The 57,671-nt window shown below is 28.8% G+C and carries 34 protein-coding genes, 3 tRNA genes and 1 pseudogene (1 of these 38 running past the window's edge); 16 read left to right on the top strand and 22 right to left on the bottom strand.

Going from position 1 to position 57,671, the window contains the following annotated elements:
• Window positions 1-486: 486 nt before the first annotated feature.
• The 4 genes from EDL80_RS02035 to EDL80_RS02020 all read right to left on the bottom strand — a co-directional run bounded on the left by EDL80_RS02035 (window position 487) and on the right by EDL80_RS02020 (window position 7,913).
• Window positions 487-1,398 (bottom strand): hypothetical protein, encoded by a 912-nt coding sequence (locus EDL80_RS02035; protein ID WP_158406544.1) that lies wholly within the window; start codon window positions 1,396-1,398, stop codon window positions 487-489.
• A gap of 348 nt (window positions 1,399-1,746) precedes the next feature.
• Window positions 1,747-1,821: transfer RNA gene (locus tag EDL80_RS02030), tRNA-Met, on the bottom strand.
• A gap of 40 nt (window positions 1,822-1,861) precedes the next feature.
• Window positions 1,862-6,460 (bottom strand): ankyrin repeat domain-containing protein, encoded by a 4,599-nt coding sequence (locus EDL80_RS02025; protein ID WP_158406543.1) that lies wholly within the window; start codon window positions 6,458-6,460, stop codon window positions 1,862-1,864.
• 259 nt (window positions 6,461-6,719) lie between these two features.
• Complete coding sequence (locus EDL80_RS02020; protein WP_158406542.1) at window positions 6,720-7,913, bottom strand: deoxyguanosinetriphosphate triphosphohydrolase; 1,194 nt, start codon at window positions 7,911-7,913, stop codon at window positions 6,720-6,722.
• A gap of 67 nt (window positions 7,914-7,980) precedes the next feature.
• On the opposite strand from EDL80_RS02020, the gene EDL80_RS02015 reads away from it, so the two are divergent.
• The 4 genes from EDL80_RS02015 to EDL80_RS02000 all read left to right on the top strand — a co-directional run bounded on the left by EDL80_RS02015 (window position 7,981) and on the right by EDL80_RS02000 (window position 10,797).
• Window positions 7,981-8,448, top strand: a complete 468-nt coding sequence (locus EDL80_RS02015; RefSeq protein ID WP_158406541.1) for a HesB/IscA family protein — start codon at window positions 7,981-7,983, stop codon at window positions 8,446-8,448.
• A 17-nt stretch (window positions 8,449-8,465) separates the two neighbouring features.
• Window positions 8,466-9,182 (top strand): signal peptidase I, encoded by a 717-nt coding sequence (gene lepB / locus EDL80_RS02010; RefSeq protein ID WP_158406540.1) that lies wholly within the window; start codon window positions 8,466-8,468, stop codon window positions 9,180-9,182.
• Between the two features lie 9 nt (window positions 9,183-9,191).
• A complete protein-coding gene (gene nuoI / locus EDL80_RS02005) occupies window positions 9,192-9,701 on the top strand; it encodes an NADH-quinone oxidoreductase subunit NuoI (protein WP_158406539.1) in 510 nt (169 codons plus the stop codon).
• A 760-nt stretch (window positions 9,702-10,461) separates the two neighbouring features.
• Window positions 10,462-10,797 carry a hypothetical protein gene (locus EDL80_RS02000; RefSeq protein ID WP_158406538.1) on the top strand — a complete coding sequence of 112 codons (336 nt, stop codon included), beginning with the start codon at window positions 10,462-10,464 and terminating at the stop codon, window positions 10,795-10,797.
• Window positions 10,798-11,449: 652 nt separating this feature from the next.
• On the opposite strand, the gene typA is transcribed toward EDL80_RS02000, so the two are convergent.
• The 3 genes from typA to EDL80_RS01985 form a co-directional block, all read right to left on the bottom strand.
• A complete protein-coding gene (gene typA, locus EDL80_RS01995; RefSeq protein WP_158406537.1) occupies window positions 11,450-13,288 on the bottom strand; it encodes a translational GTPase TypA in 1,839 nt (612 codons plus the stop codon).
• Between the two features lie 754 nt (window positions 13,289-14,042).
• Window positions 14,043-14,933: a hydroxymethylbilane synthase gene (gene hemC, locus EDL80_RS01990; RefSeq protein WP_158406536.1), complete on the bottom strand. Its 891-nt coding sequence runs from the start codon at window positions 14,931-14,933 to the stop codon at window positions 14,043-14,045.
• A 1,100-nt stretch (window positions 14,934-16,033) separates the two neighbouring features.
• On the bottom strand, window positions 16,034-17,329 hold the full coding sequence (locus EDL80_RS01985) for a bifunctional folylpolyglutamate synthase/dihydrofolate synthase (RefSeq protein ID WP_158406535.1): 1,296 nt from the start codon (window positions 17,327-17,329) through the stop codon (window positions 16,034-16,036).
• 536 nt (window positions 17,330-17,865) lie between these two features.
• Here EDL80_RS01985 and gatA point away from each other — a divergent pair.
• From gatA to prfB, 3 genes are all read left to right on the top strand, one after another.
• Complete coding sequence (gene gatA / locus EDL80_RS01980; protein WP_158406534.1) at window positions 17,866-19,329, top strand: Asp-tRNA(Asn)/Glu-tRNA(Gln) amidotransferase subunit GatA; 1,464 nt, start codon at window positions 17,866-17,868, stop codon at window positions 19,327-19,329.
• An 11-nt stretch (window positions 19,330-19,340) separates the two neighbouring features.
• Window positions 19,341-20,084, top strand: coding sequence for a YebC/PmpR family DNA-binding transcriptional regulator (locus EDL80_RS01975; RefSeq protein ID WP_158406533.1), 744 nt, complete (start codon window positions 19,341-19,343; stop codon window positions 20,082-20,084).
• A 404-nt stretch (window positions 20,085-20,488) separates the two neighbouring features.
• Window positions 20,489-21,593 (top strand): peptide chain release factor 2 gene (gene prfB, locus EDL80_RS01970; RefSeq protein WP_158406532.1). Its coding sequence is split into 2 segments (ribosomal slippage): window positions 20,489-20,563 and window positions 20,565-21,593, totalling 1,104 coding nucleotides; the frame shifts between segments, so codons are not numbered across the junction.
• Between the two features lie 1,193 nt (window positions 21,594-22,786).
• Here prfB and EDL80_RS01965 read toward each other — a convergent pair.
• The 5 genes from EDL80_RS01965 to EDL80_RS01945 form a co-directional block, all read right to left on the bottom strand.
• Window positions 22,787-23,113: a DUF721 domain-containing protein gene (locus EDL80_RS01965; RefSeq protein ID WP_158406531.1), complete on the bottom strand. Its 327-nt coding sequence runs from the start codon at window positions 23,111-23,113 to the stop codon at window positions 22,787-22,789.
• 710 nt (window positions 23,114-23,823) lie between these two features.
• Entirely contained in the window at window positions 23,824-25,362 is a 1,539-nt protein-coding gene (locus tag EDL80_RS01960) for a hypothetical protein (protein ID WP_158406530.1), read from the bottom strand.
• A gap of 1,071 nt (window positions 25,363-26,433) precedes the next feature.
• Complete coding sequence (locus EDL80_RS01955) at window positions 26,434-28,032, bottom strand: hypothetical protein (RefSeq protein WP_158406529.1); 1,599 nt, start codon at window positions 28,030-28,032, stop codon at window positions 26,434-26,436.
• A gap of 884 nt (window positions 28,033-28,916) precedes the next feature.
• Complete coding sequence (locus EDL80_RS01950) at window positions 28,917-30,482, bottom strand: hypothetical protein (RefSeq protein ID WP_158406528.1); 1,566 nt, start codon at window positions 30,480-30,482, stop codon at window positions 28,917-28,919.
• 530 nt (window positions 30,483-31,012) lie between these two features.
• The gene (locus EDL80_RS01945) at window positions 31,013-32,539 is read right to left on the bottom strand and encodes a hypothetical protein (RefSeq protein ID WP_158406527.1); all 1,527 of its coding nucleotides are present in this window, start codon (window positions 32,537-32,539) and stop codon (window positions 31,013-31,015) included.
• Between the two features lie 1,291 nt (window positions 32,540-33,830).
• Here EDL80_RS01945 and EDL80_RS05155 point away from each other — a divergent pair.
• A pseudogene (locus tag EDL80_RS05155) lies at window positions 33,831-33,920 on the top strand (tRNA (adenosine(37)-N6)-dimethylallyltransferase MiaA); the annotation flags it as partial.
• A gap of 309 nt (window positions 33,921-34,229) precedes the next feature.
• Here EDL80_RS05155 and EDL80_RS01940 read toward each other — a convergent pair.
• The 8 genes from EDL80_RS01940 to truB all read right to left on the bottom strand — a co-directional run bounded on the left by EDL80_RS01940 (window position 34,230) and on the right by truB (window position 44,068).
• Entirely contained in the window at window positions 34,230-34,823 is a 594-nt protein-coding gene (locus tag EDL80_RS01940) for a hypothetical protein (protein ID WP_158406526.1), read from the bottom strand.
• 305 nt (window positions 34,824-35,128) lie between these two features.
• Window positions 35,129-35,689 carry a hypothetical protein gene (locus EDL80_RS01935; RefSeq protein ID WP_158406525.1) on the bottom strand — a complete coding sequence of 187 codons (561 nt, stop codon included), beginning with the start codon at window positions 35,687-35,689 and terminating at the stop codon, window positions 35,129-35,131.
• 737 nt (window positions 35,690-36,426) lie between these two features.
• The gene (locus EDL80_RS01930; protein ID WP_158406524.1) at window positions 36,427-37,380 is read right to left on the bottom strand and encodes a hypothetical protein; all 954 of its coding nucleotides are present in this window, start codon (window positions 37,378-37,380) and stop codon (window positions 36,427-36,429) included.
• 433 nt (window positions 37,381-37,813) lie between these two features.
• Window positions 37,814-39,610, bottom strand: coding sequence for a translation elongation factor 4 (lepA, locus tag EDL80_RS01925; RefSeq protein WP_158406523.1), 1,797 nt, complete (start codon window positions 39,608-39,610; stop codon window positions 37,814-37,816).
• A gap of 36 nt (window positions 39,611-39,646) precedes the next feature.
• Window positions 39,647-40,441, bottom strand: a complete 795-nt coding sequence (locus EDL80_RS01920) for a class I SAM-dependent methyltransferase (RefSeq protein WP_158406522.1) — start codon at window positions 40,439-40,441, stop codon at window positions 39,647-39,649.
• 39 nt (window positions 40,442-40,480) lie between these two features.
• Window positions 40,481-42,844, bottom strand: coding sequence for a polyribonucleotide nucleotidyltransferase (gene pnp, locus EDL80_RS01915; RefSeq protein WP_158406521.1), 2,364 nt, complete (start codon window positions 42,842-42,844; stop codon window positions 40,481-40,483).
• A gap of 33 nt (window positions 42,845-42,877) precedes the next feature.
• A complete protein-coding gene (rpsO, locus tag EDL80_RS01910; RefSeq protein ID WP_158406520.1) occupies window positions 42,878-43,159 on the bottom strand; it encodes a 30S ribosomal protein S15 in 282 nt (93 codons plus the stop codon).
• 18 nt (window positions 43,160-43,177) lie between these two features.
• The gene (truB, locus tag EDL80_RS01905; RefSeq protein ID WP_158406519.1) at window positions 43,178-44,068 is read right to left on the bottom strand and encodes a tRNA pseudouridine(55) synthase TruB; all 891 of its coding nucleotides are present in this window, start codon (window positions 44,066-44,068) and stop codon (window positions 43,178-43,180) included.
• Between the two features lie 1,339 nt (window positions 44,069-45,407).
• Here truB and EDL80_RS01900 point away from each other — a divergent pair.
• The 3 genes from EDL80_RS01900 (at window position 45,408) to EDL80_RS01890 (ending at window position 48,796) form a co-directional block, all read left to right on the top strand.
• A tRNA-Arg gene (locus EDL80_RS01900) sits at window positions 45,408-45,481 on the top strand.
• A 546-nt stretch (window positions 45,482-46,027) separates the two neighbouring features.
• A complete protein-coding gene (tsaB, locus tag EDL80_RS01895) occupies window positions 46,028-46,618 on the top strand; it encodes a tRNA (adenosine(37)-N6)-threonylcarbamoyltransferase complex dimerization subunit type 1 TsaB (RefSeq protein ID WP_158406518.1) in 591 nt (196 codons plus the stop codon).
• Window positions 46,619-46,903: 285 nt separating this feature from the next.
• Entirely contained in the window at window positions 46,904-48,796 is a 1,893-nt protein-coding gene (locus tag EDL80_RS01890; RefSeq protein WP_158406517.1) for a peptidylprolyl isomerase, read from the top strand.
• A 1,165-nt stretch (window positions 48,797-49,961) separates the two neighbouring features.
• Here the strand turns inward: EDL80_RS01890 and EDL80_RS01885 are convergent.
• On the bottom strand, window positions 49,962-51,164 hold the full coding sequence (locus EDL80_RS01885; protein WP_158406516.1) for a pyridoxal phosphate-dependent aminotransferase: 1,203 nt from the start codon (window positions 51,162-51,164) through the stop codon (window positions 49,962-49,964).
• Window positions 51,165-51,542: 378 nt separating this feature from the next.
• On the opposite strand from EDL80_RS01885, the gene EDL80_RS01880 reads away from it, so the two are divergent.
• Both EDL80_RS01880 and trxB read left to right on the top strand, forming a co-directional pair.
• Window positions 51,543-52,160, top strand: a complete 618-nt coding sequence (locus EDL80_RS01880; protein WP_158406515.1) for a peroxiredoxin — start codon at window positions 51,543-51,545, stop codon at window positions 52,158-52,160.
• On the top strand, window positions 52,161-53,114 hold the full coding sequence (gene trxB / locus EDL80_RS01875; protein WP_158406514.1) for a thioredoxin-disulfide reductase: 954 nt from the start codon (window positions 52,161-52,163) through the stop codon (window positions 53,112-53,114).
• A 1,715-nt stretch (window positions 53,115-54,829) separates the two neighbouring features.
• Here trxB and coaD read toward each other — a convergent pair.
• Window positions 54,830-55,327 (bottom strand): pantetheine-phosphate adenylyltransferase, encoded by a 498-nt coding sequence (gene coaD / locus EDL80_RS01870; protein ID WP_158406513.1) that lies wholly within the window; start codon window positions 55,325-55,327, stop codon window positions 54,830-54,832.
• 171 nt (window positions 55,328-55,498) lie between these two features.
• On the opposite strand from coaD, the gene EDL80_RS01865 reads away from it, so the two are divergent.
• From EDL80_RS01865 to proS, 3 genes are all read left to right on the top strand, one after another.
• Window positions 55,499-55,571 (top strand) — tRNA-Phe (locus EDL80_RS01865).
• 51 nt (window positions 55,572-55,622) lie between these two features.
• Window positions 55,623-56,600 (top strand): hypothetical protein, encoded by a 978-nt coding sequence (locus EDL80_RS01860; RefSeq protein WP_158406512.1) that lies wholly within the window; start codon window positions 55,623-55,625, stop codon window positions 56,598-56,600.
• A 682-nt stretch (window positions 56,601-57,282) separates the two neighbouring features.
• On the top strand, window positions 57,283-57,671 hold the 5' end (the start) of the coding sequence (gene proS / locus EDL80_RS01855) for a proline--tRNA ligase (RefSeq protein WP_158406511.1). It continues 892 nt past the right edge of the window; only the first 389 of its 1,281 coding nucleotides appear in the window; the start codon lies at window positions 57,283-57,285; its stop codon lies off the right edge, out of view.

Below are 57,671 nucleotides of genomic sequence, written 5' to 3'. Positions count from 1 at the left end.
TACAATATGATTATTACTTTATAGATAATACACTCTAACTAAACATTCCAGTAAGTAATAGCCTGAACAATGAGATGAACAGCAATGACAATATATATAACTAAAACAACATTAGTGATGTATAATACTTAGTTATGATTCACTCTATTCTAAAAAAAATATAGATTCACACATACGATAGAACATCCTTTACCAATTTTAGAATATGAACAAGCAAGTATTACACATCACTATAATAAACAAAAAAACATAGAAAAGCATTCAAAGTTTAAATAACAAGAACCTAGAATAACAACAGAACAAATAAAATTATAAGATAAACGTAATACTGAATGTAGATAAAACCCTTACTTAATATTTTATGTATTAAACTGAAGTAATTTACTTTCCACTGTACCTTATAACATATATTTTTAAATCAACTATACTAACGGATAATTATCTGTGAAATAAAAAAACAAGATCAAAATCACATTATATATATTATTAATCAATAAAAGCAGCACTCCTAGAAGAAGCAGCACCTTCATTAATTGATATGTCATGCACTGCTTTTACAGAAGTACCAGTACCTTCGTTTTGTATACCTTCATTACTAGAGCGGTGCTTATTTCCAAAAAATTGACATAAGAAAATCGAAGATAAAACACACGCATACCCAACAAAAACAACAGTCTTCAACAACATAGCAGTATGATGATTACTGCTAAAATCTAACATTTCATGTAGTAGTGTCTCATATAATAAATTATATATACCAAGAGATATAAAGATTATACTATTACAGACTGACCAGTCATGGAAGAAATCATGTACAGCTCTTCCTTTATATTCTGTTTGACCAGCAAGTAAAGGTTCTTTTTCACTACTGTTTTCCTTAACAAAAGCCTCTAGATTTCTACGACTACGATCTTTAAAATGTTTCTTCAAAAGAACAGATCCATATGTAATAGAAAATACAGATGCTAAAAAACTAAAAATACGAAGAGCAAGAAATACACTAGAACCATTTGATAATTGAAGCCCCAAAATTAATAATGCAGATGCTATACCTAGAAATGCTGTAGATTCTCCAATAAAACCACAAGCAATTATAAAACCATCTATTTGCTCTTTTGAATATCCTTTACCTTTATCTTTCTTATTTCTTATATTACACACACTCATGGCATTACAGGTAATATTAATTGCTTGAGAAAGAAATGATATAGACGCTACTATTACTAGAAGAATACCAGAAACCTTGTGTTCGCCATGCAACATCATAATAAAAGCAGCAGTTAACAACACCAAATAGAAAACTGACATTAATAAATAAGTTGTCTGTCCACTATGGATCCTACTCTCAGTAAAAAACTGACTTTTCTTTTTTTTTAACACACCTTTATTTCTATTCATAAATAAACACCTCCTACTAAAATATACACTCAAAATTATATCTTACGTATAAAATCTTACAAGGACAAAACATGAAGATTTTTATACAAAAAATAGTATATTAAATATTATATCAATTACAGTAGAAAGCTAGTTTAAAAACATGTTATTTATATGTAGTATATATAGTAACACAGGTTCGGGTTACAATCTAAAATAAAATACTAATTTTTTAGTGAAAAACCTACAGAAATAGCACTTAAATATAGTAAAATTGAGATTTTACTTAATATAAAGAGTAGTATGAGAGGATATGATAACAGATACAGGCTATAGAGTAAGAAGACATAGAAAATTAACTTAAGAAAGTTGCGGGGACTGGATTTGAACCAAGCGACCTTCAGGTTATGAGCCTGACGAGCTACCAGACTGCTCTACCCCGCATATTAAACTTATTTAAGTCGCACGTAACTTATATATTAAATTATTTCTCCATGCAAGAACTTTTTTTCTGCCCAGAACTTTGACCTGCACTAGGAGATACTCTACCAGATTCTACATCATCAGATTGAGAAGATTGTACAACATCAGACATGCCCTCAGCAATTTCTGCTATTTGACTTTGTAATGATGGATCTGTACCCAATGCTTTATCAAGCTCTAAAGAAGTCAATGATTCAGATTCTACAGATGTAGGTTCTGTAAGAAACGATGAAAAAGAACTGCTGGCATACGACACACTAGGAGACATATCTTCCGGAGATGGATTAAAAGTTCTAACCTCTTGTCCAGCCTTAGTGAATACATTGACAACACTATATTCTCGTGGTTCAAACTGTAACGGCACTTCAGGCACTTCTGTAGTACTCCTTTCTGATGAATCACTAAATCTTTGCTTCTTCTGTCTTGTAGGTGCAACAGGTCCGACCTCATCCAGAAAACCAAGACTACTACTAGATGAAGACAATGATGAAGATTCACTAACCATAGCAGCTGCTGCCTGTTCTTGTTTTTGTGCTTCATGTTTCGCCACTTCCTCAGCTTTCCTTAACTTATCTTCTATTGAAGGTCTTTGGCTTACAAATCCTCTAGGGTCTTTAAAAACACTACCTTCTTTAATACAGTCTGACAGCAACTTACCTTCATTATTAGGAGTCAACAATGTACTATGACTACATAATGGAATCACTTTTTTCACTGACTTCATTTCTGCAGCTAATGCAATATGTAATGGAGTATTCCCATCTTTATCACGAGCATTTAATGCTTCTGATAAAGCATCTTTACTCATATTCTTTACTGCATAGTCAAACAACGTAGAATTTCCACATCCCGCAGCAATATGTAATAAGTTTTTTGACTCTGCATTTTGAGTACAAAATATAGAATTCATAGAATTTTTAGATATAGCATTAATTATTCTGCCTGCCATATCATACTGATCTCCACGTACAGCAATATGTAATGCAGTATTACCTTCCTTATCTTGCGCACTTGCTATATTAGCAATGTTTTGCTTACTAAGCTTTAATATGGCGTTTAATCCTTCTGGGCTATTTCTTTCAACAGCAACATGCATTAGATTTTGTTTATCCTCATTTTGAACAGCATATATACGACTACCATCACTCTGACGGAGATTCTTGACCATCCTATTAAATGTACTTAGATTACTCGATTTAAGCGCTACATGTAGAGGCGTATCTCCATTAACATCTTGTTGTGATAGAACATTCTTAACATTTTCTGATGATTGTGATAAAATTTTCTTTATTGCATCACAAGCAAATTCTTGATTTCCATGCATAACAAGCATATGCATTGGTGTACGACTAAAACTACGATCATATCTTGTAGGATCAGCCCCATTTTTAACCAATGCCTCTACTGACGCCACCTTCTCATTTTTGATAGCAAGCATTAGAAAATTCAATCCATGCTCTTCCGTTCCTGGACGATCTATTATATGATTGAGATCACCACCAGCATTAGACAATCTTTTAATAGCATGTACATCACCACGCATTATAGCAAATTCAAGCGGTGCTTGATTGTCACTAGATAGCTTGGCTCCCTTACTCGTGATAAGATCCAGAAGTTTATGAGATCTAGTCTCTACACATTCTTTTATAGAATAATCTGCGTCTATACGTAAATCCGCACCTCTTCTCGCCAATAATTTTATTACTTGCTTAACACGACTTTCAGGAATATTTTCACTTATTGCTATAGATGCTGGAGTACGTCCTTCAGCATCTTGAATGTTAAGATCAACCCCTTTCACTTTAGACAGCATCTCAACAGCTGCCACATTACATTTTTCTGCTGCAAGATGTAAGGCTGTTTCACCATTAGCATTAACAGCATTTACATCAATACCTGGACGTTTCAGTATCATTTTGAGGAGACTCATATCATCACGTACAACAGCATAATGTATTAATGCATTCTGATCCTTCCCCATCTTTTGGTTACAATCTACATGCTTACTAGTAAGTACTGCCTTGACATGTTCTGAATAACCGTATAAGCACGCCATATGCAAAGGACTAGGTCCTCCAGAGTTATCATTCATTTCTTCTGGTGACGACCTTTGAGCAATATACTTAATCATCTCTGGATTAGCATACATACTAGCAACTTGTATGCTGGTTAAGTTGTTAGGAGTTCTATTATGCAACACATCACTTGGTGCATTTTCAAGAATTTTATCAAGAACATGCACATTAGATCCTTGTACAGCTGCATGCAATGGAGATAAAGGTATATCTTTATTTAGAGAAGTCAGGAGTACTGCATCAAGTGGCCTATTTAATATACTACCTGTTTCTAAGCTTGTCATATCGAAGGTGAATCTACCAATATTTGGCTCTAAAAGAGCACTTCTTACACCATCAAGACCATAACTCTGTTTAATAGCTTTCAATAAACTGGATATTGTTGACATACGTTCTGGAGTACACGCAAGATGCAACGGTGTATTACCAAAACCATCTTTTAATAACAATGACTCCCTTATGCTCTGCTGTATATTTTCAGGTTTCCCACTATCATTAGATAGAACTCTTACCAGCGCCTTTGATCCAAGCATAACAGCATGATGCAGTGGAGTACGTCTATTAGCATCAAAAGCCTTACAATCAACCAAAGGATGATGCATTACTTGATTTGTAGCCCTTCTACTACGACCCATTACAGCATGATGTAAAGGAGTATAACCATCATTATCATATGCATTAACTTCCCTAGCAGACACTTTAAGAAGGTGATCTACTCCATATTTACTACCAGTAACTACAGCATAACACAGTGGAGTTTTACCACTGTTATTCACAGCATGAAGATCAACCCTTGCCGTACTTAACTTACGCATTAACTTATCAGAAGCACGGGGATTACTAGCTACATAATGCGCAATATTATTCCCACCTATATCTCTGTCATTAATTTTATCCCGAAGCGTAGGACTATTTTGCATACAGAATAATAGATGCTTTATAAGACCAGGACTACCATTACGTGCTGCACAATGAATAGGCAGTTGACCTTCAGCATTATATACACCAAAATCTGCACCAAACTTCATAGCACCTTCTACATTCTCTCTAGAACACTTAGGATTAGAAACCATGTAAGTTACAGGAGCAACACCATACACATCTTTAACATTTAACTGTTTAGGATCTGTGTTGTTTAAACACATAGTAATTAAAGGAGAAGAACCATTAATTGCAGCATGATGCAATGGAAGTCTATTAGTGGCATCTGCTAAACCAAAATTTCCACCTGCATTTACTATAGCTTGCACCACTTCAGGATTTACATTATATAAACAAGCAGCATGCAGTAAAGGCATTACACGATCTCCCCAATGTCCTTCTTTCCCAGAACCAGGAAGGTCTACTAACATTGGCTCATTAATTTTATCTAATACCTCTTCCCTACTATCTCTTAAGATTTTAGTGATTCTGTTAACCTGATGTTGAGATAAATTGCCATTAGACTGAACTATCATGTCACATACTTTACGAAGAGGCCCATCGTTTACTAATAATTCTTTATTTAATTCTTCCTTATTAAGATAATCCTCTCTAATTCCTGCCCAAGCTGGACTATCAACCTCACTGAGATCTTGGCCCAATGGTTGTACAAAAGTATATATATCATCAACACTTTCATCAAACTCATTATCAGATCCAATACCTTCATCATATTGTTGTGAAGCTACAGGAGGCCTTCTACTAGGTATAGGAGGTCCTTGCTCTTCTCCTTCTGATACCTCTCCTACAGAATCAGAAAGATTACCAATACTAGAATACAAACCCTCCCCTTGTTGTGGACTTACAGGAGGTCTTCTATTAGGTAGAGGAGGTCCTTGCTCGTCTCCTTCTGATACCTCTCTTACAGAATCAGAAAGATTACCAATACTAGAATACAAACCCTCCCCTTGTTGTGGACTTACAGGAGGCCTTCTACTAGGTACAGGAGGTCCTTGCTCGTCTCCTTCTACTAAAGCATCATCATTAATAACAGCATATGGATCCTCTCTTCTTGGAGGGACACGAACTCCTGCTTCTCCTTCACGTGATGGAACACTAGGCTGCATAGGAGATACACCAAGATCTTTTACATCAAATTTCTTTTCTTCAACTTCAGGAGCACTATACATTTTTGCCATATCTTCGGTAACTTGTTCTGGAGATTTTGGCGTATAATCTGACATTACAGCATAAAGACTTTTTCCATCAGGACCCATTACGTGCTCAATTGGTCCAGCTAGTCCAGTAGCTTCCTTGCTAGGCTCTTCCTTTACTGGGCTTGTAGGTTGAACATTTACTGCTTCAGTAGGTACTTCCCCAACACCAGGTTGATCACTTACTGCTTCAGCAGCTCCTTCTTCAACACCAGGTTGATTATCTACTGCCCCAACCGCTGCTTCTTCGACACCAGGTTGATCGTTTACCGCTTCAGCAGCTCCTTCTTCAACATCAGGTTGATTGTTTTCTGGATTTTCAACAGGGTCATTATTCGGATTAAGATTTTGTTGTGCATCTTCTGGAATAGTGTTTTTCGGATCTGCCATAAAAATTTCCTGTTATATTTGTACAAAAATAAATTTAAACATAAATTATTAAAATTTTGATAATATAATTATTAAGAATGTAATATATGATATTAATTTTATAATAATAAATAAATAATCATAATTTATCAAAAGTCATAGTAAAACTAGCCAAATTTCATACTGCAATAAGGATAGCACTATCTAATTAAAAAAAGATTGAAACCTGGATTAATAATATTAAAATTGTAGTATATATAAGCTGTCAGATTTAATTTATTTAAAACAACTGCATTTCATATTTTATATCAAATATCCTTCTATGCTCTTGAATGGCAAAACGATCTGTCATTCCAGAAATAAAATCACATACTACAATAGATCTATTCATTAAATCAGTATTCATTGCTTGAATACTCCACTCATGTGGTAATATTTGTGGATCATCATAAAACGCTTTAAATAATTCCTGAATTATACGTTTTACTTTATTTTTTACCCTTTTTACCTTATAATAATTATATAATTTAGATCTCAGAAAATTCTTTATATTTGCATGGTATTGCATCATTTCTACAGAAAAAGTCACAAATGTTTTACCTAAATTCCTAACGTCATCCTGCGAAGATATATTATATTCTTTAATATTACTCTTAACCTGAGAGACTACATCTTCTATCATAATATCCACAGTCTTCCTCAGAAATTCTTGGATGATTTTATGATCAGACATGCTATAACCAGTATTATCATCTATAATTTTTTTTAAAATTTCCCCTATTAAAGGTAATTCTAATAATTCATCTACAACTAAAATTTTCGCTCTTATGCCATCATCAATATCATGCATATTATAAGCAATATCATCAGAAATAGCTGCAATTTGAGCTTCAGTACTTGAAAAATTATCAAGATCTAATTTATAGTCCCTATCATAGTCTAATATAAACTTGTGAACCTTTTTATCTGGATTTATACAATATCTTCCAGTAATAGGTCCATTATGCTTAGCAACACCTTCAAGAGCTTCCCATGTAAGATTAATACCATCAAACTTAAGATATCTTTTCTCTAAAAATGTCAATATTCTTAACGCTTGAACATTATGATCAAATCCTAAATAATGCTCAGTCATTTCGTTTAAAGCCTCTTCTCCAGCATGCCCAAATGGAGGATGACCTAAATCATGAGCCAAAGATATAGCTTCTGTAAGATCTTCATTAACAGACAATCTCCTACTCAATGATCTAGCAATTTGAGCAACCTCTAAACTATGAGTTAATCGCGTTCTATAATAATCATTTTCATAATTAATAAATACTTGAGTCTTATACTGTAATTTACGAAACGCGCCAGAATATATAACACGATCACGATCTCTTTGATAACAACTACGGTATAAATCTTCCTTTTCATGGAATATCCTACCTTTTGTCTCTAAAGGATTACATGCATATTTTTCTAAATTTAACATAAGTAATTTGACACAAATAAAAACTATGATATATTTATGGGTTAATTTTTAATTAGGTATTGTACATATGTCAAACTTAAAAAATGCAGATTTAACACTTACAGAAAATGCTGTGAACAAAATTAAACTTTTAATAGACCAAGAAGAAGATACAGATTCTTTACTGTGTTTGTCAGTTTCAGCTGGCGGTTGTTCAGGATTTAAGTATAACTTCAATATGGGTAACATCAATACATTACTTGCTGACAGTGATGATGACGATGACGATGGTGACGACGAGGATGATGATTTTCTCGATGACGAAGATGATTATGATTTTCTTGATGACGATGATCTAGATGAAGATACTGAAGCAAGGTTCAGTGTTTTTGATGAAGAAACAGGAAAACCTTTATTGCTAGTAGATCGTACATCTAATGATCTTTTGAAACATTCTGTAATAGATTATATTGAAGATATAAATGGATCTAGATTCGTAGTCAATAATCCTAGTGCAAAATCTAAATGTGGGTGTGGTAGTAGCTTCTCTATATAATAATTCATGGTACAACCTTGAAAAAAAGTTTCCCTATTCGCGAATTTATTTCAACGTTTTTCCTTGCTGGATTAACAGTTTTAGCAATTAGGATTTTTCTGTTTGAACCATTCCATATACCTTCTGGTTCAATGAAAAGTACTTTATTAGTAGGAGATTATATCTTTGTTAGCAAGTACAGTTATGGCTACAGCAGGTATTCTTTTCCCTTCTATCCCCCAGTTATTAAAGATCGTATTTTACCTAGGACTCCAAAACATGGAGATGTAGTTGTATTTCGTCCACCTAAAGATCCAGGGCTTCACTATATAAAAAGAGTAATTGGGATACCAGGCGATAAAATACAACTTATAAACGGTTTCCTCTACATCAATGGAAACAAAATGCAATATGAAAAAGTTAGTGATTTTATAGATGAAGATAATGGAAAACCAATTCCTCGTTACCGTGAAACTTTACCTAATGGTAATACACACGAAGTATTAGATGAAATTCAGGATAGTGAACTCGATAATACACCAATCTACACTGTACCCGAAGGTCATGTTTTTGTACTAGGAGACAATCGTGATAACTCAAGAGATAGCCGTTTCATTACAGATGTAGGATATATTCCTCTAAAAAACGTAATAGGAAAAGCTCAGGTAATAGCATTATCATTTACAAAGTCTGAGGATAGTAGTTCTTTACCTTTTAAGTTAAGATTGGATAGAATATGGCATGCAATTAATTAAAAAATTTTTATGATTCACACAAAACCATCACTGATTACAAGTATTATAAATTTAGCGTATAGTTTTGTTATAAACTGCAAAGGTATGTATATAACATTACGTTACATGCTTAAGCCAAAGGTAACGCTAAATTATCCGTTAGAAAAAAATCCATTAAGTACAAGATTTAGGGGTGAACATGCATTAAGAAAATATAAAAATGGTGAAGAACGCTGCATAGCATGTAAATTATGTGAAGCTATATGTCCTGCACAAGCAATTACAATTGAAGCTCAAGAACGTAGTGTTGACAACAGCCGCCGTACAGTAAGGTATGACATAGATATGACAAAGTGTATATACTGTGGATTTTGTCAGGAAGCATGTCCTGTAGATGCAATCGTAGAAGGACCAAACTTCGAATATGCAACAGAAACACGAGAAGAGCTTATGTATAACAAAAGTAAACTATTACAAAATGGACAAATATGGGAAGAAGCTATTGACTTAAGAATCAAAAAGAATAGTGAATTTTACTAATATACAATTATCAAGTTATTGTATAATTCATTACATTCTCATGGTTTTTTATAGTAATAGTGTTTTAAATTAATACGTCTTTAACTTTTATATTCTATAAACTTATTAGCTCATAATAGTCAACATTATATAACTTTTTTTATGGTTTTACACAGAAGTCTTGTTTATAAGCATAGTAATTAATATACAATAAAAATTAAATTTTATAGAATTAGCATCTGTAAAAATAAAAAAAACAATTATACAATTACCAACTGAAGTATATAAGATTTATAAGCAAAAAAGAAATTATTTAGAAAGTAGTAAAAATTATTCCTCTTAATATTGACATACATAACACTAGAACGTCTTATCATTGTGTATTTGAATTCACATTTTAGTAAATTATTTTACCTTTGCATATAATATATATTACATTATTTCTATAAAACTGATAAATTTTACAAAATCCCAGTACTAAATATGTATTACACTATAACTCATTACATAAAGTTAGATCATATTACCTGAAAAATGATAATATACTTATAAAAGGGTTCAGTACAAAAAACCGAATTTAATATATCAAGAACTTCAAATTCTATTAGAAAATCACCATTAATATATCAATTAATATATTTCTCTTCATAATAAATATATACTAAATTTTGTATTAACTATATATGCACTTTTTGCACTACTAAAAAAAGAGATAGAGATTTTACCAATAATCTTCATAAGATCTATAGCAAAGTATATTTTTCTATGGGAATGTATATAAATGTTTATACTGAATGAGATTATTGAAATAAAATTGCAGATGATCAACATCTTCAATATACAAATTAAATATTTACAAGAATCAGATTTCACAGCAATAAAAGACCTGCAATATATCGAACAAAAGTTAGTATTTATCTTAGATAACAAATGTAAAAAAATTAAACATGATATAGGTATTATATCACTTTGTAAAAACCAAGACATAATAGAACTGCTAAAAAATGTGTGTCTAAAATATGAAGAGATTTTAGATATGCGAAATAAGCTATTTGTTATGTATGATCTCAATAATAAGGAACAAAAAGTTAATACTATTACTCAGCCATTAGAATGATTAAGCAACTTACCAGCGAATTTATATACCGTTTTTTTATAATTTTCTACTTACTTACTCTAAACATAAAATGTAAATACTGTACATAATCTAATTTATTGACCTATTTTTTATATGAAAAGTACATATAACTAGTAAAATTATCACCTAATATATGAACTATACATATCAAACCCATAAAAAAATGAACTAAATGTCTAGAATATAGTAAAATAGTCAAATATAGATAATCATTAAATCTAGAAGTTTTATCTAAGTTATTGCTATTCTTATTAACCTTAAATTAGCACAGAAACAGTACGAAAGCTACTGACACTAAATCAAAAAAAATTATACTAATATTAATTGTTATGACGAGTAAACCAATAAGTTAACATAATAAAATATATAAATTATAAATATAGGCTTCACTAACAAATTAAAACTTTTTAAAACATACTTATTTTATAAAAGTAATTTAGCATATTCTCATAGTAAATTGTAACTGTATAACATAATCCTTACGTCTTTTTATATAGCTTCACAATTCCAACCTATAATTACAATAACACTAAAAATGACTATCAACTACCAAACTTCTCTCTATCATTTACAAACATAAAAAGCACAGTACAATAACTACATATTTTTTTACACATACGAATTATAGACACTATACCCTATTAGCTCTAAAAGCACGCTTACGTTCATTAGGATCCAAATATTTCTTCCTTAAACGAATAGACTTGGGTGTACACTCAACTAATTCATCATCATTAATAAATGCTATCATCTCCTCTAAAGTCATTAATTTTGGTGGTGTTAATCTTACTGCTTCATCTGAACCAGCAGCTCTTATATTAGTTAGTTGCTTACCTTTTAAAACATTCACATCAATATCATTTTCACGATTATGAAGTCCAACAATCATTCCACAATATACTTTATCTTGAGGTTTAATAAACATCATACCTCTATCCTGTAAATTAAAAAGTGCATAAGCTACTGCTTCACCTTTATCTGTAGAAATCAATACACCATTATTTCTAGTAGGAATATTACCCTTATGTGGAGCATAACTATGGAATAACCTATTTATAATACCTGTGCCATGAGAATCTGTTAAAAACTCCCCTTGATAACCTATAAGGCCACGTGAAGGAACAAGGAATACCATCCTCACTCTATTTTTTCCTGATGGACGTAAGTCTTGCATATCACCTTTACGCAGACTTAACTTTTCCATTATAATGCCACTATATATTTCATCTACATCAATCACTACTTCTTCTACAGGTTCTAAAACCTGTCCTTTATCATCTTTCTTCAACAAAACACGAGGACGAGATACTGAAAGCTCAAAGCCTTCTCTTCTCATTGTTTCTATTAACACTCCAAGTTGTAACTCTCCTCTTCCACCAACTTCATAAGCATCACCCTGTTCTGTTTCTTTAACTGTAATCGCTACGTTCGTCTCAGCTTCTGCTATTAATCGTGCTTTAATCACTGTAGATGTCAACTTAACACCTTCTGTACCAGCAAATGGAGAATCATTTACACTAATAGTGATTGCCATAGTCGGTGGATCAACTGGCGTTGATGCAATAGGAAAACTAATAGAATTGTCAACAATACTATCAGATACTGAAGCTTTCTCAAGACCAGCAACTGCAATGATATCACCAGCTTTTGCATCTTTTACAGGTACACGTTTCAATCCTGAAAAAGATAAAAGTTTAGTAAGTTTACCATATTCAACAACTTCACCCGCAAGATTTAAGACCTTGACACTATCATTAATCTTAGCTGTACCAGTATATATTTTCCCTGTTAATACTCTTCCTAAAAACTTATCTGATTCTAATAAAGTTAACAACATACTAAATGGTGCATTGGCATCATAAGATACAGGCTTAACATACTGAATAATCGCATCAAATAATGGAACTAAATTTTCTCTGTTATCAGACAAATCTTTAATACACCATCCACTCCTTCCCGATGCATATAAAATTGGAAAATCTAATTGTTCATCAGTAGCATCTAAGTTCATAAATAGTTCATACACTTCATCTAGTACTTCATCTATTCTACCATCTGGTCTATCAACTTTATTTATAATTACGATAGGCAATAACCCAGCTTTTAATGCTTTTGATAGTACAAATTTAGTTTGAGGCATAGGACCTTCTGAAGCATCAACTAATAATAACACTCCATCTGCCATCGATAACACACGCTCTACTTCTCCACCAAAATCAGCATGTCCTGGAGTATCAATGATATTAATCTTCTTACCTTGCCACATAATAGAGGTACATTTAGCCAAAATAGTAATACCACGTTCACGCTCTAAATCATTATTGTCCATAACTCTTTCAGCTACATCTTGATTTTCTCTAAAAGTACCACTTTGTTTTAACATAGCATCCAATAGAGTTGTTTTTCCATGATCAACATGGGCAATAATAGCTAAATTACATATTGACTGATAATCACCTTCTGACGACATAATATCTCTAAAATTTATAAGTTTATACTAATTTATAACATACATAACAATTAATCAACAAATACTGATTTTCATAATTATTGACATTTTATTCAATCAAACACAAAAAATTAAACATTTCTTCATTTTCATTTATTGATAGGGTATTAGATCTATATAGAAATATGCTAAAGTTATTTATGATAAAAATTATAATCCTTATAACATAATTACACAATCTAGAATATTATCATAATATAATAAATAAATATTAAAACATATATATAAGAAACACAACTTTATTATATAATTACACAAGTATAGATGACACACTCTGTAAACGTATAAATTGAAGTTATCTAACATAAAACTATTATAACATAGCATTAAGTAATTTCAAATAAGCACAAAAAACCTATATAAAATTTTACTGTACTATAAATACAGCTTATAAGTACATTAACCCTATACTATTTCAATGTATTATAACCCATAACAATACATCTATATGTAATCTAATAGGCTTTATAAACTACTTTAACAACCTTATTTATCGCCATGAGTTGCTGTATTTTTTCTTTGCACAAATTACTGTTGCGTTTAAAAATTGCATTTTATTTGATTCTTTTAATTTTTAGAAAAATACTTTTCATAACAAATTAAACAATTGCAATAAATTACTGTTTTAACAAAATTAATTTCCAACTTGATTTAAATAAAAAAATTTTATTAATAGATGTCAAAACCTGTACGGACAATCCCATAAATAACATATTTACTTATTTAACTGATTTATCAGGTCATTACCCATATTAATACCTGATATTTCTGCATCAGATTCATCAAAGCAACACTCTGAAAATACAATCTTTTTTTCATCTGCAAGCATGCATGACATATGCAAAGTATTATTAGTAATGTATTTAGCAAGTGCTGCCAGTGGTGTATTACATGAACCATTAACAGTTTTCATAAAACTCCTTTCAGCTGTAACACTAACATAAGATTTCTTACAATTTAGAATTTTTACCATCTCTATTATCCTATAATCACTAGCTCTGCACTGAATTCCAATAGCTCCCTGTCCTACTGCACTTAGCATAATTTTAGGATCTAATATTTCTTTTACAACGTGAGTTTTATTTATCCTAATTAACCCAGCTTCTGCTAATACTATTGCGTCATATTCTTCTGTATCTAATTTTAATATTCTAGTATCCACATTACCCCTAATAGGCACAACCTGTATATTAGGCAACAATTGCATTAACTGCACTCTTCTTCTCACAGAAGATGTACCTATAATTGCATTATCAGGTAACAATTTTATACTTTTATATTTATATGAAATAAAAACGTCATAAGGGCTACTACGTTCAAGTATACAAGGAATTACCAAACTATCATCATAAAAAGCTGGTACATCCTTCATTGAATGCACAGCCAAATCTATTGTTCCAGCTAGTAATGCCTCTTCTAATTCTTTTAAAAACAATCCCTTTCCACCTATTTTATTTAGAGGAATTTCATTATTAATATCTCCAGAAGTTGTAATATTAACAATTTGAAAACTAATATCAGGAAAATGATTACATAATAAATTTTTTACTTCCATTGCTTGCGCGATAGCTAAAGTACTTCTTCGTGTACCAATGTATACCTTCATAATTATCTATTTTTAAAATTTTCTTATATGCAAATTAATAATAATAAAACTAAATCTAATGTATCTAACATTTATCATGGTAAGATAAAAAAATAAAAGACAAGAAGCATTATATACTAAAACAACATAACATTGATATACTGAACATATCTCAACACTACACATAATTTATACATTAATCTCAAGACTAAAAAATAATGTTAACATACTATATATCTATAAAAATCTATAAAGTACATAAAAGTAACATACATAACCTTTTACTCATTTCTAAAAATTTTTTATATACGAAATTAATAATAACACTATACCTAATATATCCAACATTTTAATTGTTAGATAAAAAACAAAACATTTACATTTTTAACACATTCTAATATTTAAGTATAATAATACATTAACTTAAACATGAAGAAGTGCCTTTAATATACTGTATATCTAAAAACTTATAGAATGCATATAAAATCTCTTGCCCATTTACTATAAACAAATTTCACAGTAATAGCGACCACCAATTCTCAGCACAAATTAATATAAAATTTCTAACACACAACTCATCATTCACTTATAAATATCAAAGTAAATAATTATTTTATATACAAAAATAACATTTCTAATTAACAATAAACTAGGCTGTATATACTATTAGAAGATCAAAGTAAATATCACAATATCTCTGATAATTTATACATAAACTTAAATAAATACAATAAAAAATATCAACTAATAAAATTACACAAATTTACCTTAGTACTATTCATTTTAATTTAATATAAAATATATAATATGCAGTATAAAACTACTACAAAAGTATATAACACGTATTATACTAATGAAGTACATTATTAAAATACGACGATAAGTTACTTAAGATCTAGTGTAAATTTTAAATAACATAGATTCTAAAGTCAGAATATCATACCACTAATCATAAACAAAAGGTATAAAGACAATGGATAAATTCAAGAATAAATCTCTTAAAACATACTAATCAAAATATTACACACAAATTTACAAGATGATGAAATAATATAAAAATAGCAGCAGTTATCACTCTTCACATACAAATATAAAAAGTACAACAAATTGATATCGTATTGCTAATACATATTATTTTCTAATATAACATCACCTGCTAAAAATAATGAACCACAAATTAATATTGTAGATTTTTTAGTATGATCACCCACTTCCAATATCTTAGAAATTGCATCTGTTAAAGTATCAGATGCTACTGCATTAATATCTAACGATAATGCCACTTGTAATAATTCATTTGCAGTCTGTGCTCTTGGTTCAGATTTTACACAAACAGTAGATAAAAATTTTATATAAGGCTTTAAATAACTCAAAAACTCAGCACTATCCTTATCTCGAGTCATTCCAATAATAACATATAAATCATCTACTATACTATCCTTTATCCAATCCGATAATACACTAGCTCCACCAGGATTATGAGCTCCATCTAAAAATAATTCCCAACATTGAGGTATCATTTTATGCAAAAAACCAGTAGTAATTTTTTCTAACCTAGCAGGCCAATATGTTTGTGTTATTCCATGTGCAATATTATCATAATCTATATCATAATGAAACTTACCAGCAAGTATACTACAAGCAGCAATTGCATTTCCCACATTTATCACCTGATGTTCTCCACGCAATGAAGGTAAAGGAAAAGATAGAGTATCAACACTATTTTTAAATAATATATTAGAGTCTTGTTTTTCACAAAACCAATCAATTCCACCACGATATAATGGAACATTATTCTTCATTGCATAATATTCAAAAACTTTCATTATTGAATCTTGCGATTGAGGAGCAATAATACACGTTACATCTTTCTTCATTACCCCAGCTTTTTCTGCTGCTATTAGTTCAACAGTATCACCTAATACTTCAATATGTTCAAGTGATATTGAAGTAATAATAGTTAAGATAGGATCTAATACATTAGTAGCATCAAGACGTCCCCCTAGCCCAGTTTCTATTAATACAATATCTGCATCAACCTGAGAAAACACAAGAAAAACAGCAGCAGTTGTACCTTCAAAAAAAGTAACAGGGATACCTACACTTGCTTCTCTACAAATTTCTAAAGCTTCATATAAATAATTATCAGATATTTTCTTATCAGCAACTATTACTCTCTCATTAAATTCCACTAAGTGTGGCGAAGTATAAACATGTGTTTTCAAACCAGCAGCATTTAAAATATAACGTAAAAAAGCTATAGTAGAACCTTTACCATTAGTCCCAGCAACATGTATAACCGGAGGTAATTTTTTCTGAGGACTTCCTAGATTATCTAGTAACTTTACAATTCTATCAAGTACCATATCAGATGGCCTAAAACCCAAAGGTTTTGGCCAGTGAGGCATATATACCATATCATTTCTCCTTATACTTCAGATGTTGACTTAAAAACATCTATTATTTATATTGCTTTTACCTTTTTTTTATATCTTGATATTAGAAGTTATCATAAACATTTTTATTCAATATATACTTATTCTACATCTCTACCTAGAAAATTCTATGGATATATTGATTTGTACTCATTACCAAATTTTCTATACTATCAAAATTACTAAACACTCATAATTACATAAGAAGAATTAATGGATAAATCCATTATATCTTTTACCAAATAATCAATACATCTTATAAATATTATTAGAATTTCTACTGCATATTATATCGTATAACAAACATTATACACTTGCACAATAGTATCAAATATATATTTCAATAAACCGAAACTAAAGTGAACATGCAATAAATATGCTAATACCAATTGATCAATAATAGATAATCTTACATAGCCATGATATATAAAATTAAGGCAATATATTAATCAAAAATTTAATTGTTTTATAATAGATAATATGATAAGTTACTGCCACTCTGATCTATTTACTCAAACATGAAAGATATTTTAAAATTATCCATTGCAGAAATGCATGAAAACCTAAAAAAGAAAGAATTCTCAGCTGTAGAGCTTACACAACTTCATATCGATGCTGTAAATAATGAGAAGCTAAATGCATTTATCACAAAAACACCAGAAATCGCACTAGCTGCTGCAAAAAAAGCAGATCACGTTCTTACACATGAACAAGATAAGATTACTCCATTAACTGGAATTCCAGTCGGAATAAAAGACTTATTCTGTACAAAAAATATCAAAACAACAGCATGTTCTAATATATTAATGAACTTTACTCCACAGTATGATTCAACTGTAGTCAGGCAGCTCATTGACAGTGGTGCTGTTATGCTAGGGAAGCTTAATATGGATGAATTTGCAATGGGTTCATCAAATTCTAATAGCTGTTTTGGTCCTGTAAAAAATCCTTGGGTAAGAGAAGACGGAGCAAATGTAGTACCTGGAGGCTCATCTGGTGGATCAAGTGCTGCAGTAGCAGGATTTTTATGTGCTGGTGCTTTAGGCACTGATACAGGTGGATCAGTACGTCAACCTGCAGCATTTTGTGGAATAGTAGGATTAAAACCAACATATGGAAGATGTTCTAGGTTAGGAATGATAGCATTTGCTAGCTCCCTTGATCAGGCAGGAGTACTAACACGTACAGTAAAAGATGCAGCTTTAATGCTACAACCAATTTGTGGATATGACACTCAAGATTCTACTTCTTCTAACATGACCGTACCTAAATTCTCAGACAGTATTACACATGTTATTAAAGGTAAACGAATTGGTATCCCTAAAGAATATGAACTGTCAAGTAAATATCAAGAATATAGAGAAGCTTCAGAAATGTGGTTAAAAGGAATTAAATACCTAGAAAACGAAGGTGCAGAAATTATAGAAATCAGTTTACCACATACAAGCTATGCACTACCTGTGTACTATATCATATGCTCTGCAGAAGCATCCTCTAATCTTGCAAGATATGATGGCGTAAAATATGGAACACGTGTATTTTCTGATAACATAAACGAAATGTATGAACTAACACGAGGAAATAATCTTGGCACGGAAGTAAAAAGGAGGATCCTAATAGGAGCATATGCATTATCGTCAGGATATTATGATGCATATTACAATAAAGCACAATGTATTAGACGTTTAGTAACGAACGACTTTATTGAATCATTTAAAAATGTTGATTATATACTTACACCAACTACTCCTAAAGAAGCTTTTGCTATGAATGAACAATTTGATACATTAACTATGTATTTAAATGATATATTTACCGTTCCAGCAAGTCTAGCTGGATTACCTGCTATTTCTGTACCAATAGGGTTATCAAAAAATAGGTTACCTCTTTCTTTACAGATAATTGGTAATTATTATGATGAAGGAGGAATTTTAAACGTAGCAAGTGTGATAGAAAAATACACAGGAAAGATCTTAAAGTAGAGGTTATAAACATGGCTGGTCATTCACAATTTGCAAACATAAAACATCGTAAAGGAGCTCAAGATGCAAAAAGAGCTCAAAAATTTACAAAACTAATCAGGGAAATTATTGTAGCTACAAAACAAGGACTGCCAGATCCAGAATTTAACTCTAGATTAAGGTCCGCAATTGTTACTGCAAAAAAAGAAAACTTACCTAAAGACAGAATTGATGCTGCCATCAAAAGCGCGTCTGGAAATAATCAACAAGATAATTTTGAAGAAGTAGTATATGAAGGGTACGGCCCAGGAAATATAGCTTTGATAATTCAAACTCTGACTAATAACCGTAACAGAACTGCAGCAGAATTAAGACATGCTTTATCAAAACACAATGGTAAACTAGGAGAATCAGGAAATGTTAGTTTTCTTTTTAACCATGTAGGTTTAATAGCATATAAAGCATCATGTATTGACAGCTTTGATTCTCTTTTTAATACAGCTATAGAATTACAGGCGCTAGATGTTGAAGAACATGAACATGACGAAGAAAAGATGTATTATGTAATATGTAATGTACAGGACTTTGGCAACGTTAGAGATCAATTATTTGAAAAATTCTCTGATGCAGAATTCTCTAGGCTATTTTGGAAACCAAATAATATTATAACAATAGATGATCAAGAAGTTCAAAAAAAGATCTCAAACTTAATGGATGTATTAGAAAATAATGATGATGTGCAATACATAGATAGTAATTTTACTTTTTCAGATTAAAACACTATAACATATATAATTTTATACTTTATACTGTTACTAAAAAATTATTATTATTGTCTAGTAAGTTATTTTTTCCCAAATTTATCGAACTCTATTAACACATATTTACAATTAATTTGAAAAATACTTTCTATATTTTAAAGGTATTAACATTATATATTCTATAATACTATAGCCTATTTCATCATCTTTCCTATTCTGTCAATTTAGTACCTATAGGAATTACATATTAAAACTAATATTTTATTAATGATTTATAACTTGCTTTCCTGGTATAGGTTCTGTATCCTATAATCAGTTATTAATTATGGCATTTATGTTAAAGTTATTATTATGTTTATTTTTATTGTACATTTTAATAAATCGAGTAAAATCTAGTAGTTAACTTTTTTCTTAACATTATGGTAACTAAATCTTATATTGACGAAGAATTAGTAAATCTAAATAAAGCTTTACAACTAATTCGAGGTTACCTTTGACATTGATAATCTAATAGGTCTATTGGCTGATCTTAACATAAAGTGTTCTGGCATTTCATTATGGAACGACAGTTCAACAGCTCACAGTGCTTTATCTGAACGTGCTAGAATATCCAAGATCATAGATTCATTTACAGAACTAGAAGAAGAGTATAATTATTATACTGAACTACTAGTTCTAGTAAATAATGATAGTGACAATCTCCTAGATGAATTAGCCGAAGGTTTAACAGTATTAAGAGAAAAAGTAAAAAAAAAAGAAGTTGAATGTCTATTTGCTGAGGAAGCAGATGAAAACGATTGTTTTATAGAAATTCAATCTGGAGCTGGTGGTACAGAAAGTAATGATTGGTCTAATATGCTCCTACGAATGTACATTAGGTGGGCAGAAATATATCACAATTTTAAAACAGAAATTGTACATAAGTTAGATGGTGAAGAAACTGGTGTAAAGTCTGCAGTAATTAAAATTAGAGGATATAACGCATATGGGTGGTCAAAAACTGAAAGTGGTATACACAGGTTAGTACGTATATCACCTTTTAATTCAAGTGCAAAGCGCCACACTACATTTACAAGCATATTAGTTTCTCCTGTCATGAATGAAAATATCGATATTCAAATTCATGATAAAGATCTACGTATAGACACATATAAAGCATCCGGAGCAGGCGGTCAACATGTTAATAAAACAGAAAGTGCTGTACGCATAACACATATCCCATCAGGGATTGTAGTACAATGTCAAAACAATAGATCTCAACACCAAAATCTAGCTGAAGCACATAATCTGTTAAGAAGCAGGCTATATCAATTAAAATTACAGGAAAAAGAAAAAAAAATGGCACAAGAACACAGCAAAAGATGCAATATAGGATGGGGAAATCAAATTAGGTCATATGTAATGCATCCATATCAAATGGTAAAAGATATACGCACTGGACATGAAACTGGAAATGTAAATTCAGTATTAGATGGAGATTTAGACTCATTTATTATAGCAGCACTAACAAAAAAAGTTATGTAAATAATGACAAAACAATACAGCATCAAAATTACAAGCAACTTATATCAATACATTCAATTCCTTTACAATATAACGTTAGCAAAAAAACAACAAGTTACAGGTCTTGATTACATATATAAAAATAAACTATACCATATTCCTTTATAACCAACACAAAATAAACAATGACTAGACATAAAGAATAATGATGATATAGCTAACAGAATGTAGCGTAATTACGATAAATCTTAAGTGTACAATAAGAATAAACTATATCCTATTCCTTACAATAAAATATAAAATGCTAGTATGTAAGATCACACTTTGCAATTTCATTTTAGTCACTCACTCAAACATTAAATTTAATAGAACTGTAGAGAATCAAAAAATACATATTTGTAAAATTCTGATAATCAATAACGGGTATAGGAGTACCGCTATAAATAAACTCATCATTGTAAAAAAAATAATATAAAGATATTCATCATCTTAATGGATAACTTTTATCTTATAAACCTATTTCAACTATTTGATTACAAAAAAATGTTCTTAATTTTTAGTTGCAAGCTGTATAATAATACCAAAAATATATCAAATAATACATAGATATTACAAGTAAAAAAATATAACTCTAGACTTAATGTTACAGTTATATATATTAGTAGTAGATATACATTCAAACTATTTCAAATACCATTAAATAATAATACCCATATAAAACCAAAACACGTCAGCTTTAAACTATAATAATACCTGATAACATGCCTTAAAAATATGTAAAAAAATTATAAATAATTTATAATTGACACTAAAATAATGCTTTTATATTTTTATAAATCTTACTAATAACACATTATGCTAGTTAAAAGATAAAAAATACCGTATTTACACATAGCAACTAAAGAAAGTGCATATTAGAAATCACAATATACTTATATAAGACAACCATACATATTCAACACAATAATATAACTATTTAAGTAGACAAAAAATCCAATACTTAACAATAAAAAATATTGCACTCTATCCTTTATTAACAGAGCATATTTTTAGAAACAAATTTTCAATAAACAAGACAATTTACAAATAAAAATATACCATTTATACTTTTAATGTTAAATAATAATCCTAGCTACTATAATTATTGCCTAAAAATTAATTGTACTGCATAAGTTACTAACTAAAAAATTATAGAAAACACACAATTGAAATAATTATAGTTTTTGCTTTATTTTTATTCCATGTACAGCTTTAAAACCAAAAAACATAGAAATTTTTTCTATAATCACTGGAATGTTATACTGTATATCAATAGCAGCACCTCCGCTATTTACAGTAAGATACAAGAGTGCTGTATTTACATTATCCAAAAATAACAACCTTCTAGGTACAGCAATCTGAGATATTTCCTTTCCAACAATATTTACCCAATTCAAAAAAAGACGTATTTCAATTTTACTAATATACCCATTCTCACACTTTCTTAAGATTAATGATTCAACTGCAGAGCCTATACTTTTAGGACCAGATTTAAATAACATATTAGTTACTCACCACTATTTAAATAATTGTATATTACAAATAAAAATAACATTATCTTCTTTTAAAATCACTAAAGTACTTCTATCAATTCATTAGTAACGATACCCAGATTATAGTACATCACAAATTAATTTAAGATACCTACACTAACTAATATATTCTAAATTGATAATACGACTATAACAAGACTATAGATAGTACATTTGTTTATTAATTACTGAGAAGACAGTACCATGTATAATTTGAAACATTCATACTTTCCATTTATTTTCTTATAACTTATGTAACATAATCATTATAACTATTACCACAATATAATGACATTTCTTGTAATATTATTAATAATATACCAATATTATCACCTCACCATCAAGCTATTATTCTACTATTGCAATATAATAGACTAAATTCATCTTTTTTATAACTATAGTACTTTTATCAGTAATCCTCCAAATTTATCAAGTTTTCACACTCCTAATAAATATTACTAATAGCCCTAACAATTTACCTAGTCATTCACCTATCTAATAACTTTTTCCCTAACACATCCAAAAAAGCTTATAAATAGTACACATTAAATAATGTTTTACGTACTACTTTCATATTACATACTTTAATAAACTACACAAATCATGCTAACATTTTAATAACGTAAAACTGGTAAAACATACAATATATAATCACAAGTCCTGATGAAAAAAGCTTGTAACTATGATACACAAGCATTCTGTACGTGTTCATCATGAACTTGAATACCATGTATAACAGATATATTTCGTCCTACAGAAGGAGATACAACAATTCTATCAATTATTCCTACATCTAACAAGTATTCCCTTTCACAATATAATTTCATATGCGGTCTACACTGTTGCATAATATACTCTCTAGCTGCAGAAATCAAAATAGCATTAGAATAAAATCCAACACCTTCTAACAACAAGTTCAGTACATCATTCAATTCTTGGTTTACATAATATAACCTAGGTATAACAGTTTTCGGATCATCTGTTAATATACTAAAAACTATGTCATAAGCATATGCACAATTTTCAACATGCAATAACTCATCAATAAACATATCTGTAGGATTATTCATACCAGAGTCAATACTGGAATAACTAGCAATAGCACAAATGTATTTATATAACCTCTCATTTCTGATTCTACCACGCATTAAGTCGGAAATATGTTCACCACATCTACCCACATAACGATTTTCATATAAAGAATTATAGTCATTTACTTCACAAGAACATTTAAAATATGTATCTTGTATCATTGTGAATACTTTTCTTTCACTTTCTGGATCATATTGAGGTGTTACACTAGTCAAGATATAAGTTTCAACACATAAAGCTTTATATTCTAATTCAGGATCGTGTATACGTTCACACAAACCACCTTGTCCTAGTGCACCTCTACTACCAAAAATACTAAAGAAAGCTAACAACATCTTATAATGTTCTGAAGTACTCTGAAAATTTTCAACATTCACAAGGTCTGTCATCGGACATAGACTTAAAAGCTTATATGCAACAACATCATATATTGTATCTTCAAAACCATTAGAACTAATTACCTTTTTATTTACAATTTCCTGAAAATTTTCTTTTGTAAAACAATACTTACTTATGCCATCACAAAATTCTACGTATTTACAAGCTAATGACAGGTGTTTACCTTTCAATACTGGACATAATATTTTCAAATCTGTACACCCTTCAGTAATGGATTTGAGATGTTGCACATTGCCTTTAGCTACAATATATATACCTGAACTAGGTATACCATCAACATTTCTTATATCATACAACAACTTAAACCCTTGTGTAGAATCCAATTGTATTGATAAATCCCTATAAGGTAAAATACCTCTATTTTGTTTCATAGTTAATACACAATCTTGTTGATTTAATATAGAGTTACATGCCAAATCTACAATATTGTACCTATAATCCATCTTACTTATTTCCCTAGATGATACAGGCAAAAATACAGCTACTTGCCCAGGTGAATCAATTACTCCTTTTTCTACATGTTCTATAGATAAACCTCTATCAAGCATGATTAGATGTATTAGAGTAATGACAATACTCAAAAACAACAGAAATAATACTACATTAAAAGTAACAATAGCAGGAATATCAGTATGAAACTGTTGCATCAGGCTAAAAAAGATAGCTATAGCTGTAATAAAAAGTATACACAATATACCTAACAATAAACAAGACCGTGATTTATTCATAAAATCCTAAAGCACCTCAAAAAAGATTAATATAAAATACTGTAAATACAATTATAAGGATAAATTCATTATAAGTCATTCACTTTATAATTATTATATCTCACAGAAAAACTGATATAAGCTAATTGTTTTTTGACAAGTAATAAAATTCTACTAGCAGAATTCTATCAAGACTTACAGGAATATCTCTTGATTTTAATTATATTAACCTTTTAGTTAAAACTTGTGTTTATCTATATCAAATGTCATTTAAACTAAGTATTGTAGCTTAGCACAGTGTATTGGTACATATACAAAGATAAAAAGCAAAATTCATAATAAATACCAACTTGGTATCTCAACTATTATAAAATATAAATAGAATTCGCCTTATAAACATAGAAATAAACTTAAAAATCTAGTATTTTAAATTATTCATAATAATGTGTTCACCAATACACAGAAAATTTCAATATATAAGCGCACTAAATATTACACCAACTTAAATACCTATATAATAAAACTCACTGCTATTATTTTAAGTAATAGTTAATTTAAAGTACATTTTTATAAGAAAATACCTGTATCTATTGTAAATATTAAACATTTACATGTAATTCTGCATTCTTTATAAAGAATATTCCGGCATTAAATACTAATATTATCCATACTATTTAATAGTGTAGAAAAATAATTTTTAAAAATAAATAATTAATTATTTAATGCTCAATAATTGTATGTTAACTAATTAAAGTATTGGCTTAATAGCAAAAAATTTAAGCTTTCATACAACAATCCAAGCTAGATAAACTTATTATTGTCACCTAATTAAATTACACACCCACAGTAACAACGAGTTATGTAAAAAATTTAGCTATCCTATTAAGAAGCACAATAATTATCATATGTAATCAAGTTAAAACCAACATATTTTATAATACATATCATTACTACAATATAACTTATATTATTATTGAGTTTTCAGACTTACTTTTTGTTATATTTTAATACTACGGTACAATTCAAACATATTGTTAATCATAAAAACTACACGTTGTACATTACTTACAACTATTTTCACCCAATATATAATTATGTTGTAGCATGACCAAGTCCCGTAGTCATATCGTTTAACTTCAATGAGTCAAGCTGCTCTGTTACCACTTGTTCTTCCATATAATCCACTTCGTTGCCCTCTTTAGAACGATCATCAATCCTAAAACATAACTTAGAAAGACATCCTAGATCTATTGTTCTATATTCTCCAAAATCTAGTATGACAAATTTTCTTACATATTTCTCTACATATGCTCTCGCAACAGCAATCAATGTTTCAACACTACAATGATGAACCACACCTAGTAATTCTTTACATGCACAACTAACACATGGATCATATTTATTACTGAAATAATGATACATAGATAAGACATTACGACAGCTTCTCCCAATGTTGCCTTGACTAATCCACTTATCAACTGTAGAAAGTACTCTCTCATTAATAGTACCGTCAAATAAACTTCTTATAAAATTGTTAGTTCTAATACTTGGAGTACTATGATCATCATAACTAGCAATAGCACATACTGTAGCAAATGTAGTATCGTCCCGAATTCTAGCATGTAGTATAAAATCCACACGGTTACCTGCATAATCTATATAATTATTTTTATATACCTTATTATACGAGCTATAGTCTGTAAGATGATTAATACAAGTTCGTGCTATCATTTTATATGCTTGATTAGCATAATATTCGCTTTCATATTTCCCATGTTCTCTAATATAACCCATCATATATTCTTCTAAAAGAGAATACTTTGTACTACTCCTCTTCCTTTTGTAATTGCCAGGACAAAACATACTAAAAAAAGCATATGCGGTTCTAGCATGTTCTGATGTGTTCCAATCCCCACTTTTAAAAGCCTTTATGCAAGCCTTTGTTAACAGTTCTTCTGCTACCAGATCATAAATGGTCATACCTACACATACACCATTTTTACTTACAGTAACATTACATCTTAAATATACATCAAAATTCCTAGTAAGGAACTCTCGATTATCCGATGACTTAATCAACCTGTCTGATCTATGATCAAATAATTTAACACCCCGATATGTTACTGATACACTCCCATTATCTTTAATACATGGAAGTTGCAGTACAGGATCCATAGCTTTTTTAATCTCTTTACTTACTTTATCCGCATCAGCAGTAGTACAAAATATTATTCCATTATTACATCCAAAGCCATACCTTTGGTCACCATATGCTATCTCTGAATGCATATCACCACCAAGTTTTACGTGATAAGTAAGATCAGGGCACAGTCCACGAATTTGTACTAAATCTAAAGTGCGCTTAATAGGATGACAGACAACATTACTAACATTATAATAACCATTCTGGGTCAGATATAACATATTATTATAACTCATAGGAACATATAAAGAAACTTCATCTGGACGAATACTTCGTACATTACTTTTTACGCTATACCCCTTGGAAAGCATTATTAGATGTACTAACAGCACAAGAGAAATTAGAGATAATATTGATAAAGCTGCAACATAAGCAACATACGCAGGTTGTTGAATTCTACAACTTGGTTGTGCAATAAAAGCAATAAGAACACTAAAAAACAATATAGTGCACATCAGTAATAATGAAATAGTCGCACATCTACCCATAACAGCATAACCATATTATAAATAAAAATATATTATATCATAAAATACACTAAATTTGACCACGTACTCCAAATATTTACAATCCATAATTTTATTATTAAATATTTAATATTGTCATAAATAATAACGTTATTAGTTGTATAAAACATCTATAACTTTTATATCATTGGTACTAAATACATATAATTCAGAATTCACATTGCAAAATCTAGGCATAACTATTACTAATTTTAGCTTGCCACTTAGTATATACATATACTAGTTATCTCAGAAAATGTATGAAACATTATTCAATAAGTGATATTTTTAATGATTAAGATATTGATTACAGTTTTTTAGAAATTTTAACTTGATAATGAAACTATAAGTAAGTTAATTATTTAAGATGATACTAATATTGATAACGAAGTAACACATTATGATAATTAAAATCCATAATAATAAAACATTACACATAGTAAACTTTATATATTATATCTATTGAAATACCGTGTTAACATATAGTCTCAAGTACTAACAAAGTATATATAATCTATACACTTAATTTAAATTTTAAAGATAATAATGAAATGGATATTAAGATAAAACATTCTCATACATATTTCAACATATACATCATACCTGTAATTATATTAATATCCACCTCTTATCGACAATTAATATACTAGTGCTATTTAACAAATCCTAGTAAACAAAAAATATTTCATTATTACTATCCCTATATTAAAATGGCAGTGCAATATCATGTACTCACAAGTTATATGTCACTTATTTTACAAAACATTACAAATCTAATGCTAATATCAAGATTTTACCAAAAATAGCATAATAATATTACAATAATAACTTACAGTAATAAGCTATTACTTAACTTTTAAACCACTTTATACACTACTAGTAATACATTCATCACTCAATACTGCATTTGTCGTTCCATCAACAATATTCAAATCACTTGCAACTCCAGCACTTTTTTGTTCAGTAGAACACACTATAATATCATTAATATATCCCACATCTATAGAAGAATATCTATCACAATGTAATAACTGCATACGCTCTTTACAATTCTCCATAACAAAATCTTGAGCACATTTAATCAAAGTAGAAACATCACTACGTACAAAAATACATGGACCTAATACTCTTTTTAACATGCTACGTACTTCTTTACTTTCAGGGTCGAACTTAAGCAACTTCTCAATATCTTTTTTACTATCAATATTACATATAACTTCCAACTTACCTTTTTCGGATTGCAATATATCACGAATAAATTTATTTGTTTTTTGCGACATAACATCCTCATTATCGCAAGAAGCAATGCTGTAAATGTAGTAATAGCACTTATCTTTTTCTATATTTTGACGTATCAAATCACTAACGCGTTCACCCTTAACAGAGGTATAAACATTATTACATAAAAAACTATACTTGTATAACTCATGATTTTCGCTAAAATACGTATCTCTTATCCTATCAAATATAAGAGGATCATATGATTTATCTCTATGGAATTCTGAACTAGCGACATATTCAGTAATCAATTCAAGCTTAGGTATCAAATCTTCTCTACTCAATCTTTTTTCACCCAATATGAGCCTATAATTAAACATAGAAAAAAAACTTGCAGCAATTTTTCCATTTACATCCCTAGTCCACCAACCATACTCATCTATCTTAGGACACTCACTTAGAATTTCAACCGCAATAATATCATACAAATATCTCATTGATATTTCATCCTCAGTGTTAGTCTCAACTTCAAAACGTAGAAGTTGTGCAAAATCTGCTGGACCATAAGGATCTTTTTTATTATAAAGTTGCTTACTACCATAAAACTCTACATGTTTATAAACCAACGACAGTTTTCCATAGTCTATTATTGGATGAAGTATCTGAACATCTACACGTCTTTTAAGATTTTGTGACAATACTAACTTATTACAATTGGCAACAATATATAATCCAGAATTTTTAACCTTGATCTGATCATGCATCAATAACTGAGCTTTTTCATTTCCATTTAATTGTATACTTGGTGCTGTAGTCGAAAACATCGTTGCACGCTGTGTCATTTCTAAAGCATATTTATCTTCATCTTCATGACCCGTTTTCACAGAAGAAAAATTAATAATATTAGCCTCAGTATTTATCCCACTCATTTTTTCAGGAGGTACCTGTAAAAACAGAACAACTTCTTGATTTGGATATTTCAGTTTAAAAGTACGATTTTTATCCATACGTCTCAAAGAAATTCCATCATAATGCATACAAACATTTATTAAACTTACTATAAAAGCAAACAGTATTACACCAAATACAACACTAGCAGCAATATAAAATTCTCTAGTATTATTCTGAGATCTGCATGCCAAAGAAACCATTACATCTATAATTAACAATGCAGTTATTATAGAGAATATCATAGCAGATTTTAATTTATTCATAAAAATCCTTAAAAAATCTTTGCTGATTTTACCATTATGAAATCATTAATACAATTTAAAAATATGTATAACAAGATTAAATCAATTATTTATATATTATTTGGCATAAAATATATTTATAACGATAAACTATAGTAATTTTTATAGATTAATGCACAAATGATGGATTATCGTAACGCTAATATTATATTAAAATATATATATTCCATTTATAAACACATCAAATATATCTAGAAATGTATATTTATTTAAAAATAAAAAAAATTAAAAATTAAAAAATATATTTCACTTATTTCATATACAGTTATTTAATTTAGTTAATAACTAATCTGTTATATATACTAACAAGGTATATAAGCATTATATCATTAACGATATTTCAGTAATACAATAAAATAACAAGAGATCATTTACTACTACACAAGATGTGCCTCTTACTATATTAGAAAATATTTTATAATATAGAAATGAACTAATGAGATATGTACAATTCATATGTTATAAGAAAATTAATAATATATTAGCTATTTTTAGAATATTCTAGGACTAGGACTAGGATATGCAAAAATGTGACCATCTTTTGTTTTGGAACATACATCACTTACTTTTCTTTTATCATCATACATAACTACATTCTTTACTCTGACATTTAAAGTCATACTATTATTCACATAAAACAACTCCTGTTTTTTACAAATTTTCATAACGTGCTCTTTAGCAGCTGTAACTAACTTTTCAACACTAACTTCTCCATGTATACCTAAGACATCTAATATCTCACTAAGTTTACAATTCTGTATTTTATCGTATCTCATTACCTTACTAAAAGTGCTGTTGTATTTCTTAGTCTCCAAGTACCTACAAACACTAGTTACAATACTGTAATGCTTTTCATTATTTAATATGTCACAAATAAATTTATCTGTTTGTTTATCTTGCTCATTAATATTATAAGTACATAGAGCATAGATGTACTTATATATATCATTACTGCGAATACAACTCAGGATTACGCTAGAAATACCGCCACCAAAAATATCAACATAATAATCATTATGCAAAAACTCATAACAATTTCTTTCACATGAATAATCCATATATATACGTTTTATCTCACTAAATATATACTGGCTAGATTCATAATCTGGTTCTACTTTATGATTACTCATATATTGGTTAATATATTCAACTTTTGATTTCAATTCCTTATTTATATAAAGACTATTGCTATCACAATTAAACATCTTAAAAAAACTTAAAACAACTCTACCTTTGGGTGTATTTTCTAACCAAAAATCTCTATCAGGTATTTCGTCAGGAAATTCCAATAAAATGCATGATATCATCATATCATGTACAGTGATGTTTTTAGACAAAGAAATACTAGAATCAGTATTAATTACTCTAGCCATTAAAACATCACGAAAATCTTCTGGAAAATATTTTACATTTTGAGTATCGTCATCAATTTTAGCATAAGAAAATGATAAAGATAATTTGTTATTATTTAATCCTATTTTAGTGATAGATGGTCTTATATTCCTTAATAATTCCAAATCCTCAGATTCAAGCACAATGCATAATCCTGAAGCATTCTGCATATTCTGAATATCTTCTTCACTTAGTAATAGGCTTATACTGCTAGATTTTAATTTCATATCCATATCAGGTAATAACCCACAATTTTGCTTTATATCTACCGTATAACCAGCTCCAGATTTATCACACGAAAGTGTCACAACATTATCTCTAGTATCTATTTTAGATAATTCTTCAGGTGAAAAATGTATAAACAAAGGAATTTGTTTTTTTAAATTAACCTTTAAACTTTGAGTCTTATATTTTATAGCAACACCTGAACTATATAGTATACAACTTATTAAACTACTAGCAAACGCTATACCCAACCCTACTAAAATAACAATAAAACTATTGTGAACATATGAAGGAAGATTACTACCAAATTGCCTATGCAGCATCATAAACATTAAAATAGTCAGACCTAAAATTACAAAAAGTATAAAAGTCAATACTTTTGTATTTGATATTTTTATCATAACAAAACCTAAAAAACTTGATTTATAACTTAACCATCAATTTATAAAAATAATTAATTATTTAGTTAGTATTATTATTTTATTAATACATATAACATTAGCAGCATTTATCATCAAAATGATAGAAATTAATACTTTCAAAAGTACGTATTATAATACAATTTTATAAAAAATTAAATATTAAAATATAAAAAATTAATCATCTAATAAAACATACTATCAATGTAATAACTATAATGTTACATTTAATAAATATCTTTATATCCTAAAAATAATCAATAAATTAATATAGCCAGGTTAAAAATAAAATTAATTTTTAAATGTTATTATAAATATAGTATTATTGTAGCATCAATATATTAATAATATTTACAGTACATTACACAAGTAAGTCAATATTTAATAAACCTATTAAGTATTAATTATGGAAGCAGCTATTATATAGTAAAATGCTAAAATAATATAAACATTAAAATACCCTTTATAACAGAAAAAACACGTTTTATATTCAACAAATGGATTTTTTTATTAAAAATTAATAAGCAATATAATTATACATATAAAAAAGCATTATATTATTAAATTAGATATTTTCATTTACTAAAAACAATAAAATTTAAAAATCAGCAACAATTAAAAACAACTACATAATCTTAATTCTCAATAACATAACTAAATAAATATAAGATATACATTATATTTAAAATCTGTTTACATATTACTTGTAAGATTATGTTTTACATATTAATTAACTTAAGTATCCAATGCTTTTATGTCTCCCTATAGCAGATATCGATAAAAACTAATATTATCATTACAAAAGAACTTACTGTAATATTCTAGGACATAATTGAGTAATACATTTTTATCACTATGGCTTATCTTTCAAGTTTTCATAATTCATAAATATTTTTTACTATAAATTTCTTTATAAAAAATATTAAATAGGTTCTATAATTTACTATTATTACTATTGATAATTTTACTAAATTTCTAAATAAAGCACCTTATAATTAATTATACCTCTTGAATCTACATAAATGTAAAATTCTCCAACTTAAATTATAACAATAATTATGTATTCAATATAAGGTTTACATAATTCGCAACTATAAAAGCAAATCCTGTATCCCCCAGCAACTATTATATTTTTCTATACTTCTGAAAATAATCTGATTACGCATTGCATTAGAAATATATCCTTTTGTACAACAAAATAACTAATCGTTCATTTATACTATATTTTTATTATAATTCTACAACCATAACAATCAATTATGTATAAAACACCATGAATAATACATTAATCATTACCGGATCTACAGCATCTGGTAAGTCCAAGATATCTGTAAAAATCGCGCAGGATAATAATTCTTACCTTAGGTCATAAGAAATACAAGCTCACCAATTAATACAACAAAGAAAATATAATACCAGAGATTACTACATATCAATTATCAAATTTATATCCGACATAATACATACATATATACTGTACAAGCCTTTACAGATTCCAATGGATAATGACACATTCTTTCCTACATAAATTTTTTACATTCCGACATAACAAAAAGCTCTATGGTTTCATCCGTTACTCACTGTTTATTTTTTAATAGAACAACACTAACACAGTAAATTCAACATACATATATTTTTCTATACATTAATACAATTATGATATTTATATAGATTATACCTTACATAAGTTTTGCTCTTCTTCTGAACTGATTGTAACATCTACTAATCCCTGAGGATCATCATCATTATGCTGTGTCTCATCTTCAGCTTCAGTAACCAGTTTACTAGAAGATAATGATGCTCCACGCTCAACACTTTTTTCAGTGACACTTTTACGATCATCAATACCAGCACTAGTACCAGCACTAGCATCACTAGTATCATTATTAGGAATAACAGTATCTTGTACTTCAGAATCAGTAGAAGTACTACCAGTTATTTCCTTATCATCTTTCACAGGCAACTTAGTATTCTTCAAAGATTCAATACTAGACAAATTTTTATCTAATGATTCGCGTTCACCACAACTATTCTCATCCCTACTCAATGGTAAAGCAATAGATTCTACAACCTGACCGTCATACATACATTTATATAAAATTAGGTGCATCAAACCACCCAACATCAGACACATCAGACCAATTAGCATCGTAAACTGATCAAACGCCAGCATGTCTAAATATCCTAGTACTATTGTTACAATCAACGCGACAATGACTAGAGCTATACAACCAGAAAGAATAGCAATATCATGAGAAACTACCATATTAAAACCTATAATATTAAAAAAATTTATAATTAATTAATACATTCTATCACATTTTATTAATAATAAAAAATAATAAGGTTTATTATTAATTACTTTTTATAAGTATATTAACTAACTATATTAATAAAATAGCTTTTAGATTATACGATTGATATAAATTTTATTAAACTAGTATTTTTTAGTTAATGATAAACATATAATGTTAAAAAATTCTATAATTATTATAATTTTAATGTATATAATAAATCATGCTTTTAAAAATATTATCTTCTCATCTTCCAAAATAAGAATTAAATAATTAACTATTCACGTATCCCCTTATTGGAGTTTTGTTGTATTTGTATTTCCGCAGATTCCATCAAACTATCAGCACCATCTAATGATACTTCTGTTTCAATGCTTTGAGAAAATTCTTTAATGGATCCATAATTTTTTCTTTTACCTACACTATCACGTTCACCCACAGAATTAAACTCTGAAATCTTGTGTAATTCATCTATACTATATTCATCTATATCATCACCAAAATATTGAGACTGATTAGTAGAAGAATTTTTACGATACAGAAAGTTTTTTACTTTTTTAAAAAATTGATTACCTTGCTTTGCACGAGCAGTCGATTTAAATTCATCATCTTCTCCTCTAGAATAAAGAATATCAAGCTTCTTATCATAGTCTATATCTTTATAATTGCTATATAATATTACAGAACCAGCTGCCATTAAAACTGCAAACATAACCGTAAATTCTGACATTCGATTAACAGGCACGTCATTTACACAAGACGCTATTAGTCCTACTGTTGAACAAAGTACTATTACCAAAGCACTACAACCAATTACAATTCTATGATTTTTTATCATAATATTAACCTTAATATAATAAAATTAGATTTTTTATATTAATTAATATTAATTTATATTATCAATTTTATAATATGAAAACGCTAATATTTATTGTACAAAAAATCTTATATTATTAATAAATTTACTATTTACATGGTATACTAATATATTAAATATTTTATTAAAAACATAATTTTTAACACATAGAATATTATTGCTACATCTTTTAAATATTAATCTCTCAATAGTATATATATATATTATAGTATAAAAAATAACTTATTATTGTAATAAAAGTAAATTAAAACTACAATAATTTTAGTATTTTTTTAACAATTTACATCTTTAAATTAATCCAAAAATTACAAACATTCTTAAGTAGCTTTGAACATTTTGTCTATCCAAGAAAAATAGAGAATATCCTACCATATAAGTAATGTAATTTATTATAAAATAACAATAGGCTGAATATACTAGAAAATTATAAATACAAATCAGCTAAAGTTAAGGTTTATTATCAATATCAAAAATTATTTAACATACAATTATTACTAAAAATACAGTTATATTCTTTTACAAAATCGTATTTTTATAATAATACAATAAAAACTTTTTGCATTAATAACTCCAAGAATACTATTTTATAACCTTACCACAAAAACATATTACTGAATTAGTATGCTTTATATGTAAATATTCAATAATGAAAACCTCTTTTAATATATAGTAGCTATAGCATTGCAAATTAATGAAAGTTACATACATCTTCCCTGACTGCCTTTATTTGCTCTTGACATTTGTAATCTACTAACAGAAGAACTTTCACTATTCTCCATATCCTTTAACTTACTTGCAAAATTAGATTGAGTTAGTTCACTCTCGATAGACTGTTCAGATTTTATAGGCATTTTTTCAGACTCTTGCACTTCAGTACAAAATATTTGGTAACTACCATCAGCATTAACATGCATTGTTTTTCTTTGTTTATTCATTACCATTGTCACTGCACTTACAAAATCATTTTTAACATTTTTTCCTTCATGAGTTTTTCCTGCTACATCAACCACAGTTGATCTAACATCACTAGACTGTTGTTGATCATTTTTTTGATTAGATGATTCTTGATCCTTAGATATTAAATTACTAGAAGTTTCAAGATCATTAGCTTTCCGATGTTCAGCATCATTAGCTTTCCGATGTTCAGCATCATTAGCTTTCCGATGTTCAGCATCATTAGCTTTCCGATGTTCAGCATCATTAGCTTTCCGATGTTCAGCATCATTAGTTTTCTGATGTTCAGCATCATTAGTTTTCTGATGTTCAGCATCATCAGCTTTCCGATGTTCAGCACCGTCAGCTTTTTGACGATCAACATCATCAGCTTCTCTAAATTCATTGTCCGTATCAAATAATTCGTCACTATCCTTAAACATATTAATCACATCTAACGGTATTTCATCAAAACGAGATTCTTTACCTGCAGTGAGAGTAGTATAATGTTTATTTACTCTATGCTTGTTATATAATGTAAAAACTGCAGCAATCAAAACTAGAGCCGTAGCTGAACTTGCAGCAATTGCAAGAATTATTCCAACTCTAGAACCAACTGGTAAACCTTGTGAACAATTTAATCCTATCCCTACAGATTTACCTACAATTAACACAATACATGTAGCTATAGTACTTAGTTTGTAATCTTTTATATTCATAAACTTACCTTGAGGAAATTATGACAAATAGAGTATGTTTTTGATTAATATATTTAAAATTTTATGCGCATTAATAATTTAAATTAAATTATATAGATATATTACATAATTAATTTATATCATTTAATATTTAATATTTAATTGATTTTTATGACTTTTCCTAATAAATTTATAACTATTTCCTAATAATCCTAAGATATTACAAACTAAAGAAAAACTCATAATAATAGATAATAATTTAAAATATTATTTACTATTATCAGTAAGAAGGTATATATAAAAAATCTAACAGTTCAACATACTAATTAAAATAACTATACTTAATTAGTTATAAACAGCTTTTTTTATTACTATATTACTTGAAAAACACTATCTAAATAATACCATAACATTATGTCACCATCATATTACATGGACAGTATACATAATATAATTAATCTATAATTTTTAAAGCTTGAATAAACGCATTATGTGGTACATTAACATTTCCTATAGCACGCAACCTTTTCTTTCCTTTTTTCTGCTTTTCTAATAATTTCATTCTTCTAGTTACATCACCACCGTATAACTTTGCTGTAACATCTTTACGATATGGTGATATAGTTTCACGAGCAATAATCTTTGCACCTACAGCTGCTTGTATTGCAATCTTGTACTGTTGTCTTGGTATTAAATCTTTTAATCTCAAACATATTTCTCGACCTCGTTGTTCAACTTTACTTTTATGAACAATACATGCAAGAGCATCAACTGGTTCAGAATTTATCAAAATAGTTAATTTAGCAATCTCACTATCCATATATCCATCCATTTCCCAATCTAAACTTGCATAACCTTTAGAAATAGATTTTATTCTATCATAAAAGTCAAAAACAACTTCCGATAATGGTAGCCTATATTTTAACAATGCAGTATTACCAGAATACGATAGGTCTATTTTTTCCCCTCTCTTATTGTTACATAACGACATTACAACACCTAAATATTGATCTGGCACCATAATAGTAGCACAAATCCAAGGTTCTTTTATACTAGCTATATCTTGTACTTCACCAAAATCATGAGGATTATGAACTTCACGAAGGACCCCATTCTTAGATATAATTTGATATACAACACCAGGTGCTGTAGCAGTCAAGTCCAAATTAAACTCCCTTTCTAATCTTTCCTGTATGACTTCTAAATGCAACATCCCTAAAAATCCACATCGAAATCCATATCCAAGCGCACTGGAAACTTCAATATCAAAAGTAAAACTAGCATCATTAAGCTGTAATTTCTTCAAAGCCTCACGTAATTTTTCAAAATCTCCTGCCTCATTAGGAAAAATACTACAAAAAACCATAGGATGAATCGTCCTGAACCCTGGCATTGGATTATCACATCTTCTCTGTTCCTCAGTAATTGTATCACCTATCTTACAATCCGATAATTCCTTAATAGATGCAGTAATAAATCCAATTTCACCCACTGAAAGTTGATCTACAATCTTTTTATGTGGAGTAAAAATTCCAATATTATCAACTTGATATACAGCATTACTAGACATCATAACAATCTTCATGCCTTTTTTTATTATACCATCCACCACACGTAATAAAATTACTATCCCAAGATAGGTATCATACCAAGTATCTACCAAAATAGCCTTCAACGGATTGTCAAAATTTCCAGATGGAGCTGGTAACCTAGATACTATAGCCTCTAACACATCTTTTATACCTATACCTGATTTTGCTGATACAAGCAGCGACTCACTTGCATCAATTCCTATGATCTCTTCTATTTGAGACTTTACCTTATCTGGATCTGAAGATGCTAGATCTATTTTATTTAATACTGGAATTATTTCATGATTACTATCTATAGCCTTATATACATTTGCTAAAGTTTGAGCTTCAACTCCTTGAGTACTATCTACAACAAGCAAAGAACCTTCACATGCTGCCAAACTTCTACTAACTTCATATGAAAAATCCACATGCCCTGGAGTATCCATCAAATTCAAATAATAAATCTTACCATCTTTAGCTGTATACATTAACCTTACAGTTTGTGCTTTTATAGTAATACCACGCTCTCGCTCAATATCCATAGAATCCAAAACTTGGTCTTTCATTTCCCGCTTTTCTAGACCATTACACTCCTCAATTAGACGATCAGCTAATGTAGACTTCCCGTGATCAATATGAGCTATTATAGCAAAATTTCTTATATTAATTTTATCCATGTTAACTAATCCTCACATTATTATATTATAGTCCTACTACTTATTCGCTTTTAGAATAATAATCTCAAAAGTAGCAGGAATACTAACCTCATCTACTGAAAAATACTTTTTATAATATTCAAAAATTTTTTTAATTACAGTTTTAGTTAATCTATGTTTATTTCTAGCATATAATACATTACCTTCACCCATTTTTCTTAGATCCTTAAACAAATGATATATATCATTATACTTTAGTTGAATAACATTGACATCTATTACAATATTAGAATATCCACTTTTTTGTAATAAAGAAATAATATATTGTACATTAATAAATGGCATAATTCTAGGTGCAATACCAATATCCATTTCTGCTCTAATAATTGAATATTTTAATTCATAAAGAGTTTTATGACCAAATAATGAAGCAAGAAAAATTCCTCCATCCTTCATAAGATTATATATGTTTAATAAGTTATAAAATAAATTATTAACATTATGCAAACATAAATTATTGATAACAATGTCAAATGTTTCATTACAAAATGGTAACTGTTCATCATCAGCTACTACCCTATAATTATCTTGAGCACTACACAACATATGATACGATATATCACACTGAACTACTTGATCCTTATAAAAAATCAATTTTCTTTGTAATAGACTATCACTAAAATAATCAGTTCTACATCCTATACTTAAAATCAAACCAGTATTTACTGAAAATAAACCCAATTTATCCAGTATAATACTAGTGACTTCAGAAAATATAAAAGAATCAGCTTTATTATAAAAAGATGCCTTATCTCTATATAGTTTTACAAGGCTACGGTCAAAAATAAGCATAATAAGATATTATATAACGTAGCAAAAAAAACTAAGCTCCTAAAAAAACCTAGGCTTTCTAGGAATCTCATTACCGTTCCTACTATCATTAAAAGAACGATTACCACCAGAAAAATTACTATTATGTGACATTAAATCTTCCCTATGATAATTAGAGCCACTACTACGACGAGACCTACTACCGCTACGTCTTTTTTTTTCACTCCCATGCCGTACACTACCACCACCTGATGACAAAAATGAATCATCAGAATCAGAACCTTTTCTTATATTATAAAGTTCTCCATCTATCGGTTCACCAGTTTCCTGATCTACTCTACGCATAGAAAGTTGAACATACTCACGATCTATACCAATAACTAATACTTTTACCTTATCATTAACAGAAATGACGCTACTTACTGCATTAATATGTTCATTCTTTATTTCACTAATATGAATTAAACCTCTTCTTCCACCCAAAAAGCTAACAAAAGCTCCAAACTTTACAATTTCAACAACAGTTCCATCAAAAACTTTTCCTATTTCTGGCTCAGATACAATATCCATAATCATATTTTTAGCATGCTCTACTGCATCATTATTAATCGCATATATCATTACAGTGCCATCTTGCATAATTTCAATTCTTGCACCTGTCTTTTCACAAATCTCACGGATATTTTTTCCACCACTGCCTATGACATTGCGAATCTTGTCCTTATTTATAAAGATAGATTCTATTCTAGGAGCATGATTCTTTATACATTCCCTAGACTCTTGTATAACTAAATTCATCTTATCAAGAATATGCATTCTTCCATCCTTAGCTTGAAGTAATGATCTTTCAATGACTTCAATGCTTATTCCAGAAATTTTCATATCCATTTGTAGCGCAGTAATACCTAATGAAGTACCAGCAACTTTAAAATCCATATCACCAAGATGATCTTCATCACCTAATATATCTGACAGAATAATAAACTGATCACCCTCTTTAATAAGGCCCATTGCAATACCAGCAACAGGAGCTTTAATAGGTACTCCTGTATCCATCAAGGCTAGAGAAGCACCACAAACAGTTGCCATAGAAGATGAACCATCCGATTCTGTGATTTCAGACACTACTCTAATAGTATATGGAAAATCTGATTTTTCAGGTAATACATAGTGGATTGCTTTCCAAGCAAGCTTACCATGACCTATTTCCCTCCTCCCAGGAGCGCGTAATGCTGCTGATTCACCTACTGCATATGGAGGAAAATTGTAATGCAACAAGAAACTCTCTCTTCTATCTCCATCTAAATCATCAACTATTTGCTCATCCTGCGGTGTACCTAGTGCAGTAACAACTAATGCTTGCGTATTACCCCTAGTAAATAGAGCAGATCCATGTGCTTTAGGCAACACATCTATTTCAATCTCTATATCACGTATTCCATTAAATGAACGTCCATCTATTCTAGAAGAAGTTTCAACAATTTTAGAACGTACTAAAGATCTTTCAAAGTTTTTAAGTGCACTAATAATATCCTGACTAGTATATTTACATTCTAAACTATCAGCCTGATATTTTGGTAACATATCAGACAGTACTTGCTCACGTAATTTTTCTAATTCCAATGCTCGCTCTTTTTTCACAATATTAGAATATGCAACACTAAAACTTTCCTTATAAGAAGAAGCTATATCATCAACAAGAGAAGTAATATCATGTGGTATAAACTCAATAGGCATTACCCCATTTTCTTCTCTAAATTCCTCGATTAACTTTATTACCTCTTGACAATTTTGATGCCCAAAAGATATTGCACCTAACATTTGAGCTTCAGAAAGTTCAGATGCTTCAGATTCAACCATCAATACAGAATCTTCATTACCTGACAAAAATAAATCTAAAGAACTAGATAACATCTCATCAGCAGAAGCATTTAATAAGTATTTATCTTCCGATAACAAATATCCTACTCTTGCCCCAACAACTATTCCATTAAAAGGAACACCAGATATTGCTAAAGCAGCCGTAGCACCAATTAACGCAGTTACTTCAGGGGGAGCAACCGTATCATACGATAATAGGTTACATACTATACTAACTTCATCATAAAAACCTAAAGGGAATAAAGGCCTAATACTTCTATCAATTAAACGAGAAATCAAAGTTTCCCTATCAGATGGCTTACCTTCCCTCTTTAAAAAACCACCAGGAATCTTACCTACAGCATAACTTTTAGCAACAAATTGTACAGTTAATGGTAAAAAATCTACAGGTTCTTTAGTTTTACCAGTCACCACTGTCGACAAAACCGTAGTTCCACCATAAGTTACTACTACAGCACCATTAGCTTGCCTTGCTATTTTACCAGTTTCTAAAACTAAGGTTTTATCTCCCCACTCTGTAGACTTCCTTATCAAATTAAACATACTATTATTTCCTACTTTATCCTAATAAATCAATCAGTGAAAAACGTCTCTGATACCTAGTTGTTTTACTAACGCTAAATATCTATCATTACCATATTTCCTTCTAATGTATTGTAACTCATTACGTCTCCTGCAAACTAATACCATTAAACCACGTCTACAGTGAAAATCTTTCTTATGAATTTTTAGATGCTCAGTTAAATTACGTATTCTTTCAGATAAAATTGCACATTGTACAAAAGAAGAACCAGTATCACCTTTTTTAAGGCAATATTCACTTATTAATTCAGATTTTCTCTCCGCTGTAATTGACATAATTAAAATACCAAATTCTTAAACATTAAAAACACGTACTGGCTTTATAACATTATTTATTATACTACAAATCGCCACTGGCACACTGTGTGTACTAACATAACAGATATCACAATTCTTAACCATGTACAAGTTATTTAACTGAATATTTTGGCCACTTTTGATTTTTGATATCTCAACATTACATAACACATCATTCAACTGCTTTACATCTTGTAATACATACCGCAATGGTAATAAATACTTATGTGTATTACCACTGTTGTGCAATATCTTTAGCTTATCTAATGTAATAGCATGTCTTTGTTTAAAATAACCTACTCTTACTCTACGCAATTTTGTTACATATCCTAAGCAACCTAAACTTATCCCAAGATCTCTTGCTATAGAACGAACATACACACCTTTCTTACATAATAAATAAAAATCTGCAGTTTTATTTTCCCGGTTAAATGATAACAACTTTAAATCCAGTATATTAACATATCTAGACCTCAATCTAAATTTCTGACCACTTCTAGCTAACTCAAATGCCCTAACACCATTTACATATATTGCTGAGAAATTAGGTGGTACTTGTTCTACTACCCCAATAAAACTCGGAATAACCCTATTTATGTCATCCAAATATGGCACCATGTCACTTTTTTTTATAACCTCCCCTGATACATCATCAGTAGTTCTTTGTTCACCCCACTGTACAGTAAATAAATAAGATTTATTTACATTAACAGCATAAGGCATAAGTTTTGTAGCTTCACCAATCGCAACAGGTAATATCCCAGAAGCCAAAGGATCCAATGTACCTGCATAACCAACTTTTTTAACATTCAAAATCTTTTTAATACGACTAACTACAGAAGCTGAACTTATACCGCATGGCTTATCTATATTTATCCAACCATACATAAAACTAAATATATTTCCTAAAGATATATTAAATAACCAGAGCAGATGTTAACAATATTAGATATATTAATCAAGATTTAAGTCAAACAAAAAACTATTTAAACAATCCTACAAACCCTTTGTTATATAATATACATAGAATATCAAGGTCATATATTTAAATTCTAATATATGACCTTATTAATTACGTCTTCCTTACTTTTTGGTAACATTACTTATTAAATAGTAATTCATATAAAATGTATAGTACATTAAATAACTCAATTAATATATTGAAATTCACATAAAATATTATCAATAAATTTTATACATTTACTTCACAAGTATATAAATAAATATGTATAAATTTACATATTCAATACTGTAAATACAGTAAAAAAATTTATCATTATTACATACCACCAAATTTACACCTAAACAAATTACTAATAATTGTTCTTCAGTATTTAACACTTATATTATAAATAGATTATAGAATAGGTATCATAATCATTTTAATCATAAATCTATTGTACCTACTATGATTACAGAAAAATATACAATTAGCAAGAAAATCACATGTTATAAAACTAAACTGATTACTAAGACAAACACTATTTATAATCAATATATCTATTTAATATTGTAGCGTAAATTCATATAGAGATTATTCTAATCTAAACATTATCAAAAAGTTTCATTAATCTGTAATAAAATAGCTACTAATATCAAGTAATTAATTATAAAAATTCTATTAATTATCTTAAGTACTTCGTTGAACATTGCACTAGAGAAAATAAGTACATATATACATATACTATATATCATATTACACTATATCTCTTATAGTTTATTAAAGTCAATAAAAACAATATAATACTGTTTATTCTTAAAGTAAAATCATCAGCATTACTATAAGTTTAGGTAACGTACAATTATACATCATTATAAAAAATATAAGTTATAAGCATAACTTATATTTCACTCTCTAATTCTCTATAACAGTGATTCTAATAAAATTGAAATAGATTACTGAATAAACACGCTCTATATTACTAGTAACAATACATAATCATTATTTTGTTATTACATTAGGTACACTACAATACAGCAATTTAAATAGACATTATTTAAATATACTTAAAAAGAATACATAATGCATACGATCTCAAAAACAATTCATACTATAACGCCAATTCAATCATTCATCATCACTATAGATACCGAGATAATTAAATTAAAAGTTTCAGATTGATTCACTCAAAAAATATTACTATACTACTCCAGCTATATTTAATTTAGTTGCGTTATTTTAAAATTTATTTACGTATACAAAATTAAATTATAAGCTATAACACTTGCACCCTTAGCTCAGCTGGATAGAGTTTTTGACTACGGATCAAAAGGTCGGGCGTTCGAATCGCTCAGGGTGCACTTTTTAAATTTGCACACATTTTACTTAGTAAAATGTATTTTGTAGTACTTCAGTTCAATATCAAAAATAATATCTACACAGAAATTCACAGTAAAATTTTCGTATTACAACACAAAAGCAATCCTTATATCTATCACATAAATAACACAACCCTTACACCATACATGTATAAAAGCTAAATTAAATACAACAATAGATCACACAATTTTAAAATATATAACTTCTATAGATATAACAAGTACTGAGATTACCTTAACTTCAACAATAGGTAATCAATTTAACATATTCCCAAAAAAACCAAGACATTATAAATAAACTTACTGATCAATAACTTAGATTATTAAAAATAGCTTCTAGCAAAAGTATATACTATATAAAACAATATTCGATAATTAGAAGATCTAAATCATACGCTGCATTAAAAAAATCAAGCAAAATTTACAGAAAAGCAATCTACATAATCTAACAAACAAAATTAGCATCACTACTATTCCCTTATAGAGCTATATATGCTACTATAAAAAACCACACAAAAAATAAAAATTATGGCTACTATGACAATCAATACATCAGGTCCTATATGCTCTGTCGCCATTATGAATCAAAACAACACTATCTATTATGAAGAAAATACATTACATAACCAACACTCTGAATCTTTATTCAAAATAATTCACACGCTACTAGAGCGATCTAATCATTCATATAATACAATAAAAAACCTTGCAGTAGTAGTAGGGCCTGGTAGTTTTACAGGAGTAAGAGTTGGCATAGCAGCTGCTCAAGGAATACATCTTGCATCAAAAATACCACTACATGGGATTAGTACTTTAGAAATACAGGCATATTTAATATTAACCTCAACAACAACCAAAGATAAAGAGATATTATCAGTAATTGAAGTTTCGCCAAAAACTCTATACTCTCAAACATTTAACAACAAATTAGTCGCATTAAGCAAAATACAAATTCTCGATAAAAATAACTTTTCTGATTACTTACCTAATCAAAATATAATACATATAACATCAAATAATATAAACGCAAGAACTGCTGCTCTTCTTTACAAATATAAAATAGAAAATAATCTACCAACACTTAACCCTATACCTATATACTTTAATACAATATATTAAGTAATTATTTATACAATTACATAAATACTTTTACTCAAAAAAACACACAAATCTACAATATAAAAAGTAGCTTATCAAAAATAACTTATATACTTTATAGTTACATACTTAATAAAATAATATTAATTAATTTCTAAATATAAAAAAATTGTTCTTTTGTTAATATATGTGTATACAAAATATATTGTGAAAGTAAAATATTGTGCATACACATCATGAAAAGATTTGCATGACTGTTTTTGTTTGGTATATTAGGCGTGTTTTATACTTACATGTGTATGTATCATGAAATCCAAGGCCTTTTTTGCAAAGTTACTTCTTATAGTTTTAATATGCTCTTTAGTATCCGTATCACTAGGAGTACCGTTATTTTCCAACCATTTTAGCAATAAACAATATGTTGCAAAAATTGGCCAAGAAAAATTATCAGTAGAAGATTTTACAAGTGCTTACCATGATGAGTTAAGATATATACAACAACTCCTTAATAGACCTTTAACACCTGAACAAATTATTCAGTTTAACATAAAACATTCCGTATTAAACAAGCTGATTGAAAATAAGGTACTTATAAAATTTGCCAATTCATTAAACCTTAAAGTGGGTGAAGAAAGTGTAATAAACTTCATAAAAAATATAAAATATTTTCAAGATGATAATGGAAATTTCGATAAGAATAAATTCAATAAGGGTCTATCAAATGCAGGACTAACAGAAAGGTTATACATTAGCAAGTTAGAACAGGCCTTTCCTATCTCTATAGTAATGAGTTGCTTATTTGGTGGACCACAAAGTAGCTATCTACAGTATCATCCGGATCTGGTAACAAAAATCTTACAGAATTTACATCAATCTCGTACTGTAGATATCATTGAAATATCACCTGCAATAAATAATATCCCTATTCCTAGTATTGAAGAACTTAAAAATTTATATGAAGAAAAGCGCAAAAATGGTCAGCTAATTTTTCCAGAAATTCGTGACATAGAATACGTTACTATGAATCACGAAAATTTCATGACAAAAGTAACTGTCACACAAGAAGAGATAGAAAATGAAATAAAAACTGAAGGATTAGATAACCAAATAGACATATTAAACTTAGTGTTTAGCACTAAAGATGATGCTGAAAATGCATTAAACGCACTCAATAATGGCAAAACTTTTGATAGTGTAATAACAGATATTGCTCATACTACTTTGGAAAATGTAACATTAAAAAATATTACAAAAAATACCCTCCCTGACAATATAAGAACCCAGGTTTTTTCATTAAAAGAAGGAGAAGTAAGCCCTATATTACATAGTATGTTTGGATGGCATATAATAAAAGTAACAAGCATTCATAAAATATCAGAACATGATTTACAAGATTTAACTCAAAAAATAAGTCAAAGTATTAAAAAGAAAAAGGCTATCGACCTATTACTTGCAGAAGTTCAAATTATCAATGACAAAATTAACAACGGCACGTCTATTAAAGAAATAGCAGAGTTATACAACTTACACATCAAAACTATTACAACTGATACATCAGGACATAACTTATCTGGTAAAAAAGTCAATATATCAGAAGCAAATCCTAGCTCAATAATACTTACTGGTTTTGCATTACAATTAAATCAAACCTCTAACTTCACTAATAACGAGGATTATTTCTTCAGTGCAAGAGTGACTAAAATTGATCAAGCTAGAGAAAAAACTTTTGACGAAAGCAAACAAGAATTAGTAGATGAATGGCAAAATAACTTTAAGAATCAGAAGTTATCTAAGCTTACACAAGATATAGTAATAAAACTTAAATCAGGAATAGATATCAAAAACATTGATGGTGTATCATTAAAGCCTAACCAAGTAGTATATAGGAATAATATAGCTTCTATAGATAATCCAGGTCAGAATTATCCTACCAGTTTAGTGAATGAAATTTTCAGCTTAAAAAAAGGAGAAATTAGCAAAAACTATCACGATGAGCAAGATCCTGCTAAACAAAAAATGCTTATAGCTGTACTTAAAGACATAACAAATCCAGAACAAATAAGTAATGTAGACTTGAAAAATATACAAGAAAAGCTCAGTAATAATAATATAGAATCTTTAAAAAATCAGCTAATAGCATATCTAATAAAAAAATATTCAGTAAAAGTTAATAGAAATTTAATTGATAGTATAGAATAGTTGTATAGTAATATTATATAAAGTTTTTTAGTAAGATATGGATATGTTGTTAAAGAATCTAGGTAACGAATCAGCATATAATACTATCAATTGACATTTTATAAATAGTACTTCATATTACATCAATAGCTCTTTAACAATTAAATAAAAAATATTACTTCCATAGTAGGTTGACAATTAAACCTAAAAAAACAGTTTATACCTATAATATATCAACTTTAAATATCAATTATAAGATGTTAATCTATTACTGTACAAACCATATACCATAATGATATAACAATCATATAAATTATTCTCAGTTCATAAGCTTTCTTATACTTAAAAATAAATAATATATTATAAAACAAAATATTATTAACTATAAGTATTACAATATTTAAAGTTAACTTACAAATTGATATAGAAGAATTTTTGATTGCTACTATAATGTATAAAAGTCTCGCCAATACTTAGAAGATAAAATAACCTAAAAATTATTTAGTAATTAAATTCTCATTGAGACATAACATATTACTGATACCTATAATAATTTTATTATAGTAAGATACCTTTATGTTACATCCATCAATTACTAATCTATTTGTAAGTATTGCCATTACTAGATACCAGTACATAGCTCTTAAAGCACTGGGATTGTATATATCACTATTAAACATCAATCTTGTTAAATAATAATTCTTTACTATATCAACTTTTCTTATCTTCCAAAGAATAACTTATTTTTTAATTCTTCACTAATATTCTTAATATAAAGGAATATAATAACACCAATATATATGCTTAAATACAGTACCACCTATAATGATAAATTATATTTAATATTTCCATCAGCATATGTATTGTACAACATATTTGTTACAATAATTTTAATAATCCTACATTTAAACAGATTACTTCTTAATTACTATAAATTACGCTATTATATAATAAACTTCATAAGTAATATAGATACTTACTTATAACCTACAAAACACTTACAAAATCACTACCACAACATATAAGAGTACTAAAACTACATAAACAAGTATCTGCATACATATAATAATATCCCTCAACAGACACTAAAATACTTACAGATCAACATATTAAACAGAGAATTCTACTTCATTAACTAGCAAAAGCTTACCATATAGAAATATGCTTTCTACTACTTAATACATACTTATCTATCTAACAATTTATTACATGCTGTTAAGATACGATTACATGCTTCAGATACATCTTTAGTAGAAGTAGCATATGATACCCTAAAAAATCCCTGAACCCCAAATGCCTCACCTGGTACTACAGCAACATTATAATCTTCCAATAAATACTTAGTAAAATCCATAGCACTTGTTATGCAAAAACCACTTTTGGTAGTTTTACCTATTGCTTCCTTACAAGAAATAAACACATAAAATGCGCCATGAGGCTTCTCAACAAACAAAAGTGACGTATTATTAATCATGTCTAGCATCATATCACGCCGTGCCATAAATATATTATTTCTTTCTTTCAAAAATTCCTGATCACCAGTCAAAGCCTCTACTGCAGCAAACTGCGCTATGCTATTAGGATTCGTTGTACTTTGAGACTGTATAACAGAAATCGCTTTTATAACTTCCGCAGCACCAGCAATATACCCAATTCTCCATCCTGTCATAGCATATGCTTTTGACACTCCATTCACCAAAAACACCCTACTATACAAATCTGGCTCTACCTGCGCAATAGTAAAAAATTCAACATCATCATATACTATCTTTGAATATATATCGTCAGTCATTACATGAACATTACGATATTTTAATAAAACTTGAGCAATATCTTTTAGTTCATCATATGTATATACTAAACCAGTAGGATTATTTGGAGAATTAAGAATCAACCATTTAGTTTTTTCAGTAATTACACTCTCAAGTAAATCAGCAGTTAATTTAGATGTATTACCACAGTCAACAATTACAGGATTACCACCAGCTATCTTAACAATATCAGGATAAGATACCCAGTAAGGAGCTGGTATTATTACCTCATCACCATCATTTAATGTAGACATAAATAAATTATAAATACATTGTTTAGCTCCATTACCAACAGAAATCTGATTAACATCATACATTAAATTATGATCCTGTTTTAAACGACTAATAATAGCTTTCTTCAACTCAATAATTCCATCAACTGCCGTATACTTAGTTTTACCTAAATTAAGAGCATTAATAGCTGCTTGTTTTATATGTTCTGGTGTATCAAAATCCGGTTCTCCAGCACTTAACGAAATAATATCTCTCCCCGACATTTTTAACTTTTGAGCCTGACTTGCAATCTCAAGAGTAGGAGAAGGCTGAATACAACCCATCCTTTTAGCTAGAAATGACATAATTACCTGAGTAATTTTTTAATAATATGTGTATTCTATATACACTTTAACCAATATTCAATATTATTATTTACTTATTGAATTACCATACACTTATAAAAAATTAGTACAATGAAATTTTCATTCCCAAAGAGACATATTTTATATCATAATTATTTACAGAAAAATCATAGATAAATTATTACCACAAAAATTACTTTATTTTACAATAAAATAAGCTATATGTAATAGCGTATAAGGTTATACTTTTAATACACAAAGCTATTGTGAGGTATAACGTTAATATAAAATATGTAATAAATATAATTACAAAAGTATGTAATTGTAGTATTTAATATTTTATGACCATTGCTCATTTTAAACTAACTAGGTAATTTTATGAATCTCATTACACAACAAGCTATCGATTTTACAGCAAAAGCTGTAATGCCAGATGACAAAATATGTGAACTCAACTTAAAACAATATATTAGTGGCAAATGTGCTATTTTATTTTTCTATCCACGTGATTTTACATTTGTATGTCCGACAGAAATAATTTCATTACACAACAGAATACCACAGTTTATGGAAAAAAATACTGAGATTATAGGTATCAGTACAGATTCAGAGTTTTGCCATAGTCATTGGCGTAATATCAGTATAAATAAGGGCGGAATAGATAAAATTAGCTTTCCATTAATTGCAGATGATTCACATTCAATATCTAACAACTACGGAGTGTTATACAATAATAGTATTGCATTAAGAGCAACATTTGTTATAGATGACCATTTTATTGTAAGACATCAATCAATTAATGATTTACCTATTGGAAGAAATGTAGATGAACTACTAAGAATTATAGATGCAATAAAACATCATCAAATTCATGGAGAAGTGTGTCCTGCTGGATGGATAAAAGGAGATCCAGCAATGGAAGCATCCCAACATGGTATTGAAGATTACCTAAAATCACACATAGATAACCTTGAAAAAAGCATGATGGATAAGTAAATGACACAAACATATAAGACAAAAGTTTTAATTTTAGGTTCAGGAGCAGCAGGATGTACTGCTGCTATATATGCTGCTCGTGCAAACCTGCAACCCATATTAATCACTGGAATGTGTCCTGGAGGACAGCTCACAATTACCAGTGATGTAGAAAATTTTCCAGGTTTTGCACATGCAGTACAAGGACCAGAACTTATGGAACAAATGAAACAACAGGCTCATAACTCTGGAGCTCAAATCATTTCTGATGAGATTAAAGAGATACGTACAGACGTATATCCATTTCAATGTATAGGAATATTTAATGACCATTATATTGCAGATACTATTATCATTGCTACTGGAGCTCAAGCAAAGTGGTTGAACATAGAAAGTGAAGAAGTTTTTAAAGGCAAAGGAGTTTCAGCATGTGCTACATGTGATGGAGTGTTTTTTAGTGGAAGTGATGTTGCTGTAGTAGGGGGAGGTAATACTGCTGTAGAAGAGGCACTATACTTAACAAGACACGCAACAAAAGTATTCTTAATACATAGACGTGATAAATTACGTGCTGAACCTATATTACAAGAAAGACTATTCAATAATAAAAAAATACAAGTGATATGGAACAGTGTTGTTAAAGAAATACTAGGCAATAAAGAAACTGGTACTGTTGAAGAACTAATGTTAGAATCCACATCCGGAAGCATTAGTACTATCCCAGTAAAAGGAGTTTTTATTGCTATAGGGCACACTCCAAATACCAAAATGCTAACAAATCAAAATAATATCAACATAATAAACTTAGATGAGGAAGGGTATATTATCACTAATCCCAATAGTACAGCAACTAGTTGTCCAGGAATTTTTGCTGCAGGTGACGTACAAGATAAAATATATAGACAAGCTGTTGTTGCAGCAGGTTCAGGATGTATGGCAGCAATAGAAGCTACAAAGTTTTTATCTGAAAAGTGAATCTTTAGTGTTCTACAATTTATGATATGCAAACTTATTATGTTTTAATAGTGCTTTATAAAGAATATAGTATAGCATTTTTCATTCATATAATTTTATAAAAAAGTTTATAGTATCATATGTAGTTTTCGTATAACCCATAACATTATTAAGAGTTTCCAAAACTGTAGCCTGTTTATTGCTGTAAACATATAACATAACTATGCTTTAGATTAACATATATTCTGTTTACAAAACTGCATAAATAATAAAAATCAATTTATTAAGTCATATATCATAACAATATATATGATAAACAATAACTGAAGTACTATAAATCAAAACTGATAAATCATTAAATACATTTGATAATAATAAAGTAACTTATTTTTCTGTTAAAATTATTAAATTAACAATTTACACAACATTTCATATGTGTAATACATAACCAAACTTTTGAATAGAGAATATCTTTCTCTATAACTATGTTTGTAAAGATATACTTACAATAATCGACAAATATTTTAGAATACTACATAACTATCATACAATAAAGATTGTAATCAAATTACCTAAGAATATCAATAGAATTATGATTATTTAATATATTTTATCTTCTTATAAACATTTATAAATAAAGAGATATCAATACTGCTTCTTTTGTTCCAACTACAATCAAATTTCTGATCAATCACTCAATATCTGATAATAAAAACAAAATCAGTATATATTATTTTCTAAAGTACTTAACCCTACAAAATATGACACCACATTATTACCCTTAACATTATAGTTACTTTAATAGAAATTTATCTAAAACTCACATGTACATACATTGTAGCAAATCAACAAAATTACTCTACTTTCATATAAAAATTATATAATACATATAAATTGTTAGACTATATTTATAAGATAGCCCTACATAAACACATTTACATATACTACAAAATATTATGGAATATATCATTATCTCTTTATAACAGTATGATTTATGTACTACGTTAATCAACAATTCAATTTAAAGTCCCACGAACTAAAAAGCTTTTGTAATCACTTTTGTGCAAATTACATTAACCATCTGCTGATATGATACAGAGCTAATATAATTTTACAATTCACACAATCAAAATAACAAAAAACGCTGTTAAATATTCACAACTTCAATGTTTGTTGTCAAAATTGTAATATGGTACACTTTATGTGTTACTGATAATGTTATTAAGTGTATATTATTTTAACAAATTGCTGTTTATAATGTTGAAAAGGATATGAGAGTCCACATAGCTATTTGTATTAAGTGTATAATTAATGATATTACCTGAATTAAAAAGAGAAAACATAAACATTATCAATAACACAAGAGTTGTTTTTAAGAAGTAGCAAATCATTAGTTTATTAATAATTTGCATTGATGTAAGAAATACTCCTCTATGAAAACGACAACAATTAATAACATTTCTTAACAATGGCAATTATCTTCACCTATAATATTTTGTAAATTTTGAGGATGAAATTCAACTTATTTATTTGACGTGTAAGCCTTCTATAAAATATTGATTATATAACATCAATGTTACCCGTGTTATAAACAATTTATAAACTTGATTCCTGCAATATGTCATAATAAACAAAATATTTAACTAAGTCACATTATGTATTTATAGTAAATATACTATGTATTTTAACCGATATATCTACTTATTTGAAAATACATAAATACTAATAAAGTAAGTTCAAATTTTTCCTTCACTAGTATGGAAAAAATCTTTTAAATGCTGTTCAACATTTGCAGATACAAAAACACTCACATCACCCCTAAGACGTGCTATTTCTTTCACAAAAGTTGATGAAATAAATTGGGTATCCTCTGCAGCTGGTAAGAAAATTGTTTCAATTTGTGGTTTAAGTTTATAATTTACCCAACTCATCTGAAATTCGTAATCAAAATCAGAAACAGCTCTTAACCCCCTAATAATAACAGATGCATTATTCTTTTGTGCAAAATACACTAATAATCCATCAAAAATCACAGTATCAACCATCATATTAAGCAATTTCATTTCATGCCTAATTAATTCTGCACGAACTTCAGCAGAAAAAATTGTCTTTTTTGTACAACTTCTAGCAACACCTATTATCAACCTATCAACTAGGTTACAAGCCCTTTTAATAATATCAATATGACCAAAAGTAATAGGATCAAAAGTGCCAGGATACACACCTATTTTCACTTAAATCACTAATTTCATAAAATATTATTATATCATAATATGATACTAATTTAACATTATATTTTTCTTGAATGATTTGTATTTATAATATATAAGTTTTTAGCATTATATTATAAAAATAAACAATTCTTGTAGTACAATGTTTATTTAATGTTTATTGATAGTATATTTGGCTTGATAGCTCAGTCGGTAGAGCAAAGGACTGAAAATCCTTGTGTCGTTGGTTCGATTCCAACTCAGGCCACTTATAACATATTTCCTATGTAAATAATTTATCTAATTTTTTGGAGGTTAGATGCGTTACTTAATACCATTATTACTTTTGTTGCTGTTCATGTCTACAACTCAAACACATGCAGCTTTATCTGATGAAATAGTTGTAGGCTTCGTACGTACAGCAGAAGAAACATATCCTAATGAATTAACATTTTCAGATAATATAGCTGAAATGCTAGAGAAATTAGGTGCAAAAGTTGTATTACTTGATTACAATACCATAGTAGACTTTAAAAAAATAAAAAGTGAGTCTCTAGAGGAAGCTAAAAATGATATTTCACTTTTAGAAAAAATAGAATCAGGTAAAATTCAGCAAGCTGTGCTTTCTTTTATAGAGAAAAATAAAATCAATAGAATATTTATTCCTGGAAACTATTACAATGTAGATACCGAGCCATTTCCACCCACACCAAATAGACAACTTGTTACAAATGCAATAGTTAAAATAGTTGAAGATAATCCTAAAATTCACTTAATAGGAGTTTGTGGTGGATTACAAGGTATAATGCATGCTGTAGGAGTAGAAGTTATTAGGGTAAAAAAGATTGTTAAATCTAAAGAAGCAATAGCAGCACATTCTATATCAATGCCTGATCCTCATAAAAAAGATGTAGGTCTTCACAGATTGCGAGTTGCACCTGGTAGTAGGCTGTCAAGTATTGTTGCAAAATATATTAAACCAGATGACAATGGCTGGATTTCAATATATTTCCCTGACGCACATGGAGGTGTAGTAAACAACAGTCCTGAAAATGTCAGCAAAATAGAATCTTTAGGTTATAAAATAGTTGGATTCTCTGACGACGGTATTATCGAAGTAATCGAAGATAAACATGGTAATATTTTGTTCCAGGATCATCCAGAAGCATTAGCAATCAATGCTATGACACTTTCTAATAAAGAAGAAAATAATACACAAGATAATAAGGGAACAAAAAAACACGAAGCAACATTGTCAGCACTTGCTATTATAAATGACTTTCTTTATAGAAAATAATATAATGCAACAACTTTTGCTACTAAGTTATACAGTACTAGTATAACTTAGTAGTATCTTTTATATCCTAACAAAGCAAAGTAGACAAAAATATTACTTTTTTGTCATCTGACAGATGATATACTAAATTTTAAAAACAGAATAAAAAGTATAACGATAATATATATATGTACTTATATACTATACTAATTGATTAGCTTTCTTGATTATAAACATGTTATTTTATCATCAATATACACTTACTAATAAAATTATCTAGCAATGTGCATCTGATAAGTTATTAAAAAAAATGCGTTACTTATTTCTATAATGCTTTTACTCCTTTTACTTCATTTATACTTTAGACAATTACATAAATTCAATATTACTGAAAATATCCCTAAACTAATTATTAACTATTAAACTTTAATTATTACAAGAACTACACAACATAAGTAAAATCAAAACTGTAACACAGCATAATACTACAGTTCCATTCAGGAAAGCTTTCATGTATAACATATATAAATACACTTATCTAAATAAATAATAAGTAAAAATCATACTCAATCATTCAAACTAGCAAGCTAAACATTAATATTACTAAACCATATTATTTAACATTACACATAAGCATTAACATTGACTATTAAGTTTATATATGATATTCCCTCTACACTTAGCTAATTAAAGTTAGTATTTCATGCGTTTATCAAAACATTACATACCTACATTAAAAGAAACACCAGCTGATGTATCAATAGTATCACACATATACTCCTTACGTGCAGGACTAATACGGCAAATTGCATCTGGTATATATGCATGGCTTCCCCTAGGATTAAAAGTACTAAAAAATATAGAGAACGTCATAAGAGAAGAGATGAATAAATCAGGAATTCTCGAAGTATTAATGCCATTGATACAACCAGCAACGTTATGGAAAGAATCTGGTAGATACCATGACTATGGATCTGAAATGTTACGTATCATAGACCGAAATAATCGAGAAATGGTTTTCGGACCTACCCACGAAGAAATTGTAACAGACTTAGTTAGAACAACATTAACAAGCTACAAAAATCTACCATT

It is taken from the genome of Ehrlichia ruminantium, from assembly GCF_009728835.1.
Lineage (GTDB): Bacteria > Pseudomonadota > Alphaproteobacteria > Rickettsiales > Anaplasmataceae > Ehrlichia > Ehrlichia ruminantium_B.
The sequence above is the reverse complement of the archived record's forward strand: the minus strand, read 5'-3'. Positions and strand labels throughout refer to the sequence as shown.

Coding starts and splice junctions, on each gene's coding strand:
- EDL80_RS02035 (WP_158406544.1), bottom strand. CDS start 1,398: ATGAATAGAAATAAAGGTGTGTTAAAAAAAAAGAAAAGTCAGTTTTTT.
- EDL80_RS02025 (WP_158406543.1), bottom strand. CDS start 6,460: ATGGCAGATCCGAAAAACACTATTCCAGAAGATGCACAACAAAATCTT.
- EDL80_RS02020 (WP_158406542.1), bottom strand. CDS start 7,913: ATGTTAAATTTAGAAAAATATGCATGTAATCCTTTAGAGACAAAAGGT.
- EDL80_RS02015 (WP_158406541.1), top strand. CDS start 7,981: ATGTCAAACTTAAAAAATGCAGATTTAACACTTACAGAAAATGCTGTG.
- nuoI (WP_158406539.1), top strand. CDS start 9,192: ATGATTCACACAAAACCATCACTGATTACAAGTATTATAAATTTAGCG.
- EDL80_RS02000 (WP_158406538.1), top strand. CDS start 10,462: ATGTTTATACTGAATGAGATTATTGAAATAAAATTGCAGATGATCAAC.
- typA (WP_158406537.1), bottom strand. CDS start 13,288: ATGTCGTCAGAAGGTGATTATCAGTCAATATGTAATTTAGCTATTATT.
- hemC (WP_158406536.1), bottom strand. CDS start 14,933: ATGAAGGTATACATTGGTACACGAAGAAGTACTTTAGCTATCGCGCAA.
- EDL80_RS01985 (WP_158406535.1), bottom strand. CDS start 17,329: ATGGTATATATGCCTCACTGGCCAAAACCTTTGGGTTTTAGGCCATCT.
- gatA (WP_158406534.1), top strand. CDS start 17,866: ATGAAAGATATTTTAAAATTATCCATTGCAGAAATGCATGAAAACCTA.
- EDL80_RS01975 (WP_158406533.1), top strand. CDS start 19,341: ATGGCTGGTCATTCACAATTTGCAAACATAAAACATCGTAAAGGAGCT.
- EDL80_RS01965 (WP_158406531.1), bottom strand. CDS start 23,113: ATGTTATTTAAATCTGGTCCTAAAAGTATAGGCTCTGCAGTTGAATCA.
- EDL80_RS01960 (WP_158406530.1), bottom strand. CDS start 25,362: ATGAATAAATCACGGTCTTGTTTATTGTTAGGTATATTGTGTATACTT.
- EDL80_RS01955 (WP_158406529.1), bottom strand. CDS start 28,032: ATGGGTAGATGTGCGACTATTTCATTATTACTGATGTGCACTATATTG.
- EDL80_RS01950 (WP_158406528.1), bottom strand. CDS start 30,482: ATGAATAAATTAAAATCTGCTATGATATTCTCTATAATAACTGCATTG.
- EDL80_RS01945 (WP_158406527.1), bottom strand. CDS start 32,539: ATGATAAAAATATCAAATACAAAAGTATTGACTTTTATACTTTTTGTA.
- EDL80_RS01940 (WP_158406526.1), bottom strand. CDS start 34,823: ATGGTAGTTTCTCATGATATTGCTATTCTTTCTGGTTGTATAGCTCTA.
- EDL80_RS01935 (WP_158406525.1), bottom strand. CDS start 35,689: ATGATAAAAAATCATAGAATTGTAATTGGTTGTAGTGCTTTGGTAATA.
- EDL80_RS01930 (WP_158406524.1), bottom strand. CDS start 37,380: ATGAATATAAAAGATTACAAACTAAGTACTATAGCTACATGTATTGTG.
- lepA (WP_158406523.1), bottom strand. CDS start 39,610: ATGGATAAAATTAATATAAGAAATTTTGCTATAATAGCTCATATTGAT.
- EDL80_RS01920 (WP_158406522.1), bottom strand. CDS start 40,441: ATGCTTATTTTTGACCGTAGCCTTGTAAAACTATATAGAGATAAGGCA.
- pnp (WP_158406521.1), bottom strand. CDS start 42,844: ATGTTTAATTTGATAAGGAAGTCTACAGAGTGGGGAGATAAAACCTTA.
- rpsO (WP_158406520.1), bottom strand. CDS start 43,159: ATGTCAATTACAGCGGAGAGAAAATCTGAATTAATAAGTGAATATTGC.
- truB (WP_158406519.1), bottom strand. CDS start 44,068: ATGTATGGTTGGATAAATATAGATAAGCCATGCGGTATAAGTTCAGCT.
- tsaB (WP_158406518.1), top strand. CDS start 46,028: ATGGCTACTATGACAATCAATACATCAGGTCCTATATGCTCTGTCGCC.
- EDL80_RS01890 (WP_158406517.1), top strand. CDS start 46,904: ATGAAATCCAAGGCCTTTTTTGCAAAGTTACTTCTTATAGTTTTAATA.
- EDL80_RS01885 (WP_158406516.1), bottom strand. CDS start 51,164: ATGTCATTTCTAGCTAAAAGGATGGGTTGTATTCAGCCTTCTCCTACT.
- EDL80_RS01880 (WP_158406515.1), top strand. CDS start 51,543: ATGAATCTCATTACACAACAAGCTATCGATTTTACAGCAAAAGCTGTA.
- trxB (WP_158406514.1), top strand. CDS start 52,161: ATGACACAAACATATAAGACAAAAGTTTTAATTTTAGGTTCAGGAGCA.
- EDL80_RS01860 (WP_158406512.1), top strand. CDS start 55,623: ATGCGTTACTTAATACCATTATTACTTTTGTTGCTGTTCATGTCTACA.